Consider the following 57,333-nt stretch of genomic DNA (forward strand, 5'->3'; position numbering starts at 1 on the left):
TACTTTAAATGCGAGGCTTCACCTTTTACTTTAACTACCTTGTAACTCATTTTGTTGACCATTTATTAGTCAACTTTTTTCAGGACGAGACAAAAATATTAAAGCCCCGATAATCGGGGCTTTTTTGTTTGTTGTTAAATGAATATATTTGTTTATGGGCAAAGTAATTGAAATAAATAAAGCTACCACCCGCAGTGAACTTGATAAGCAGCTGACCAAACTTCCCCAAAACAAGGAGGTAATTGACCTTGCAAAATATTTTGGGAAAGTAAAGTTCGGCGAAGACGGTTTAGCCTACCAAATAAAGATCCGCGATGAGTGGCGATAACATCGTAATTGATACCTCGCTAATTATTAACTTATTTAATGGGGTATCAGAAGTACAGGAATTAATTAATGGGCGTAATTTATTTGTATCTATTATTTCAGAAATAGAAGTACTAAGTTTCTCCAATCTTTCAATTACTGATAAAGATCTTCTCAAAGATTTTTTATCTAAATGCCATGTAGTTGATATCGAACCGGCAATTAAAGATCTTACTATTGAGATCAGATCAAAGTCTAAAATGAAACTTCCCGATTCGATTATCGCAGCATCGGCAATTTATTATGACCTCCCATTATTTACAATGGATAAAGGATTTAAACGCCTAACGGATTTGCAAGCTGTTATATTATCCTTGTAAAGGTACTATTACTCCCAATTGTATGAGTGCTACACCAACTTCCTCAAACTCATCATATATCCAATATGCAGCCCATCGTGGAATGGTAAAAACGCGATGGCTTCATCAATGCTGCTAACCACAGCGCCGTAGCGGGTGGTCCAGGTAGGGTAGTTGGTGAAGATGTTGGCGGCGTAATCTTTGTCAAAATCATCAAGGCTGGTGATTAACCTTGCTTTTATTTCGTCTAATTCTTCTTGCGTTATTGGGCCTTCCGGTTTGCTGTCGGGTTTGTATAGCTGGTAAAAAGGTTCGTCTACTTCCAGTCCTGCGCGTTTGTACCAGATGCCCAGTTGCGCGGCTAAGATATGCCCAAGGTTCCAGGCGATATTATTGTTGAAGCCGGGAGGGATGGTGTTCAATTGCTCGAGCGTAAAATCTTTTAGTGTATTCAGGATCATCAGGCGCGGCTGGCGGATAAATTCCAATTGTTTATCAAGCATGGTATGGGTGTTAGTTTTTATGAGCTCAAATCTAAAATAATCCTGCTGATTTGGCGTATCGTGCTTGCTGCTTTTATTTTACCTTTGCAACAATGCAGGCAACTACGGCAAATAACGCTATCCAGTCCAATAAACCCATCTGGTACTTAATACTATGCTGGACGCTGCTGAACACAATACAAGCCTACACTTTGGAGATCCATGCAGACGAAGCTTACTATTGGCTTTATTCCCGTTTTTTAGATTGGGGATATTTCGATCATCCGCCTATGGTGGCCTTGTTTATAAAGGCAGGTTACAGTCTGTTCCATAACGAGTTCGGTACCCGAATACTTACGATACTAAGCAACAGTGTATGCATCTATGTAATGTGGCTGATGGTAAAGCAATACGGTGTAAAAGCCAAATGGTTTATTCTGCTGGTATCGGGGCTGTTTATCTTCCATATCTATGGGTTTACCACCACGCCGGATGTACCGTTGTTTTTATTCACCGTGTTGTTTTATTACGTGTACAAAAAGTACCTGGAGGATGATAATTTAAAATACGCTTTGCTTTTAGCGCTAATCACCGCGTGCCTTTTATACAGTAAATATCATGGCGTATTGCTTATTGTGTTTACGCTTGCATCAAATATATCGCTGCTAAAACGCAAATCGTTTTGGTTAGTGGTGTTTGGCGCGGTGGTGCTGTTTATCCCGCATATTTGGTGGCAGGTTAGCCACGGCTACCCATCAGTAAAATATCACTTGTTTGAGCGTAATGGGTCGGATTACAGTTTTGCTCGTATAGGCGATTACATCCCCGCGCAGCTGGCAATGGGCGGCCCGCTTATTGGCTGGTTTGTTTTTTATGCCGCTTTCAGGAACCGCATTACCGATGTATTCATCCGCACACTAATTGTAAATGCCGCCGGTACATTCATTTTCTTTTTGCTGAACACCATCAAAGGCGGGGTTGAGGCCCACTGGACGCTGATTGCTTTCGTCCCCCTGGTGATGCTCGCGCTGATCTATATCACTAAGCAAAACAAGCCTTACAAATGGTTAAGCATCGTTGCCATTATCAATATTGTATTTATTGTGGGATTAAGGGTAGGCCTGATGTTTGGCCCTGCCATCCTTAAAAAGCCTTTACAATTGCGCAGTTATTACGGATTTAAGGATTGGGCGCATAAAATAAAACAGAAAGCGGGCGATAGCTACGTGGTTTTCAGCGAAGGTTTCCAAAACCCGAGCAAATACGATTTTTATAATAACACCACCAAAGGCCTCAGTTATGATGCCCGAGACTACCGCCGAACACAGTTCAGCATTTGGCCAATTGAGGACAGCATGCAGCGCAAGCGTGTTTACTTGGTGCTTAATTATTACAACAAGGGCGTGGTTACCGATACAATCCAAAACGAGGCCGGTACCTGGTATGGTGGTTGGGTTGATGATTTCCGCACGTATCAGAAGATCTCTATCGACGCGGGCAAGACTACTATCAATGCCAAGCCCGGGCAAAAAATGGAATTTGACCTTTCTATAACCAACCCTTACGCGTTTGCGGTTAATTTTACCAACGTTGGTTACAAGCACCCCGTGGTGTTAGAAACCTGCTTTTTTACACACACAACACCGGTGAGCTTACAGCAGGCCGATAGTGCTTTTAATAATATTGCCCTGCAAAAAGGCCAAACTGCCCGTTATAAAGTAACAGCAACAGCACCGACTGAAAAAGGGACTTACGACCTGTTCTTTTCCCTGCGCACCGAGCCATTTACGGGCAGCAGGAACAGCGGCATAATAAAATTTATAGTTGAATAACCGATACAGCATGATCAGAAAGATATACTTTGCCTTATTTATAACCACATTATTAGCAGGGGCAGCTAAAGCCCAAAATGTAGATTTCCACCTGAACGGGATGAGTTTTTTTGATAACCGCGAGTATAAAGATTTTGTAGCACGCTCACGTACCTACTCGGGAGTGCGCATCGCAGCTGATGTTGGTTTTAATATCGACAGTAACAACCACTTTATTTTTGGTGCCAACGCCCTGCACGAGTTTGGCGGCAACCCGTTTTTTGTTCGTGTAAACCCAATAGCATACTACAGTTACACGGGTAAGAACTGGTTGTTTAATGCAGGTGCATTTAGTCGTGAGGGTTTATTGACCGATTATCCAAGATCGATGTTGAACGATACCTTACGTTACTTTCGCCCAAATGTAGAGGGTTTGCTCACGCGATTTAAAAGTAAACATGTTACCGAAACTGTTTGGATTGACTGGGTGAGCCGCCAAACCAATACCGATAGGGAGCAGTTCCTGTTCGGGTTTTCGGGTAAGTATCAACCATCATTAAAAAGCCCGTTTTATATAGCGCATTATTTTTTTTTACTGCATGATGCAGGGGCGGCGGTGTTGCTGCCTAACGACCATATCCAGGATAATGGCGCTGCCCAGGTAAAGTTGGGTGTAGACCTGAGCCACCTCACGTTTCTTGATTCGTTAAGTATTGAGGCTGGCGGGATGATGTCTTTAGAGCGTACAAGGGGTTTAGACGGGTTCCAGAAGCCTAAAGGGGTTGTTGCCAATGCTTACTTAAGTTACAAACGTTTTGCCCTGTTCGATGAATTTTACAAAGGCGACGGGCACCGCATCCTTTTTGGTGATGCCTTTTATGAGAAAAGTACTTACAATCGTTTAGATGTTATTTACACGCCGTTTATCGCTAAAGGCTTAAAAGGCCAGTTTGTATTTAGCCTGCACAACACCCCCGGCTTCAGCAGCAATCAGGAGGCTTTCCGTTTGATCTATGATATCGGCAGGAAAAATTTGGTGAAGTTTAAGGATTAGGAACAATCAACAAAATGTCATTTCGAACGAGCGTGATGGCACATGTGATGGGGCGAGGAGAAATCTTCTGCGGCTGGTATCCCGCATAGTTATCGCGTGCAGAAGATTTCTCCTCGTACCTCGTTCGAAATGACATTGTTTTTTTATTTTAGCGCTTCTACACACATTCCTATGAAAAAAACACTGATTATTTTATCATTAATTTCAATCCTCACCCCTTGTAAACTTTTTGCCCAGGATAATCGTTTTTCCGGCTGGGCGGCGTTGTTCCATTCGCAAAAGTTTTCTGACAAATGGGGGATGTCGTTTGATGCGCAGTTTAGATCGGCTAACCATTACGATTACTTGCAGAACGTGTTGCTTCGCCCATCGTTAAACTATTACTTCGATAAAAATAAGATGGCCGCTGTGGGTTACGCCTACATCGCCACCAATAATAAAGTGGCGGGTGTAGAAACCTTCAGGCCCGAGAGCCGCATCTGGGAGCAGCTGATCATCAATACCAAGATCAGCAAAGCTGCCATCTTACAACACCGCTTTAGGCTCGAGCAGCGTTTCCTGGGTAACACCACCGCCAAAAACGACCATTACTTTGCCCAGCGCCTGCGCTATTTTGCCCGCGCAGTTGTACCACTTAAAAAAACAGATGCATTTACAAAAGGTGCGTTCCTTGGTTTGCAAAACGAGATCATGGCCAATGTGCAAAACAACCATAAGGTAAACAAGCACTTCTTCGACCAAAACCGTGCTTACATAGCCCTGGGTTACCGCCTGCATAAAAAAGCCGATATCGAGTTTGGTTACCTCAACCAGTTTGTACAGCAGGCCTCTGCTACTTACTTCAACCATGTTTTGCAGGCAGCAATTTATACAAGGCTATAAACGTTTAGTTTATTACCTTGCACTATGCTGCAGCTTAGTACCGACCAACATATCCGCCGGCTGGCCAACCTGGAACTGCTTGCCCGGCAAGTGGTTGAGGGTTTTATTACAGGTTTGCACCAAAGCCCTTTCCACGGCTTTTCTGTAGAGTTTGCCGAGCACAGGCTTTATAATAATGGCGAATCGGTAAAAAATATCGATTGGAAACTGCTTGCCCGTACCGATAAACTTTTTGTAAAACAGTTTGAGGAAGAAACCAACCTGCGCTGTTACCTGCTGCTTGATACTTCCTCAAGCATGAATTTCCCGGCGGACGGGATTAATAAGCTACAATTTTCGGTTTACGCTATTGCTTCGCTGATGTACCTGTTCAAGAAACAAAGGGATGCATTCGGGCTGTGTTTGTTTTCGGATAAGCTGGATTGGATAAGCCCGGCAAGGTCAACATCAAGCCACATGTTTCGTCTGTATGCCGAGTTAGAGAAAGCTTACGATAACCCAAAGCAAAATACACCCACTAATATTACGCAAGTGCTGCACCATATTGCGGGCGAGATCCACCAGCGGTCAATGGTGATCATCTTTAGCGACATGCTGGAGAACAGCCTCAACCCGGAAAAAATGCAGCAGCTTTTCGCGGCCATTCAGCACCTGAAATATAAAAAGCACGAGGTGGTGATATTTAACGTTACCAGCAAACAGCACGAACTCGATTTTAACTTTGATAACCGCCCGCACCATTTTGTAGATATCGAGACAGGTACCGAGGTGCGTGTGCATCCAAATAAGATTCGCGATAGTTACCGGTCTGCACTAAAAGAATACCGCCACCAGTTAGAATTAAAGTGCGCGCAGCACCATATACAACTGGTTGATGCAGATATTGAACATGGTTATAACCAGATCCTGAAAACCTACCTCATCAAAAGAAACAGCATGATTTAAACTATCGATCCGATTATCGGTCTGGTATATGAGCCTTTTTTTAAATAAATGGCTGGATTTGAAAATTAAAACAGTTATTTGAAGAGTTAACTGTAATTGTTACAGCATTTAATAGGTTTGTGAAATTGCTCAAATCAATTTAGCAGGCGTAGTGTTAAAGAATAAACGCATATTTTTAGTATGAGACTTTCTGTAGAACGAAAACCAATAAGAGTAAACCCCGACCCAAAACGTGTAATAGCGCGCTTTTTTTTTAATGGAAATGATCGGGCTAAAGAAGTCCTGGAGCGTGTAATGGGCATCAGCGAAGAAACCGCCTTTGGTATTGTTTCTCCATTATTACAAGAATATTCTAAACGACACCGTAATATTACCCGCGTACTTAACCGCCACTGCAGCAAGTTAAAGCCGCTTATTGCCGAACTGGGGATTGATTTTGATACGCTGACCGTGTACCGCAAGCTGTTAATTGGTTCGTACTTTACGCACGAGTATTCTATCGAGTCGGCGGCGTTTTTCAACCCGTCCATAGTGGAAGACCCGGATCAGACCGAAATGGAAGACGGGCAGCGCCGCGTTATTATCAGCTTTAGGGCGGTGGGCGAGGGGCACATTTCTTCTATCACCTTCCGCAGGGCATTGATTGATAAGAACAACCAAATAACTGTATTACCGGCAGGTAGTTATATTGATGAAGCCGAAATTGTACGCAACGCGGTTTACAATAAAAAACTGTTCCTGGATAAAGCCGCTATAACGCAGATAGATATTAGTGTACTGAAGGAACTGGAAGAAAAGCTTGATCATCACTTTGAGTATTCGAACCTCCGCCGCATTATTCTCGATTCGCAAACGATCCAGAAAGATGATAACATGAGGTTAGAGTACGATAAGGTGCTTTGGCTTGCCGATTCTTACTACGAGATCGTTTTCTCGCTTGATACGGATATCTCCGACAGGGTTATCTTCCCGATCTCGGAATATGAGCGTAAAGGTATCGAGGATGCCCGCTTTGTTAAGTTTTATAACGACGATGGTACTTATGTTTACTACGCCACTTACACCGCATACGACGGTTCTTTGATAATGCCGAAGCTGCTCCAAACCACCGATTTTTATAATTTTAAAATTATGCCGTTGTATGGCGCAGGTGCGCAAAACAAGAACCTGGCACTGTTCCCACGGAAAATAAACGGAAAATATGCCATGATCTCCCGTATTGACGGATGTAATAACTACATCATGTATTCGGACAAGATCAACATTTGGGAGAAACCAGACCTGCTGCAAAAACCAAAGTTTACCTGGGAATTTGTACAGATAGGTAACTGTGGCTCGCCGATAGAAACTAAGGACGGCTGGATAGTAATAACCCACGGGGTGGGCCCAATGCGGCGATACGTGCTTGGTGCAAGTTTGCTAAAACTTGATGACCCTACCGTAGAGATAGGTCGCCTGAAAGAACCCCTGCTTGTGCCTAACAGCGATGAGCGCGAAGGTTATGTGCCAAACGTATTATACTCCTGCGGATCTATGATTCACAATAACAAACTTATTATCCCTTACGGCATCTCCGATTCATCAACATCCTTTGCCGAGGTTGACCTGGATGAGCTACTTGCTAAGTTTAAAGAGGACGGAATAGATTAATTTGAGGTGAAGGGTTAAAGGAGAAAGGCAAAGGTTTTCTTTTTACATTATAAGAAGAGCGATGAGATCTAATCTCATCGCTCTTCTTATAAACTTATTCATTGGAGGAGCGTAGCTATTGCTCGCAATGACAAAATTAAATGTCTAATATCTGCTGATACAGCTTAAAATAATCGTTGGCCATTTTTTCTTTGGAGAATTGTGAACCGGCCCACTCGCGGCAGTAAGCGCGATTTATAGAGCCAAGCTGGCCTATTACATCTACAGCTTCATCAATCGTATTCACTAAAAAACCAGTCTTTTCATGTTGGATCAGTTCCGGCATCGAGCCTTTGTTGAAGGCGATTACCGGGGTGCCGCAGAGCATGGATTCGGCCACGCTCATGCCAAATGGTTCGGCAAAGTTTATGGGGTGCAACAGGGCAAGGGCATTGCCCAAAAGTTCGTTGCGTTTGTCGGGTCCGGCAGGGCCAATGTATTGGATCTGTTCGTTAAGTTGCGGTTCTATCCGCTCCTTAAAATAATTCTCATCCTGGATGATACCCGCCATGATCAGTTTCTTGTTCGCTTTTTTAGCTATCTCAATAGCTTCTACCGGGCCCTTATCATGGTGCAGGCGGCCAAAATAGAGCAGGTAATCTTGTGGTTGTTCGGTAAACTTAAAATCTTTGGTATCTAAACCGTTGTACACGGTGGCAAGGTAGTCCAGTTCGGCGCTGCGGTCGGCATTGCTGATAGATACATAGTGCCCGCGCGAATTGTATTTCTTATAAACCGGGATGATCCGGGGCGACGAAAAACCGTGTATGGTGGTTATCACCGGTGTTTTTATCAACCCGGTATAACTCAGCGGCAAAAAATCAAAATTATTATGGATGATGTCAAAATCTTCCGCTTGCTCCATTAGGTTGCTGATGTGCAGGCATTCTAAAACCTTGGCATCCTGTGTACGGTCTTCCTCGTAACCCTGCTTGCATATAGATTGCAATTTACCTTCGGTGATAGAATCCCCGGTTGCAAAAAGTGTTACTTCGACGCCCAATTTAATTAGGCCTTCGGCAATGTTGGATGCAACCTGTTCCCAGGGGCCATAATGCCTGGGCGGTGTGCGCCAGGCAACGGGGGCTAATATCGCTGCTTTCATTGCTTAGCAGACTTTTAACTGCTGGTCATCGGCTATTTTGTTGTACTCGTATTCCAGTTCAAAGGCTTTTAATACAGTAAGGTGCGATATCATATAAGCCAAGGTGCTTTCGGCACCCTGGTTACGGTTGATACCTGTTGGCAGCAAGCCATCGCAACAGCCCTTAGTTTCGTGGTCGTAAAGCGGTGCACGTAACGAATTTTCGCCCAAAAACCATTTATAGCTCAAAAACATTTTCTCGATATATTGTGGCTTACGGAATATCTGGTATGCCTGGAAATGCATCAGCACCATCGCCATAGTTTCTATAGCCTGCTGGTCATAAACCGGGAACTTGCCACCACGATGATACCAACCCTCGTTACCAACCGGGCTTAAGTAACCGTTTGATAGCGTTAGTTTATCGAGGAATGCCATTGTCGTCAGCGCAATTTCTTTCGCCTTTTGGTTACCTGTGATCTCACAAGAATGCAACAGGGCCAGCGGAAGGATAGCGTTATCATAGGTCATGCTTTCTTCAAACCATTCCCAGTCGTCGCTGCGGGTGGTTTCGTAAGCATCAATCAACGGCTGTGTAAGGCGCACCAGTTCTTCAACCATACCTTCATCGGTAGGGAAGGTCTGCAGGTACAAAGAGATACCGATAATGGTATTTGCCTGCCCGCGAATGTGTTTTAATGCCCTAAAGTGCGGGTATGATTTGTGGAAGATCTCCATCGCGAATTCGCGGTAGGAGTTACTCGCCGCACAGCTTATTAAATAGCCCAATGCCCAAATGGTACGGCCGAATGAATCCTCAGAACCCACCTCATCCAAATACTGGCGACTAAAACTCAAAAAGTTGCGGAAGTTACCATCATCTGTTTGCATGTAGTGGATGTAACTCAGGTAAATTGGCAGCAGCTTAAATGCGTCATTGCTTTTACTGCGTTGGTATGCCATCAGCGCCATAATTAATGCGCGCGAGTTATCGTCAAGGCAGTAACCTTCTTTTAAGTTAGGGATTCCATATTTAGCATGTTGCACAATACCCGTATCATCAGTTAAACGCATTACGTGTGTAAGGCTGAATTTTGGTAATATCTCCGGGTCAACAATGCTATTCTTTAATATTTTGTCGCTAAAATCATGTTTCGCTGCAGCTGTTTGCGCTACGCGGATAAACTCGGCACCGGTAGCAGGCCAGCGTAGGTGCAAACCATATTCGTACGCGTTTGATTTAAGGTCGTTAAGTACTTCCTCATCGTCCAACAATTCGTTGACCGTCTCGGCTAAAGCGTCGGCATTTTTAAAATCGAACAATCGGCCACGGCCATCAGCTAATAATTCGGTAGCGTGCCAGTAGGGGGTTGATACCACAGCGGCGCCCGCGCCTACAGCGTATGATAGCGTACCGCTTGTTATTTGCGCTTCGTTAAGGTATGGGGTAACATAAACCTCGGCGGCAGTTAGGTAATCTATCAACTCATCCTCGGCCACAAATTTATTAATGAACGACAGGTGCTTTGATACGTTTAATTGCGCGGCAAGGCTTTTCAGGTGGTCGCGGTATTCTTCGCCCGAATTTTTGATAACGCCCGGGTGGGTGTTGCCCAGCACTACATACATCACATCCGGATGTTTTTCTGCAATTTTCGGCAGGGCTTTCACTACGGTTTCTAAACCTTTATTGCGGCTAAGCAAACCAAATGTTAGCAAAACACGATGGCTTTTAAACTGGCTTAAGTTTTTAACCGGGTTAACTTCCGGTGCTTCCAAATCGGGCACGCCGTGCTCTATAATTTGAATTTTATCTTCAGGGATATCGTAAATGGTAGTCAGGAATTCAACCGCACGTTTACTCATCACGATGACCTTTGACGATTGCTCGGCAATTTCGCGGATGATGATGCGCTGTACGTAACTGGGGTCCTTTAATATAGTATGAAGGATTGAAATAAGCGGTTTTTCTAAACGATTGATGAGCGGCAAAATATAGATGCCACTTTCGCCGCCGTAGATACCGAACTCATGTTCTAAAATAACGGCATCTGCTGTGCTGGTGTTGATATAATTTGCTGCCCGGATATAATCTTTCTGATGGTTTTGACGAATAACATATTTAACATGAGAGGGGTATTCGTACTCCTGCATGTCTTCCGAATCGTTAAGTGCAACCACAAAGCCACCGTCAAGCGGGCCTTTCCTGTCGGGGAAGTTGGCGTTGATGGCATTCATTAAATTATGATTGAAGGTAGCGATGCCGCATTCGCGCGGAGGATAGGTAGATATGTATGCGATTTTCATATTATATAGCAGATGTTATTATCGTTTTGATATGTTAATGGTTGTTTATTAATGAGAATTAAACCATTATGACCCAAAAAGTATGCAACGATAAAGCCAAAGATAAGCGTTTATACAGCTTTAGGGCATAATTTGTATAGGTGTGTATCTACAAGCATAAATTATACCAATAAACGAAACAGAGTAGCCGGAGCTTTCTTTTTACAGTTAAATTATTAATTATAATTAAAGCTGTTATAAGATAATATGGGCCTATGCTGTATGTGTATGAAAATCAATAGCCTGTATAATCACCTTGCAGGCATCAATAAGTTGTAGGTTAGTAATTACCAATGGAGGCGCCAAACGCATAGAATTACTGCAGTGCAGGAACCAATCGGTAATTACACCATTTTCTATACAGGTGTCTATTATTTTTTTGTTTAATTCAAAGCTTTCAAACTCGGCAGCCAGCATGAGGCCTTTGCCACGAATTTGTTTGATTGCCGGATGCGTTAGGTGTTCGCGGATGATGGCTTCCTTTTCGGTAACGTTATCTATCAGGCTTTCATCAAACAAAACCTCTAATGCTGCAAGGCCGGCGGCGCAGCAAACCGGGTGGCCGCCGAAGGTGGTGATGTGCCCAAGAATAGGGTTTTCTTTAAATACCGACATCGTGTCCGCCGATGATACAAAAGCGCCTACAGGCATGCCGCCGCCAAGCGCTTTGGCAAGCAATAGTATATCGGGCACAATATCAAAATGTTCAAAGGCGAAGAGTTTGCCCGTGCGGCCAAAGGCAGTTTGGATCTCGTCAAGTATCAGCAGCGCGCCTACCTCAGTACAGCGTTTACGCAGGGCCTGCATGTAGGCAACATCCGGTACACGGATGCCGGCTTCGCCTTGGATAGTTTCTAAAATAACGCAAGCGGTTTGCTCGGTTATCAGATCAAGACCGGGCAGATTGTTAAGGGTGATGAAATTTACACCCGGTAATAAAGGGCGATAGGCTTGTTTATATTCCTCATTGCCCATTACGCTTAACGCGCCGTGGGTACTGCCATGATAAGATTCGTTAAAGGCTATTATTTGCTGCCTGCCGGTAAAACGCTTAGCTAATTTAAGCGCGCCTTCTACCGCTTCGGTCCCCGAGTTGGTGAAGTAAACAGAATTTAATGTTTTTGGGAGGATGCTTACCAGTTTTTCGGCAAAGCGCACTTGCGGGGTTTGCACATATTCGCCGTACACCATCAGGTGCATGTATTTATCAACCTGGTCTTTTATAGCCTGCACTACCTTCGGGTTGCTATGGCCCAGGTTGCTCACTCCTATGCCCGATATCAGGTCGGTATAGGCCTTGCCTTCGCTATCGTACATATAAACACCTTCGGCACGTTCAAACTCCAGCAGTAGCGGGAAATGGGTTGTTTGGGCGTTGTTATTAAGAAATAGCTGGCGAAGGGTTAACATTGTTTAATTAGTGAATTAGTGATTGACCGAATTAGGTGATTTAAAAAGCGGTCAACGCAAAGGTCAACAATTCGCTACAGGCAAGCAAATCACTAATTCATTAATTCAAAAAATCACTAAATAATTTAATTTCCTGCGCGTACGCTGCGCTCGCTGAACGTTTTTATAAGTTCGTTGGTGAACTCAACTTCGCTTTTGTAAAGGGCACTTACCTTTTCGGGAGGTAATATTTTAAGGAACTCATCGCGATAGTGCTTGCGGATCACAACCATTTGGTTATCGTACTCCAGTTCTTTATCTATCTGATCCATGCCGTTGGCAGATGCACTTGAGTTATTTTGGCGTTTAAGGATCTTGATAGCGGTCATATCTTCCTGGTACTGGCGGTATATCGGCCAAAACTTGCGGGACTCCTCAGCAGTAAGTGAAAGCTGCTGACCTATAAATTTGTCGCGGGCTGCTTGTAATTTTGGGTTGCGAATGATCCTGGCTTTTGTGACAGGGGCAGGGCGACGGAAATTTTTCACCTGCGCAAAAACATCGTCGTTACTTATTGCAAATACTAATAAAAAGAAAATATATTTAAGCAGCCTGTTCATTAAAAGTATTATTAATTAATATCAATATAATCCTGAAGATCGGCATCCAGGGCATCAGTATTAATTTGCTTGTCGTTATCCATTATACCACGTGTATCGTTGGCATCTATATTTAGTTCAAGGTAGTCTTTTATTTCATCTACCGGTATGTTTGACACCTGCTTGTGCAAAAGCGTCTGCGAATGCGTAACCGGTTGCTGTGCTTCTCTTAAGAACGCGCCTGCGCCAACAATCAGCAATAAACAGGCAGCAGTAGCATACTTAAAGCTGTTTGATGCCCAAAGTTTGCGTACAATGGTTTTACGTATTACAGCTTCCTGGTTTACGGTTTTGTTTAGTATGTTATTATTAAGTTGCTCAAAATAATTATCAGGCACAGCAAACACAGGCTGTTTTTCCAACAGCTCCTCAACCGCTATCCTGGCTGTTATTTGCTGCTGCAGGTTATCAAAATAACCTTCGGGCACGCTAAAGCTTTCAGCTTCGGCACTTGCGGCAGTTTCAATATTTATGTGGCTTTGAATATTTTGGGTAAGCTGCTCAAAATATCCTGTTGGCACTTCAAATTTATTTTCTTCGGTACCTGCAATTGCCTCGATATTTATCCTGCTTTGGATATTAGCCTGTAATTCTTCAAAGTAATTATTTGGAACATCATAACCCTGTGCCGCATTACCACTTGTTAACTCATTTATTTTTATAAGGGACAATATGCGCTTACCGGACTCCTCAAAATAGCCGGATGGCACTGTAAACGGGGTTTCTTTCGAAAACCGTTCAAGTGACATTTCATTGTCCGCCCATTCGTTATTTTCCATATCGCTTTTCATACACTCTTATAGATGAATAAAGTTTCAAAAGGTTTAATGCTAAAATAAAAAATCTACTAACTTAATCGGTATTAGTTATAAAGGCCTCTATCTTTTTCACTGCAAGGTGGTAGGATGCTTTTAAGGCCCCCACGCTTGTGCCTAAAACATCGCTCATTTCCTCGTATTTCAAATCATCAAAATACTTCATATTAAAAACAAGGCGCTGTTTATCGGGCAAGGTTAAAATAGCTTCCTGCAATTTGCGTTGAATTTGGTCTCCGGTAAACTGATCCGAGCTCGACAGGGTATCTGCCAGCTCGTAATCCACATCATCAAGCGATATATTGTTCTTTGCTTTTTTCTTGTTCAGAAAGGTAATGCACTCGTTGGTGGCAATGCGGTACATCCAGGTGTATAGCTGGGCATCGTTCCTAAAACCCGGAAGGTTTTTCCAGATCTTGATGAATACATCCTGCACAATGTCATCGGCATCGTCATGATTTATAACCATACGGCGCACATGCCAGTATATCTTTTGCTGATACTTTTTCAGCAAAAGGTTAAATGCCTCGTTACGGGTCTTTTCGTCCCTAAACTTGCTGAGTATCTCTTCGTCTTCTGCCTGAATGGCCATCTATTAAAATTTATTCTTTAAATAAAAATAAAGCGTTTTTGTTTGATATCTGTTAAAAATACAATTATCCTAACAGATCTAACACCTGCTGAGACGAGTTTTTAGTATCAACCTTCTCTATCACTTTATCAATAATACCATTGCCATTGATGATAAACGTGGCGCGGGCGGTGCCCATATACTTTTTACCATACATGTTTTTTTCTACCCAAACGCCGTAAGCTTCTACAATGCTATGGTCGGTATCGGCTATTAAAGTAAATGGCAGCTGGTATTTGGTCTCAAACTTTTTGTGCGATTTCTCGTCATCTACACTCACCCCAATAACCTCAAAACCTTTGCCTAACAACGATTGGTAGTTATCCCTAAAATCGCAGCTTTCGGCAGTGCAACCGGGGGTGTCATCTTTGGGGTAAAAGTAAAGGATGATGTTTTTGCCTTTAAAATCGCCTAACGATACCGCCTCGCCATTTTGGTTGTTAGCGGTAAAGTTTGGGGCTTTATCGCCCGATTTAAGTTCTGTTGCCATTACCTGTTAAATTCTGCTGTGAATGTACTAACATTGTTTTTCGCATCGGTAACGGTAAACTCAAAATTGTGTTTGCCGGCACTAATGCTGCTATCAAAGGTATAACTTAAAACCTTTGTTTTATAATCCCACTCAACAAGCACCCATTTACCGTCAATTTTACCAACGTAGCTTTTTACTCCGCTTAAATTATCGCTCATGCGCATCTTAATAGCCCTCAAAGCTTTCATATTACTGCCGTTACGGATGTTGATGGGGGTGATAACCGGCGCTACGGTATCCAGTTTTATGTAATAGTCGCCAAACGTATGCGCGGTTCCCTTAACCCAACCATTTTCGTACGCGCTGCTAATTGCTCCTGTTGCCGCGTTTACAATAACGGCTTTATCGGCATTAGTGCCAAGGTTTACATCGGGTTTTATCCAAAGGTTGTACTCGTCATGTATGGGCGTAAGCTTGTTGTGAATGCGGTGTGTTTCCGATAAAGCACCCGGTTTTGCAGGGGTGGTGGAATAGATAAAATCCAGGTCGTCATATAAATTACCCGGCATAATACTCACCTTAACTTTATCGTTGGCAAACTCGCTTTTACGGTCGTAGTGTAGCAAGGTGCCAACAGGTTTGTCCGGTACGGCGTTAGCAGCCGATGTGTTGGATTGCACTTTTAGGGTTAAGGTAGAGGTATTACCCGCTATGTCTTTTACAACGTACTCCACCTCGTGAATTTTATCGTCATTAAAGGCCATAATACCCCGGTTGATGGATTGCGGGTAAAGCGAAATGCGGCTGCCCGGCAATATAAAACACTTCTGCACCCAACTGTGAGCGGTTACAAAAGTAGGGTAATCTATATAAGCGTTTATGGCGTGAGTTTGATCGAACGCGAAACGTTCTACCGCGAAGGTGTACATGGTAATGCCATCCAATTTCAGTTCTAACGAATAAATACCGTTTCTGTTAATGGACACGCTGTTTTGATCGATAACCGAAATGCCGAAACCTGTATTGCCACTTAAGTTAAGCACCTGCGGTTTGGTTAAATGATAATTACCATTCGATCCTGTTACGGCCAAAAAATCTTTGGGTGTTTTCTCACTAAAAGGGTTGCCGTTTAAATGGTAAATGCCGATAGCCGTAATAGCCGGCGGGACTTTATCCTCAATGGTTAAGCCAAATAATTGCGGGTTAATGGTTTCTTGCGTCAGGGTGTCCCTGATCTCGAAATGCACGTGTGGCCCTGCAGATGCTCCGCGGTTGCCGGATACCGCAACAACATCGCCTTTGCTTACTTTAAACATACCAACCGGCAGGGCTATATCAGCTTCGTAAGTTTGGTTCTTGTATTGGTAATCGCGGATGTACTTGGCTATCTCGGGCGTAAAGGCTTCAATATGGCCATAAACGGTAGTGTAACCGTTGGGATGATTGATGTATAATGCCTGCCCAAAGCCACCAAACTGGATTCGTACACGAGAAATATACCCATCATAGGCGGCATGCACCGGGAAACCAATACGCTGATTGGTTTTAAAATCTAACCCCGAGTGGAAGTGGTTTGCCCGTAACTCACCAAAAGAACCGGCCGTAGTTGGCGGCAGATCTAAAGGGTATCGAAATTGGTTTTTAGGATATTCTTTGCTTTGAATAATATCCTGTGCTTGTGTGGTGGTGCTAAAAAATATCGCGATAGCAATTATAAAAAAGCGAAATGACAGGTGCGTAGTACTATAGTTATTTAACATAAAAATCTAAAAGCTTTTCTCCCTCCAAAAATCCTTCCAATCTGTCGCCAACGGCAACTTTTCCTACGCCTTCGGGCGTGCCGGTGAATATCAGGTCGCCTTTTTTTAGGGTGATGTATTGGGAAACAAAGGCAATGATACGCTCAAACGAAAACAAGAGGTCTTTGGTATTACCTTTTTGGCGGGTTTCGCCGTTAATATCCAGGTTAAAGTTTACATTATACAGATCGGCAAATTTATCTTTTGGTAAAAAGTTACTGATAGGCGCCGAGTTATCAAATGCCTTGGCCAGTTCCCAGGGCAGGCCTTTCTCCTTGTGCTTGGTTTGGATATCGCGTGCGGTAAAGTCTACACCAAGGGCTATCTCTTCAAAATAGCCTGAAGCAAATTTCTCGCTAACGTGCTTGCCTTCTTTACTAACCTTTAGTACGATCTCAATCTCGTGGTGGATATCCTGCGAAAACTCCGGGTGATAAAAGGGCTTATTGTCCTTAAGTAAAGCGGTATCCGGTTTCATAAATATTACCGGGGTAGTAGGTACAGGGTTATTTAATTCTTTGGCGTGCTCGGCGTAATTGCGGCCGATGGCTATTATTTTCATAAGCAAATGTTATAACGCCGAAATTATAAACTCTACAAGGTAAATCCTAATCCCCATAGCTATCTGGAGTACAAAAATATGGGTGAATTATCCCTCGGTAGGTGAAAATATGCCGTTGCAAACCGCGAAATGTTCACGTTCACGGCCGTGAACGCAAGTGTTTACGCTGGAGGATCTTATAATCAAGTAGTTAAAAAACACGGCAACTGTCAAAATAACGCCACCATGAGTATCAGATATTTTAATATTAAAAATATTGAACAACCAGTTTCGAATAATTAAAGAAGAAAGGGAAAGGAATGGGGCGTTGGGAATTACGCCTCGTCAGAGGTGGGGGTTACAATACTACCGAGATGCGCTTGTTTACAGATTCGGTACCAACCACTATCCTCACAAAGTAAAAACCGCGGGTTAATTTATTGGAAACAGTGTAGGTATTGCTTTGATCGCCAAACTCCACCCGTTGCGATTGCAGGGTAAGTACGTTGTTGCCAAGGATATCCATTACGTTTACATTAACAAATGCACTGCGGGATACGGTATATTTTACGTTGATAATATCACTTACCGGGTTAGGATAAACCTGCACGTTAGTAAGCAATTTATCATCGGGGCGGGCAAGGTTTATCTTTGCTGTTGAAACCGCATTTGGCTTTAACGGTGGCAAAGCTAAGTGCAGGCCATTTTTTAGATAAGATGTCTTGGCAGTTTTATTTTTAAGGGCACGAAGGTAAGAAGTATCGCTTTTTTGGGCATTAACCCCTCTTGCAAGCGCAAAATTCACAGCTATTGCCATCGCAATTACGGTGAACCAGGAATTAAGATAAGTAGATTTTCGACCCATATTATTATAAACTTCACAAAAGTATAAATAAAGCGCTCACCAAATGATAATGTAACGAATATTTAAATAATTTTAACAAATTTTAACAAAATAAGGTTTTGTTAGTTATTGTAATTATAAGACTTATACGTTTATAGATAGTTTAAGTTGTAATGGTTTTTTTTAATAGTTTTGTATCTTTTTAAAATATAGTGTCAAATCATAAAGATCTGCAGAAACTATCAGCCGCAGGGCTGCTTATTAGTTTAGGAATAATCTACGGTGATATAGGTACATCACCCCTATACGTGTTTAAAGCTATCATTGGCTCCGAACATTCAAGCAATTCGCAACCCATATCGCAAGTTTTGGTACTGGGAGGTGTTTCCCTCATCTTTTGGACGCTTACGCTCCAAACTACGCTTAAATATGTTATAATAACCCTACGGGCTGATAATAAAGGGGAGGGTGGTATATTTTCGCTATTCTCGTTAGTGCGCCGTAAAGCCAAATGGCTTATTGTGCCTGCTGTTATTGGAGGGTGTGCCTTGCTTGCCGATGGTATCATTACGCCGCCAATTACCATTTCTTCGGCTATTGAGGGTTTACAAACGTATTATCCGCATTTGCCCACAGTTCAAATAGTGATAGCCATTATTGCAGGGCTGTTTATTATACAGCAGTTTGGTACATCGCTGGTGGGTAAGGCATTTGGGCCAATTATGTTCATCTGGTTTACCATGATGGGAGTTTTGGGTATATCGTTCGTTGTGCAAATGCCATCTATCATAAAGGCGTTAAACCCTTATTACGCATATCAGCTGCTTGCGTCAGATTATAATGCTTTCATTATTTTGGGAGCGGTTTTCCTGTGTACTACGGGTGCCGAGGCCTTATATTCAGATCTTGGGCACTGTGGCCGCGATAATATCCGCATCAGCTGGATCTATGTAAAAACCTGTTTGGTGTTAAACTACCTTGGGCAGGCTGCATGGCTTTTACAGCGCGAGGGACAGGTAATTAACCTGAACGTGAACAACCCGTTCTACAAAATAATGCCCGAGTGGTTCCTGATATTTGGTATAGGTATAGCCACCATAGCCGCGGTTATTGCCAGTCAGGCCTTAATATCAGGGTCGTTTACATTGATAGCCGAGGCCGTTAGGCTAAACTTGTGGCCCAAAGTGCGCATCAATTACCCATCAGAGCAAAAAGGACAATTGTATGTGCCAAGCGTTAACTGGTTGCTATGCGCAGGCTGTATCGGCGTAGTGATACTGTTCCAGCATTCGGCACGGATGGAGGCTGCGTACGGCTTAAGTATTACTGTAGCCATGTTAATGACCACCATTTTAGTATCTAAATTCCTGCAACGGAAGAAACTGCCTACCTATATTATAGGGTCGTTCCTGTTGGTTTATTTGGTTATTGAGGGAACTTTCCTTTTAGGTAACCTGGTTAAATTTATACATGGTGGTTGGTTTACCTTATCCATTGGCCTCGTACTGTTTATCATTATGTGGACATGGCACGACGCCCGCAAGATCAAGAACCGTTATGTTAAGTTTATTGAGATAGATGATTATTTCAACATCATCAAAGAAATGAGCGAAGACGAAAGCGTACCAAAATATGCTTCGCAACTGGTGTATTTAACCAGCGCTAACTTTAACTCGGAGGTGGAATCTAAGATCATTTATTCCATTTTGCAAAAGCAACCTAAACGCGCCGATGTTTACTGGCTGGTGCACGTTGATGTGGTGGACGAACCTTACAAAAGCGAATACGAGGTTGACTTCCTGGTACCGGGTAAGCTTATCCGGATAGATTTTAAACTTGGATTCAGGGTGGAGCAGCAAATAAACCTATTGTTCCGCAAGGTGGTTGAGGACCTGGTTAAGAATGGTGAAGTTGACATCATCAGTACCTACAAATCGCTAAACAAACATAAAATTGTGGGCGACTTTAGGTTTGTAGTGATCGAGAAAGTATTATCTCGCTCTCATAACTTATCGTTTTACGAAAAGGTAGTGATGTTCTTATACGGTCAGCTTAAAAGGATCAGTCTGTCAGAAGAGCGCAACTTTGGCCTCGACCTAAGCTTTGTAACGGTAGAGAAAGTGCCGTTGATGCTTACCTCGCCGGAGAGTGTTAAGATAGAGCGCATCATGCCACAATAAGCATCATCAAAATAATTTGAAAGGCTGCCTTAGAAATAAGGCAGCCTTTTTTCGTTTTTAAAGTGATTTGTCATGCCGAGAAAATCGATGTGATGGACTGCGCGGTGGCATGGAGGGGTATGTCCCCTCGGGGTCTCTCGCAGAGGACCCTGAGAATGTACGCAATTGCAGCGGAGGGTGCTTTTCAAGAAACTCTGCGACTACGAAAAAAGTGATTTGCCATGCTGAACAATAGTGAAGCATCTGCTCGCCGCCATATTGCCTACTTGTAGGTTGTAGATCAGATCCTTCGCTATCGCTCAGGATGACAAGTAGCCAAACAAAAAATGCCGGCGTTTCCACCGGCATTAAAATATTACAGCAACAATGCCTACCTCGGCAGGTCAGCATTCTCTGGTTTACCCATTACGCTGTGCTTGTAGCCATAGGTAAAGTAAATAACCAGGCCAATTATAAGCCAGGCAAGGAAACGGATCCAACTTTCATACTCCAATTCGGCCATCAGGTAAAAGCAGCTTAAAAGCCCTAATACAGGTATTAGCGATAGTTTTTTAACAAAGGCAAGCACTGTTAAAGTTGTAGATAATACGATGAATAAAAAGTATGGGAACTTTTGGTGCAGTTCTGTCCCGCTAAATAAGTTGATGATATTGTTCCTGAAGAAATAGACACCTATTATAAACAACACAGGCACTATAAATTGCGAATTGACGTATGGTAGATGAAACCTGCCTTTAACGGCAGCCTCGCGCGGTAATAAAAGCACACCGCCACATACAAGTACAAATGCAAATAGGGTGCCTATGCTGGTAAGGTTGGTAACCTCGGTAAGGTTAAGGAACAATGCCGGGATAGCTACCACAAAACCGGTAACAATGGTGGCAAAAGATGGTGTGCGATATTTGGGGTGGATACGCGAAAACGCTTTCGGCAACAAACCATCGCGGCTCATGCTCATCCAAATGCGGGGTTGCCCCAGCTGGAAGATCAACAACACACTGGCGGTAGCAACAACCGCGCTTATGGAGATCACATAGCTGATGTTTTTTAAACCTACTTTAGCAAATACGAATGCTAACGGATCGCCAACCCTAAGATCTTTATAGCTCACCATGCCCGTTAACACCAGAGCTATTAATATGTATAACACGGTACAGATCACTAAAGAATAAATCATGCCGCGGGGCAGATCCTTTTGCGGGTTCTGGCATTCTTCGGCAGTGGTAGATATGGCATCAAAACCAATATAAGCGAAAAATACCCCCGATACACCTTTCATAACACCGCTAAAACCGTTTGGTAAAAATGGGTGCCAGTTGGCAGGTGTAACATAAAAAAAGCCTATCACAATAACCGCTATCACAATGGCGATCTTTAAATAAACCATGGCATTGGTAGCCTTTTTAGTTTCGCGGATGCCGATATAAACCAGGTAGGTAATCGCGAATACGATAGCCAGGGCGGGGATGTTAGCTATTAATTTGATGTTATTGCCAAACCCCGGGGCAGTTGCCCATGCCGATGCTGCAATGCGCATCCTGTCGGTAATATCTGCAATGTGGCCGCTTGCGGTAAGTTCCTGGATCTTCTCATGCGCGGTAAAGGCAGAAAAGTAGTCCATTGTCAAAAACGTTGGCATGTGAATGTTGAAACCCTCTAACAGGTTCACAAAATACTCGCTCCATGATATGGCAACGGCTATGTTGCCTATAGCATATTCCATCAACAGGTCCCAGCCTATTATCCAAGCGATAAGTTCACCAAAAGAAGCATATGCGTAGGTGTATGCGCTGCCCGCAACGGGTATACGCGATGCAAATTCTGCGTAACAAAGCGCCGAAAAGCCGCAGGTAATAGCTGTAATAACGAATAGGATGCTTACACCAGGCCCACCTTGGAACGAGGCTTCGCCGATAGTAGAGAAGATGCCGGCGCCAACAACGGCGGCTATCCCCATCAGGGTTAAGTCCTTAACATTTAGCGCTTTTTCGAGTTGGGAGGCGGTGCCCGGGTGTTCGCTGTCGCTAAAACCGCTGGCTACATCGGCCAAAATTTTAGAAACAGATTTTCTTCGAAATATACTCTTCGACATGTATTTTAATCAGTTTAGTCTTTCCAAACCAAACATAACCATTTTTTTGCATTGAAAAACTATATGCTTACTTTGTGCCGATGAATGCAGGCGCAAAAGACGTTTTACACCGGATAAGATACCTTTTTATCCCTTATATCGTCGTTTTGTGTGCCTGTCTTGTCATCAAATTATTGTTCACCCGCTCTCAGATCTTCTTCGCCGTAAACGGCATCCATACGGATTTCCTGGACAGCGTAGAACCCTATATTACCTATATTGGGGATGGTGTTGTTGTGATAATAATATCGTTGCTTTTAGCACTTTGGAATTATAGAGTATCATTTTTAGTGCTAACCAGTTATGCTGTAACAGCGCTAACGGCACAGGTATTAAAATTTAGTTTTGACATGCCGAGGCCACGCATTTACTTTGAAGATCAATTAGATAAGATCCACTTTGTTAAAGGGCTGTATGTTTTAGCGGTACACAGTTTTCCATCGGGGCATACGGTAACGGCTTTTTCGGCAGCGGTGGTAATTACTTATTTAAGTAAAAATAAAACCTGGGGCTTGTTACTATTTTTTGTAGCGGTAATGGTTGGCTACTCGCGTATGTACCTGAGCCAGCATTTTTTTGAGGACGTAACCGTTGGCTCAATGGTGGGTGTTTTTATAACGATGGCGTGGCTAAGCTTTATCGACCGTAAAAAATTTATAAACAGCCCCCGTTGGGATAGGGGGCTGCTTACAAGATCTTAAATTAAGCTTCTTCGCGCTGTTTCTTTTTGCGGCGCATTACTACTATCACAATTATGATGATCAGCGGTATACCGCCATACAATGCATATTTAACAGTCGGCGATAAGCCCTTAGCCATTGATAAATATTGGTCAGTACGTTTTAACTCCGGGGATACCTTAATGGAACCGGAATATGCTTTGTACTCTTCTTTAACTACATCTTTCCTTAGCTCCTCGTAATAGTATTCAAAAGTGTAGGTAACGTCCTGGGTGTAAATAACAATAAAGTTACGCTCCTGCAGGCCTGCGCCCAGGTCGGTTTCAAGGGTAAATGTTTTTGCTTTTAGGTGACCTATAAGCGTATCGCGCACGTTTTGGGTGCTGCCGTCTGCCTGGCCTTTTATACCTTTTATATAGTCTTGAAGCACCTTGTTTAGGTCGCGTTCTTTTTTAAGTGGTTTGTTATTATCTGCGTTTGGCGCGCGGATAACTACCATATAACCAAACGAGCCGTTACCCGTGTATATGGATTGGCCGAGGGTGTCTTTCTTGGTGTATTTCTCCGGTAAGGAAATAGTAACCAGGCTATCTATCTTAACCGGTTTTAAAGGGATCTGTGCAAAAGCGGCAGTTGCCGTCAATATGAGGCTAAATATTACAAGTATCTTTTTCATAGATGGTTAAACTTAAAAAACACATATAAGTTTTAAAATCTATCTAAACATCTAATTTATAGGTTATTTCCCGGGACTGTTTATTACCCTTAAAACCCGCGCCCTATTGTATTGCTGCAACAAAATGGGGCAAATATTATAAATGATATTCGCTATGAAAATAGTTGCAAAAAATAAGTAGCTATGGTTTACAAAAGCAAAGGCAGCAGTAAGCAGAAAGAAGATAAAGCACATGAAATGGTACCGCTCATACATTACAATAGTACGCTGGTATTGGGTTGCATGCGCCCGGTTTTTGATGAGTTTGTACCGAGGATTTTTTCTGCGGGAGATGCGATTGGCAAATTCACCATTCTGTACCCACTTGCGGATAAACCTTACACCCAAACCCTCGTAGAATTTAGGATTTTTACTCAGTTGCAATACCCTGGCGGGAACAACCAAGCTTAAAACACTGATAAATATAAGCACATACAACAACTGCATGGCACCTGCCCCCCACCAAAACGCGATGACCGGGATAAAACAGATGATCGTCCAGAAGAAGTTGATGGCTTGGTTCATATTAAAAAAGCCTCCCGTTTTACAGGGAGGCTTTGCTTTTATATTTTATCCATTTCGGCTTTTACAAATTCGGCCAGTTCTTTAACATAGCCCGCGCTAAAATCAAACTTTATACCGGCGGTTTCGTAAATTTCGGTAATGGTTTTGGTGTAACCCAGTTTTAAGGCATCCATGTATTGCTGCAGGCCTTTCTCCGGGTTTTCCTTGTAGTTTTTCCAAACAGCTATCGCGCCAAGTTGGGCCATACCATATTCAATGTAATAAAAAGGTACTTCGAATATGTGCAGCTGTTTTTGCCACAGGTTTTGCTCTGCCTGCGGGTGTTCGCTCCAATCGGCGAAGCCTGCGCCAAATGGCTCATAGATCTTTAACCAGGCCTCGGTGCGTTCGGCATCGGTATGATCCGGGTTGGTATAGATCCAATGCTGAAACTGGTCTACCACGGCTACCCACGGCAGGGTCTTTAATACATCAAAAAGCTGGTCGCGTTTGGCACGTTTCAGGTCTTCCTCGTTATCAAAAAAAACATCCCAGTTATCCATCGATATCAACTCCATCGACATAGATGCCAGTTCGGCAACCTCGCTCGGGCAATGTTTAAAGTCATTCAACTCCAGGTCGGCAGTCAGAAAGGTATGTACCGCGTGGCCACCTTCGTGCACCATGGTGGTTAAATCGCGGAAGGTATTGGCCGAATTCATGAAAATGAAAGGCGCGCCCGTTTCAGATAGCGGATAATTGTAACCGCCTGGCGCCTTGCCTTTTCGGCTTTCCACATCAAACAGGTTATTATCCTTCATGATCTCTAAACGCTCACCCAAATAGCGGTTAATGTTGCTGAAACACTGGATAGATTTTTCTACCAGTTCGGCGCCGCTGTTAAATGGTTTCAACGCAGGCTTGCCCGATATATCAACATCCATATCCCAGGGCTTTAGAGCATCAAGGCCTAAAGCTTCCTGGCGTTTTTCAGCTTGTTCGCGCAGGATGGGTACTATCTCGGTTTCGATAGCCGCATGGAAGGCATAACAGTCCTGCGGGGTGTAATCAAAACGGCCAAGAGCCTGGAACATATAATCCCTAAAGTTTTCGAACCCTGCGTTCAAAGCTACCTTATGGCGAAGCGCGCGTAAGTGATCGAACAAGGTATCCAACACTGTTTTTTCTTGCAGGCGGCGTGCGGTGATCTTTTCCCAAACTTCCTGGCGCTTACTGCGGTCGGTATCTTTTAGGAAAACAGAGGCTTGCTCTAACGTATATTCTTTCTCGCCGATGTGCACGCTCATGGCGCCGGTTATCGACTGGTATTTTTGCTGCTCCACCTGGATCTCGGTTTGCAACGGAATATTCTCCTCACGGAAAAGCTCAAGTGATTTTTTAACCGCGCGCAGCATAATGTAGAATTTCTCTTCGCTTAGTTGGTCCACAAATTCGCTTTCAACCAGTTTTTTGTTCAGGTCGTTATTGTAGGGGGCGGTTTTGGGCTCAATTTCGGTAGCAAAGTACTGGAAGTTTGCCAGCAGTTCCTCGTTAGTGGTATCGCAGGTCATGCGGATATAGCGCCACGCAAAATCCTCTTCGAGGGCGGCTTGCAGTTCGCTGCCATCTTTAAGCCATTGCTCCAGTTCCTCAACAGAAGCAATAGGGCGGTTAAGCAGTTCTTTGTATATCGGTTCCAGCGTTTCCCATTTTATTTCAAGGTCGGCAGGGATGTATGTACGGGTTTTTTTATGGATCATCGGTTAGTGAATATGCAGATGTGCGTATATGCAAATGTGCAGATTATTTGGGAGGATGGAAAGATTTAGGAATAGAAAAGACTCACCCCGCAGCACTTCGTGCGCGACCCTCTCTGCTGCGCAAAGAGGGTGGGAAATAAAAAAAATGAAGAAAGAAGGAAACCCCGTCTTTGCGTAGCAGAGAGGGGGTATGGGGTGAGTCAACTCGCAAAGCGAAAAGGCTATTCCGGTTTATAAATCGTCCGCGCTACTTCACTTATCCCATCCTCGTAACTGGTGGGTTTAAAGTTGAAAGCCTTTTCAAATTTGCCCGAATCAAAAATGTAATCGTGGTCACTTTGGTAATACATCTCTACTGTGCCGGCGATGAGTTTGTCAAATAATCCCAAGATCCAAAGCATAAATTTGCGCACGCGCATAAATTTTGGTTTAACGCCGTAGACGCGTGCGGCAAGTTCTAAAAACTGCTGTCCCTTCATTACCTGCGATGTTGGCAGGGGCCAGATCTGGTTATCGCTTTCGGGGTGCTGGCCCAGCAGGTACATGGCGCGGCCGGCATCTGGTATGTAAATAAAGCTGTGCAGGTTGTTTGGGTCGCCCATCCATTGCGCGGTTTGCTTTTTGGCGTATTTAGATAGTACCATCATATCTAAAAAAGCATTGGTGCTGGTGGTGCCATAAAAATCGGGCGCGCGGGCAATGGTGGCATTTAGCGTTCCAGCCTTCACCTCGTTCATAATGGTATCGGCAATGGCGGCGCGTATTTTGCCTTTTTCGCTGATAGGGTTGTAAGGCGTATCCTCTTTCATTGGCCCGTTAACTAACCCGTACATGTACACATTATCAAAAAATATCAGCCTCGCGTTATTCTCCTTGGTAACGTTGATCACGTTTTGGATAATGATTGGCCATTGCTCGCGCCAGATCTCCGCATCATAAACCAGACCCGCACACAGGTAAATAATGGTTGAGCCCTGTGCGGCTTCCTGTACCTGCTTATAGTCGAGCAGATCTGCCTTGCGCCAGGTAAGGTTGTTGCCATTTATATCTACGGGGCGGCGACTAACCAACCTAACGTTTTCGTCATGGTTTAAAAGTTCTTGTGTCAAGGCGTTTGCTACCGGCCCGCCGGCTCCTAATATTGTGTGCATAATGTTTTAGTTTTTAGTATAGTACAAATGTACTGTAACCTTGAAAATCAAAACGTTAACAAAAGATAAGAAAATTAGCGCGCCGCACGCTTTTTTATGAAAAGAGAAAAGAATAAACTGAATACAAATGACGCTGCTATCGTAACAAAGAGAAGAAATAACTGATCTCCGGCTGTATGCTGACGAAAACTGGTGAATACTGTTTCATATAATATAAATAGTATGCTTGTAATTAAACCTGAGAATGTTCCGTGTTTAACGCGTTCCCAATACGTTATATGGTCGGAAAAACGTGTAATTAACAATAGACCGACACCAATTGAGATAACAAATATATACAGCAGCCATGTTCCCTGGGTGTTGCCATCTGCACGTTCTTTTGAGTTCCAGATAATAAGTGCAACTCCGCCAAATATGCCGGATATTAATGTTGTTATAAATGGATTCTTAAAGTTCATAGCACTTTGAAATCATAAAGCTAATCAATAATCCTTTTATACCAATATCCTTCTCCTGATCCTCGAAAGCGACACAGGCGTGATGCCTAAAAAGTTGGCGACGTAATGCTGCGGCATGCGCTGTAAAACATCCTTGCCGGTTTTTAATAGTTTCAGGTAGCGTTCTTCGGGCGTTTCGGTTAAGAAGGAAGTTACGCGGTCTTCATAGCACATCAGGTAATGCTCGGCTACCAAGCGGCCAAAGCGTTCCATTTTGTAAGCCAGCATGGGGTTGTTAAGCATGGCATCCATATTTTTCCTGTTGATAAGGATGATGGTGCTGGGCTCTAACGCTTGTATATAATTGATGGCAGGCTCGCCGGTTAAGAAGCTTTTGTACGAGCTTGCCAGTTCGTTCTCGAAACTGAAGTAGCCCGTTATATCGTTCCCGTCGATAACATTGTAGTACCGTACAGATCCGCTGAGGATAAAACCAAAATAGTTACAAACCTTGCCGGCTTCTACAAAATGCTGTTTCTTTTTGTAGCTGGCTACCTGTAAATGTTGGATGAATACAATCCACTCGGCCTCGTTAAAGCTAACATAAGGCGTAATACGCTCGCGAAACTGGTTCAACTGTGCTTGTGTTAGCGCATCCATACCCTATCCATTAAAAAGAAGGCGGCAAATACCACGCTGGCAATGCCGTTGGTGGTCATAAAGGCGAAAGTTACACGGCTCAGGTCGTTTGGTTTTACAAGGGTATGCTGATAGATAAGCATGGCGCAAAAGAAAACGATACCAATATAATACAGTAAACCAACATTGGTATAAAACACAGGCATCAACACAAACGCTGCCGAAAATACATGCAGCACAGATGATAACCTTAAAGCATTTACCTTACCCAACCAAGCAGGGATAGAATGCAGTTCTTGATCGCGGTCGAAATCTTCGTCCTGCAAGGCGTAGATAATATCGAACCCGCTTACCCAGCAAAGTACAGATAATGAAAAGAAAATAGGTGTTAGCGCAAATGCGCCAGTCACAACCAAATAAGCGCCGATAGGGGCAAGCGACAATCCCAAACCCAATACCATATGGCAAAGCGCGGTGAACCGTTTAGTAGCGCTGTAACCCAGTACCACCATCAATGCAATTGGCGACAGGTAAAAACACAGCGGGTTTATAAACCATGTGGTTAAGATAAACAAACCACAGTTTACCAAAGTAAAGGTAAGAGCGGCAGCAGGACTTATCCTCCCCGCCGGGATATCGCGCTGTTTGGTGCGCGGGTTTTTAGCGTCGATATTCCTATCAAGATAGCGGTTAAACGCCATGGCCGAGTTACGGGCAAAAACCATACATAATAACATCATCACCAATTTTTGCCACTCAAATTTATGATCGGTAGTGGTAACTGCCAAAAAAAAGCCGATAAAGGCAAATGGCATGGCAAATATGGTATGCGTAAAGGTTACGAGAGAGAAATATTTTTTCATTGTTATTTGTAGTGTTCTTCGTCAAATTCGGGCACTTCAAAGCTATTGTTGATGTTAGCAATAAAGGATAAAATTTCGTCGCGGCCGGTATGCAGCTCAGATGAAGTTACAAAGTGCTGCGGTGCTTCTTCAAAAAAGTCCAGCATCGCCTTGCGGAATTTGGCGATATTTTGGTCTGTTTTAAGGTTGCTTTGTTTATCGGCCTTGGTAAATGTCAAAACAAAAGGCAAGCCTTTTTCGCCAAGCCAGCTGCAAAATTCAAGGTCTATTTTTTGGGGCTCGAGGCGGCTATCTATCAAAACCATTACGCATTGCAGGCTTTCGCGCTTATTAAGATAATTTTGAATGAATTTATTCCAGTCGGCCTTTTTTGATTTTGATGCACGGGCGTAACCATAACCGGGTAAATCTACAATGTACCAAGTGTCGTTCACTAAAAAGTGGTTGATAAGCTGTGTTTTACCGGGGGTTTGCGATGTTTTTGCCAGGCCCTTTTTTTGCACCAGCATATTTATTAACGACGATTTACCAACGTTACTGCGGCCAATGAAAGCATATTCGGGCTTTAGCGGTTGTGGCAGTTTAGATACCTGGGTATTGCTGCAAATAAAGTCGGCAGATTTTATGATCATACTGCAAAGGTAGGGTATTATGTTGAAACGTTGTAAAGTGGAAATGTTAGTGCAGGCTTAAAGTAAATGTTTAAACATCTTTTTACTTGCTCTTGATAAAAACAACCTTATAACCGTGTAACTTTACGACATAACAACTAAGACTATGAACGACTATAAGATCCCCACCCAAACCCGCATTGGCCACGTGCATTTAAAAGTAGGCGATATTCAAAAGTCTATGGCTTTTTACTGCGACCTGCTGGGTTTCGAATTGGTGACCATGTATGGCGACCAGGCAGCCTTTATTTCGGCAGGTGGTTACCATCACCATATCGGGCTGAATACCTGGCATAGCAAAGGGGCTTCGCCCGCGCCGGAGTATGCGCCGGGACTATATCATACCGCCATTTTATACCCCGAGCGTAAAGATCTTGCCGATATATTAAAGCGTCTGATAGATGCCAAATATCCGCTTACCGGAGCGTCAGACCACGGCGTGTCCGAAGCTATTTATATGAACGACCCGGATGGTAACGGTGTTGAACTATATTGGGACAGGCCTAAAGACCAATGGCCTACCGACGAGCATGGAAACCTTACCATGTACACAAATCAGTTGGATATCCCCGGTTTGCTTGGTTTGTTGAAATAACTATTCGTTAAGCATATATTTATCTACACCGGTGGCAGGTTTCCACTTGCTGCCGGGCTCATAATAGTACCACAACAGGGCCGATATTTTTTTGATGAGCAACGAGGCCTCATTATCTGCCACCCAGCGCTGGTCTTTATTGTGTTTGGTGATGATGGAAAAAACATAATCGCCATGCGGGGCATTCACCAAAACGGTTTCACTTTTCGAGGCATCCACCGCCCCTTGTTTAGATAGGGTTTGCACATACGGCGGGATCTGCGAAAGCGCGGTGTTATCCCAAAAGATACGGTTAAGCATCCGGCTCATGCGCTCGCTGGCAGCCGGGCTAACTACCTTGCCCTGCCGTATCATGGTAAACAGTCGGCACATTTCTCGGGGCGTGGTAACGCCCCATCCATACTTTTCCCAAATGGCTCGCCGTGCGGGGATGCGCGAGTTTACCCTCATCACTTTAAAACCATTCGCATCCAGCCAATTATTAATATACTCGCCGCCTACCAGTTTTTGCAACCAAACACTCGCGGTATTATCGCTCATGGTGATCATCAGCAGTGCAACCTTGCTAACCTGTATGGTGTCTTTATCCTTAAACGAGCCGAGGAGATCCTCGCCGGCATACAGTAACGAATCGCGGTAAACCAATTTCTGGTTGTACTGCATTTCGCCCTTCTCTATCTTATCCATCAACCCGCTTAAAATACTCACTTTGATCATGCTGGCGGTAGGGAACAGCGTATCAGCATTTATCTGGGCCGTTTTACCCGTTTTTAAATTATGCACGCAGATGCCAACGTCCCCGTTAAAACCTTTGGTAGCCGATTTTAATAGGGAAGTAAGTTTGGTGTCCGTTTGGGCAAAGGTGGTTAGGGTGGAAAGGAGTAGGGATATGGATAGGAGATATTTCATGAGTGGTGATTTATAAGTAACTAAATTAAATATATTTTGTAAATTTGAGTATGCAGATACAGGTCGACATTGGCTTTAATGATTTGGTAGAGATTGTAAAAAATTTACCAGAAGACCAACTATTGCAATTAAAAAAGGAATTGGAAGATAAGCCGGCGAACTCTAATAAAGTACATTTTAGAGATCTTTTAGTAAACGGCCCTACCATCTCTGATGAGCAAGCTAAAACCATGGAAGAAACCAGGAAAGCTCTTAACCAATGGCGGACAAAATAATTTTAATCGACACTTCTATCCTCATAGATCATTTTCGTAAGTCAAATAAATCTAATTCAAAATTGGTGGCCTTATACGATGCCGGTTACAAATTTGTATCTCTGTTGTAACCGAATTTGAGATCTATTCTGGTGCGCCGGAACTACAGCGGGCATATTGGCATGATTTGTTACACGATATACAAGTACTTAGTTTTGACACCGCTGCAGCAAAGCATGCTGTATCTATTCATAATAAGCTAAAGCAAATAAGCAAACAAATTGATACTGCCGATCTATTTATAGCCGCGACCGCGATGAGGAACAATCTACCTATCGCCACATTAAACAAAAAGCACTTTGAGCGTATCCCTGATTTACTCCTTATAGACTTAATCTCTCAATAATCCTCTACAACTCTTTTCCTATCTTTACGCCATCTATGCAATACCTGCGCTGGCTTTTATTACCGTTTTCGTTGGTTTATGGTTTGGTGGTTACCATCCGTAACTGGTTTTATGATGCGGGGTTGTTTAAGAGCAAGCAGTTTGATTTGCCCGTGATTTGCGTAGGTAACCTGGAGGTTGGCGGCGCAGGCAAAAGCCCAATGACCGAATACCTAGTGCGCCTGCTAAAGAGTGATTATAAATTAGCCACGCTTAGTCGCGGTTATGGGCGGCAAACTAAGAGGTTTGTTTTGGCAGATGCTAAAAGCACCGCCACCCAAATAGGCGACGAGCCATCGCAGTTTAAGCATAAATTCCCGGATGTTACCGTTGCCGTTTGCGAGGATAGGGTGGCAGGTATCAATAAACTTAAAGCCAGTCATAACTTGGTGATACTGGATGATGCCTTTCAGCACCGTGCGGTAAAGCCGGGGCTTAGTATTTTGCTTTTTGATTATAACCACTTACAGCAGCCCAAGTTCTTGCTCCCTGCAGGTAACCTGCGCGAACCTTTTAGCGGGCGCTGGCGTGCCGATATTTTAGTAGTGACCAAATGCCCCGGCAACCTTACCGAAGAGCAGATGACAAAATGTTACAATGAAATAGCACCTTTAAACTGGCAGCCGTTGTTTTTTACGTCGATAGCTTACCAACAATTGAAGGGTATACAGGGTAAACCGGCCGATGTTGTTATCTATGACGATACCACCGTGTTTTTATTAACGGGTATTGCCAACCCGAAACCGTTGGTGCAGCATATTAGCCAATCAACCGCAAATATTATCCACCATAATTATCCCGACCATCACCAGTTTAGCTTAAAAAATATCGCTAAACTTGCGGGTGAGTTTTCTGCCTGTAAATCACAAAAAAAAGTTATTATCACAACAGAAAAGGATGCACAGCGTTTAGGGGTACATGAGTTGTTGCCTGCCCTTGCGCAACTGCCCATTTTGGTACAGCCAATAGGGGTTAACTTTTTAAATAACGGGCAGCAGCAATTTGATACATTATTATTAAACTATGTTAGAGAGCATACGCAACACCACCGAATATATTAAAAAACGCATCGGTGATTTTGAACCCGAAGCTGGTATAATTTTAGGCACAGGCCTTGGCGCTTTGGTGAACGAGATTGAAGTTGAAAAGCAACTGATGTATTCCAATATTCCTGATTTCCCTATGTCGACCCTGGAGTTCCATTCCGGTAAGTTGATATTTGGTACACTCGGCGGTAAAAAAGTAGTTGCGATGCAAGGCCGTTTGCACTATTACGAAGGTTACACCATGCAGCAGATCACCTTCCCGGTTAGAGTGATGAAAATGCTGGGAATCAAAACGCTGTTCGTATCAAACGCGAGCGGATCGCTTAACCCCGATTTTAAAAAGGGAGACCTGATGATCATAGAGGATCACATCAATCTGCAGCCCCTAAACCCGCTTACCGGCCGTAACGATGAGGAATTGGGCCCCCGTTTCCCGGACATGAGCGAACCCTACCGCCACAACCTGGTAGAAAAAGGCCTTGGCATCGCGAAAGCAAACAATATTACCTGCCATAAAGGAGTTTATGTTGCGGTTACAGGCCCTAACTTAGAAACACGTGCCGAATACAAATACCTGCGCATTATTGGCGGCGATATTGTAGGTATGAGCACCGTGCCCGAAGTTATTGTGGCGAACCACATGGGGCTTCCTGTTTTTGCCATATCTGTAATTACAGATGAGGGTTTCCCGGAAGTGCTTAAACCGATATTACTTGAAGAAATATTGGCCGTAGCACGCGAGGCCGAACCAAAACTGACCACCATACTTAAAGAATTAATAGCAGGGCTTTAATGACGAATAAGCTTAAATACTTACTTATTTTATTGCTTTGCGCATCTGTGCAGGGTGTTTTTGCGCAGATAAATAACACGCGCTTCCCCGGTCAAAATAAAAGCGATCCCGTTTATAAGCGTGATACGATCAAAAACGGCAGGACCAACGGTGGCGACTCACAAAACCTCGATTCGATCCGTAAGCGCGAAGAGAACCGTAAGGATTCGGTAGTATTCACTTCCAAATTTATTAAGGTTACCAGCGAGCGTTTATTGATGGATAGCATTCAGCTTTTCCCGCTGGATACCGGCCTGGTCAACTTTGAAAATTACAGCCCGCTAAACCAGCCGCGTAATCCCAAAATAAGCCTGGGCTACCCTGGTGTTGCCCAACGCGACCTGCTTTTTAATCCCCGTAAAACCATTGGGTTTGATGAGGGGCTGCATTCGCTGGATGCCTATATGGTAAACCCGCAAGACATTAATTATTTTAATGCCCGGGCGCCATACACGCTGTTGTCGCTATTCAGTTCGCTGGGTGGGTCAAAAGAGCAATTGTTTAAGGTTGTGCACACCCAAAATGTAAAGCCTAACTGGAACGTGGGGCTCATCATGAACTTTAATGGATCAAAGGGGTATTACAGCACCAACGGCATCCTGGCGCAAAATGTAAGCGACTTTAACTTTGGCCTTTTTACCTGGTATCATAGCGTTAACAAGCGGTATAATTTACTGGCGAATGTATTGTTCAATAACCTTAAGGCGCCAGAAACGGGGTCGATATTAAAAGATACTATCTTTAACAGTACAGCGTCGTCATTTGATAAAACCGGCGAGCCTGTGCGCCTGCCAGGTAGCTTTGCCAATTGGAAAAGCGCCGGCTTTTATATAAAGCAATTTTATTACATAGGGCATATAGATAGTCTGAACCAGGGTAAGGCTTTTTCTAAAACCGTATTGCCAACCCAGCGTGTTGCCTATACTTTTTATTATAACCAGCGCAAATACAACTACTTGCAAAATGGGTTAGATAACTATGGCGTGTTTCCCGATTATTATTTCAGTTCGGCACGGTCAAGGGATTCGCTAAATGTGCTGCATTTGCAAAATGATTTCTCGTATAGCTTTTACTTGCGCGGCAAATCCTTAAAAATGGTGAAGAACGAACTAAAACTTGATGTTGGCATTACCCAGGATTATTATAAGGTAAGCCAGTTTGTTGCCGATACCCTTATTAACCAGTTTGGTAACAAAGAAGTAAAGCCATCAAGGGTGCAGAACGAAAGTTTCCAGAATATTACACTTAAAGGAAAGCTGGGTTATAAATTTAGCGACCGCATTGTGCTGGATGCCGACTTGCGCCAGATAGTACAGGGCCGTAACTTTGGCGACCTTTTGTATGATGCAAAGCTTAGCCTTGCAGGCGGGCAAAAGGCAGGGCGCATTGTTTTAGGTGCATACCTGCAAAGCAGTTCGCCGGGGTTGGTTTACACCAACTGGATCTCTAACCATTATATTTTTAACAATAAATTTAGTAACCAAAAAACTACCAACCTGTCATTTAATTATGTGAACGATATGTTGCAGGTGGATCTGAAAGCCGAATATTTCCTGATAACCGATTACCTGTACTTTGCGGCGCAACCGGGCGGGATAGATGCCAGCCCGAGGCAGTATGGCTCTACCATCAACATGCTTAAAGTTAGTATTGGTAAAAACCTGGAGTGGCGCAAGTTCCACTTTGATAACTATGTTGTTTACCAAAAAACAGATAACGCCGCTATTTTACGCACGCCAGAGGTTTATACTTACAGCAGTTTATATTATGGTGCAAACCTATTCCATGTGTTAAATTCGCAGTTTGGGGTAAGCGCGCGTTACAATAGCCCGTACCTTGCACCATCTTACGCGGTTGGCCTTGGTCAGTTTTACAACGGGCCAGATGTTACTTTCACCTCATACCCAATTGCTACCATATTTTTTAAGGCAACACTCGAGAAAACAAACTTGTTTATCCAATACGATTACGTAAACCAGGGCTTATTCACCAATGGTTTTTACACCGTAAACCGCTATCCGCAGATGGATAAAATGCTAAAATTCGGCGTAGCTTGGACATTTTATAATTAGTGCAGTATTCGTAAGTAGAACTTAATATAAGAAGGTAGCTCAACGAAAATTTGGCATCCGGTGTTTTAGGCTACAGCATGGTTTGTTTAACCAGCATCTTCGACTAAATCATTGATGATCGATTTCAGTTCTTTAAGGTACTTACCGTACTTAGATTTAATATGTAGATTGATAAGGACATATGTACCTGCAAAACTGATAAGCAATATACCAAGCATGATCAGCAAGTGTGCGGTTACGTTGTGTGAGCCTGTAAGCCCCTGTAAAACATAGGCTGATGCATGTTTACCGCAAACCATACCAATTGCCACCATTATGGCTATAGGAGTTACACAAAAATTGTATGCTTTATAGATCTCAATATTAAGTTCTAACTCATACGCCATTTTGGTAATGCTATTTTTTAGGCTGGAGCCATACTTGCTTATAGAGCAGTAAAAAACATAGAATTTGAAAAAGTAATATGTATTTAAAACCACCATCGTAAAAAACAGAAGGCTGGTAATGTTAAATAAGAAGGCATCAGTGTCCCTGAAAAACAAGAACCATATAAAAATAATATAGGATAACAGCGTGGCGATAAACTCCGTTTTCATATTTCTGCGAATCCTGTTCACGGCAGAGGTTGTTTTTCCATTAATGGCATCATTTATTGGTAAATGAACAGCGCCCGGCTCCTCATTTTTCCAGGCGTCTTTTAAATCATCTATATTCATAATTCATGCTTTTTACTATTTCTTTAAGTTTGTTTTTAGTGCGGTTAAGGCGCACTCTTACATTAATTTCGCTTATGCCGAGATTAAGAGCGATGTCTTCATAAGGCTGATCTTCCATATATAAAAATATCAGTGCTTTTTCAACTTTGTTAAGTTGATGTACCGCTTTGTATAAAAGAGTGAGTTGTTCGTCTTTAAAGGTGTCCGATGTCTCAGCTTCTAAGTGGTCAAGATTGTCGGGCAATTGTTCGCTATCCGGCTTTCGCTTTTGTTTTTTAAAAAACACGATGGCGGTATTTAGTGATACTCTATACATCCAGGTACTGAGTTTGCTTTTTCCCTGAAAAGAATCGAAAGCCAACCAAAGCTGCAATATTATTTCCTGCATCAGGTCGTCGCGGTCTGCGGCATCATTTTGGTAGATCCGGCATATTTTAGAAAGCATTGCCCTATGCTCTTCAATCGACTCTATAAACCGGGACTCTTTATTTTTCACCCTATAAACAATTACACAGCATTGGTATCAGTTTTTTAATTATGTTACAAGAAAACTTAAATTAAATGATGTGTTAATAATAGGTGCGGGTGTTAGAAGCGGAGTGCGTAAAGTGCAGATCGGTCTGAATCCTCGCTCTCCGCACTTCAAAGATCACGTTTTCTGTTTCTTCTTCTTTGCCGCCGGGAACAACACGTTATTTAGTATCAACCTGTATCCTGCCGAATTTGGGTGTAATTTAAGATCGGTTGGAGGGTCGCCAACAGCGTGTTGGTAATCTTCGGGGTCGTGGCCGCCATAAAAGGTCCATTGGCCTTTGCCGTATTCGCCGTGGATGTAGCGGGCTTCGTTGGCGGTTTTCATTTCGCCCATAATGGTAACGCCGGGCTTCAGTTTACTTTTATTGTAGGCTGTAGTTAGCCCCATAAAACCTTTTATAACTTTATCATGGTCTTGCGTTAGCATGCTGGGTACCACATCCCATTTGGCCGAAAAATCAAACAGTGTAAAAAAGTCGCGGTTGCGTTCTACCTGCCTAACGGGGGTAACATCAATATTGGCAAACTGATGCGACGTAGGGTTTTGGTCTAAAGTGAAATTCTGGAAAGCGAAAGTTTGCGTAAAATCAAGCTTAGATTGCGCCTCCGGGTCGGTAGGGTCGCCGTCAAACATGCTTTCTACGATATCCGTTTTTGAGGCGGCGAGCGCAATGTCGAAGGTGTCGGTACCGCTGCACATGGCGAACAGGAAGCCCCCGCCCGCGCAAAAATCACGCACGTGCTCTACCACGGCCAGTTTCATTTGTGATACCTTTTTAAAGCCCAGTTTAGCGGCCATCGCCTGCTGGCCCTTCACATCGTCCACATACCATTGCGCGTAGCGGTAAGCCCCGTAGAATTTGCTGAACTGCCCGGTAAAATCCTCGTGGTGCATGTGCAGCCAGTCGTATTTGGGCAGGTCGCCGCGGATAACCTCTTCGTCGTAAATTACATCATAGGGGATCTCGGCATATTTTAAAACCAGGGTAACGGCATCATCCCAGGGTAGTTTGTTTTTGGGCGAATAGACAGCCATTTTAGGCGCTTTCTCCAGCTTTACAATGTCCATATTTATGGATGGGTCGCTTACCTCGTTTAAGATCTGGTTGGCGGATGCATCTGCCAAAACCTGGTAGCTTACCCCGCGGATCTTGCACTCATCCTCCAGCCGTTTATCATACTTCATCATAAAGCTGCCACCACGATAGTTCAGCAACCAGTCTACAGTTTCGCCGTTCTTTAGCGTCCAAAAAGCAATACCGTACGATTTTAGGTGGTCCTTCTGCTCTTCATCCATCGGGATAAGGAGGGAGGCCGCCCTGCTGAAAAGAGGCAGAAGGTAAAAGGTAAAAGCTAAAAGGTATTTAATGAATCTGTTCATGCGGATATACCAAATGTAACGATTAATTGGAAATGGTATTATATTAGTCGCTCAAAGTTCAAACCTGTATGATGCCTAAATTTTTAAGGATATTTTTCACAATGTTGTTATTAACAACATTGTCTTTAGCCGCAAATGCCCAGGAAAAAGGCGACCCTCCAACGGTAAAAGAGGGGGTGCAGGTAAGCCGGGCACACCTAATCATGCGAATTCAATCATCAGACAGCACGATGGTTTTTAAGCAAACGGCGGATGTTAACGGTAAACCACACTATTTAGGGGTTGACAATAACGGGACTTCCGTTGATGTCTTTGGCGAGGAAGATCGGGTAAAGAAAGCCACATTCACTTATAAATTCATAACAAACCTCGATGTGAATAGCCTGCAGTATACAAGGATGTCATATTTTGCATACCTGTTAGCAGGAAAAAAAGGGTTGGCATGGCTTGAAGATTGTTTATCGGAATTTGTAAAAGATCCACGAAAGCCTATCAATAAAACAGTAGAATTTTTCTTGAACTTAAAAGTATTTTGTAAATATGAACCTGCGGATAAAGCAATAGTGGTGTCATTTACGGATTAAATTTGATGTTCGTGATTATGATTTAATAATATCCAACAACGAATGTTAATTTCGGATAACGAAGTATTAGCCATTACAAACCTTTAACCTTTCGCCTTTTACCTTTCACCTCAAATACTTACCTTTGCCACCTGTTTAAAATTTATAACAAATGAGCAAAGCAATTATTAAAACCGAAAAAGGTGAAATGACCGTTCAATTTTACGACAAAGATGCGCCTAATACTGTAGCTAACTTTTTAGGTTTAGCTAAAAAAGGTTTTTACGATAACGTAACTTTTCACCGTGTTATCCCTAATTTTATGGTACAAGGTGGCGACCCAACAGGTACAGGTGCAGGTGGTTCGGGTACACGTATCGACTGTGAATTGACAGGCGATAACCAATACCACGACCGTGGCGTACTTTCAATGGCGCATGCAGGCCGTAACACGGGTAGCTCTCAATTTTTTATCTGCCACAGCCGCGAAAATACCGCGCATTTAGACCGCAACCACACTGTATTTGGTAAGGTTATAGAAAATGTTGACGTGGTTGACGACATCCGCCAGGGCGATAAAATTTTAAGTATAGAAGTAATAGAAGAATAGTATATGAATTTACAGGGAATTGTTGCGGTATCGGGTAAACCGGGTTTATGGAAAGCGCTTGCGCAAAACAAAACCGGTTATGTTTTAGAAAGCCTTGATGCGCAAAAAACTAAGCTGGTGGTAAACTTATCAACCGCAAAACTGGCTGCATTGAACGAGATAACGATCTTTGGCCTTGAGGATGATATTAAACTGATTGACGTTTTTGAACGCATGAAAGTTTCCCAGAACGTACCCGCGGTTAAGGACGATGGCAAAAAACTCCGTGAGTTTTTCTATGAGGTTGCCGCCGACCACGACGAGGAGAAAGTTTACTCATCTGATATCAAAAAGATAATTAGCTGGTACATGTTATTAAAAGATATGCCTTTGTTTAGCGAAGAAGCACCTGCCTCCGCGCCGGTTGCCGAAGAAGCACCAGCTGCCGAACCTGTAAAAGAAGAAGCACCAGTAGCCGAAGTTCCAAAAGCCAAAGCGAAGAAAGCGCCTGCTAAAAAAGCATAAGTGTCTGCTGATAGTATTAAAGCCCCGGTAGGATTTTCCTGTCGGGGCTTTGTTATGTATAAGCTATGCGGTCATGCCGAACTTGTTTCGGCATCCCACATGTAAGGTCTGCTACTTTTTATGAGGGGTCCTGAAACAAGTTCAGGACGACGGATGGGTGGTTACGCATCTACCGCGTCATAAACTACAACCTTTTCCCAAAGATGGCTGTGGTCTTTAATAAATTGCTGGTGGATGGGGTGGTTTTGATAGGTTGCCTGGCCGGCAAGATCGGCAAAGAACATTACTTCTGATACCGCCCAGCTGTTATCAACTACGTCGCGTTTTTCGGTACTGGCAACGATGCCAACGTGCAGTTCTTTAATGGTTTCAATCTTGCCAAGCGATTTTACACCTGCAACTAACTTATCGCGGTCCTCTTTAGAATCAGGGTTTTTTAACCAGAAAAGCGCGTGGTGTACTACCGGGTATCTGTTTATCATGGTGTTGGGTTTTATAATAGATGGCATAGCCGATGCTACAACCGTGCCTGCGGCAACAGTAGCTGCGGTTGTTATAAATTTACGTCGGTTGGTTTTCATGTTGTACAATTAGGTTCGATATGCTCTTAATATGTATTTAAAGATCAATAAATAAATGCTTATAAATAGCACTATAGCAAAGGAAATATCAAAATACAAAATAAATGAGTTTTCGCCCGATCCTCCCGGACTTATCGATTCATGAATAATATATGGTAGAACATTAAAGAAGTTTGCTTCTGACAAAACTGACCATAAAAAACATGATGAAATAAGAAATGCTATAAAAATTGATATAATCTTATGCTTGATCATAATTAACAATCAGGCTGCTCACATTTTTCGTTACTAAACTCCGGTTCAAAAGTACTGTGGCTTATGGACAGGTGCTCTAATCGATGGCGCAGGTCGTGCTTTATCTCGTCAAAGATGCCCATATCTTCCGGGCTAACCACCAGGTGGGCGGTAAGGGCATTCTCTGTAGTGCTTAGTGCCCATACGTGCATATGGTGGATATCTACCACACCTTTGGCTTTTATTAACTCAGATTTTATTTTTTTAAGGTCGATGTCTTTTGGTACGCCGTCCATTTCCAATCGCAGGCTATCTTTTAGCAGGTTCCAGGTACCGGTTAGTATCACTGCGCCAATAATGATACTAACTGCGCTGTCTATCCAGGCCAAATGCGTAAAGTAAATGATGATCCCCGATATTGCCACGCCAACCGAAACGATGGCGTCAACCGCCATGTGCAGGTAAGCACCCTTAACGTTCAGGTCGCTGTCTTTATCTTTTACAAAAAGCCATGCGGTAAACCCGTTGATACCTATCCCTACGAAGGCCACCCAGGCAACCGTGCCGCCCGCAATAGGCTCGGGGTGTATAAAGCGTACCACGGCTTCATATACTATAAAACCAACTGCTATGATCAATACCAAAGCGTTAAAAAACGATACGATAATGGTAGAACGTTTGTAACCATAAGTATAATCCTTGTTTGATTTAGCCTTGGCAAGCTTAAAGGCAAGCAGGGCAAGGGCTAAAGAAGCTACGTCGCTCAGGTTATGCCCGGCATCCGTCAGCAAGGATAATGATCCGCTGATCAATCCGTAAATAGCCTCTACCACCACAAAGGCCGAGTTAAGCACAATGCCCCAGATAAAGGCAGCATCCAGGTGGTCTAATTTCGGAGCATGATCGTGGTGGTGATGGGAGTGGTCGTGTGCCATAATTAACCCTGCAAATATGCAGATATGCAAATGTGCAGATTATTCTTTAATGTGCAAATGTGCATATGAAAATTGCATTTTGGCAAACGTATCTCATCAATACAACGCTTAATACATCTGCATATGCCCGCATCTGCATATCCCCGCATCTGCACATCTACTGATGGTGATACGGCTCGCCCTTGATAATACTATATGCGCGGTACAATTGTTCTACAAAAAACAGGCGCACCATTTGGTGTGAGAACGTCATTCGGCTAAGCGAGATCTTATCATTGGCGCGCTGGTAAACGGTTTGATCGAACCCGTAGGGGCCGCCCACGATGAAGATGAGGTTGGCACTTGATGATACCGAACGTTTATTGATATAGTTGGCAAACTGTACTGAGGTAAACGCCATGCCATTTTCGTCCAGCAGTATCACATGGTCTTGCACGGTTATTTTTTTGAGGATCAGTTCGGCTTCTTTGGCTTTTTGCTGGTCTTCGGTTAGGGCTTTGGTGTTTTTAAGTTCGGGGATATCAACCAGTTCCAGCTTGGTGTAATGTTTAAGGCGTTTAATGTATTTTTCAATACCGTCCTTTAAATAGGCGTCCTCGGTTTTACCAACGGTGATAAACGTTATCTTCATTTACAGATGTAACTATTTGGGTTGAAATGTTATCTTATTGTTGTAACATTGAAGTGCAAAAATATCTATAATATCTGTGCAACAAACTATAATTGATAACTATACCGGGACCGCCGCGCAGGCAAAGCAAGAAGCTGATAAATTAAAAAAGCTGGCCAATACCTATTCGCTGTTAAGGCTGGGCATTTTCGGGCTGATGGTTTTTGCCATCTACCTTACTATCGTACAAGATAATTTTACCATTATGGCCATTGGCTTCGTGGTTTTATTAGCCGCGTTTGCATGGCTTGTTGCCCGCCAGGGCGGGTACGAGCGCCAACGCAACTATTATCTGGATCTGCAGCGCATCAACCTAAACGAGATAGATAGCCTGCAAGGTAACACCAACCTGTATAACAACGGCCAGCGATACAGTAACGATAAGCACTTTTACAGTTCCGATCTGGATATTTTCGGCAATGCTTCGCTGTTTAATTTGATAAACCGCGCCGCTACCACCACAGGCAACGATAAATTGGCTGCGTGGTTAAATGCCCCGGCATATAAGCCAAGCGTTTTGTTACGACAGGAGGCTGTTAAAGAGATCTCCCTTAAACAAAGCTGGAAAATTGAACTGCAAGCCCTGCTTTTATTCAGTAACGATGGCGACGTAAACCGCCTTGCTAACCTGTTTAAATACCTGCACCTGCCGCTAAACCTAACCGGCGAAAAGTGGCTAAGCAAGTATGCTAAAATTGCGCCCTGGCTTTTGTTGGGTGCTATCGCGATAGCTTATTTTTATCCTTTAGCTAAAATTGCCGCCATTATTATTGGCCTGGTAAACATGGGTCTGGTACTGTCGCGGGCTACCGACATCAGGAAGGCTGATATGATAGCTGATAAAATTGGAACCATGCTGGGCAATTATGCCGGGGTATTCCAAAAAATAGAAAGCCAAACCTGGGATGCCGTTTATAACAACAGCCTTGCCCAAAAATTAAAGGACGATAAAACATCCGCCAAAATAAAAGAGCTATCGGAGTTGATAAGCAAGTTGAATTATCACCTTAACGTTATAGTAGGTGTTATACTTAATTTGTTTTTACTGTGGGATATCCGCCAGATCATCGCCATTGAGAATTGGAAACGCAGCAACTGCGAGAACCTGGAAGAAGCTTTTGATGTGATTGCTGATTTTGAGGCATTAATTAGCATTGCTGTGCCTGCCATCAACTACCCCGACTGGGTGTACCCCATTATTGCCGATACGGAAGGTTATACCGTTACTGCTAAAAACATCGCCCACCCGCTTATTCGAGGTAAACGGGTTGATAACGATTATGACTTGCGGGATGCTTATAGTATCGATATCATCACAGGTAGTAACATGGCGGGTAAAAGTACTTTCTTGCGTACCGTCGGCATCAATACGGTGCTGGCACTTGCCGGGTCTACTGTTTGCGCAGGCGCGATGGAAGTTTCTGTGATCACAATTGTAAGTTACATGCGCATCAAAGACTCGCTTAACGAAAGCACTTCAACGTTTAAAGCCGAGCTTGACCGCCTGCAAATGTTGCTTGCTGCGGTAGAAAACGAGCACCGGGTTTTCTTTTTGATAGACGAGATGCTGCGCGGTACAAACTCCATGGATAAATATTTAGGCAGTAAAGCCGTGATAGAGCAGCTTATCAGCAAAAAGGGGGTAGGCATGGTTGCCACACACGATCTGCAGATTGCACGCCTGGAAGATAAATACCCCGGTTACGTACGCAACTACTATTTTGACATACAGGTTATAAATGGCGAAATGCTTTTCGACTATAAGATAAAACACGGCGAGTGTAAAACTTTTAACGCATCGTTACTGCTAAAGCAGATAGGGATAAATGTGGGGGAGGAGTAGTCGGTAAAAGGCAACCGCTGTTTTCCCGATGCTTATTCCTTACAGGAATACATTTACCGACAATTTGTTTCCGTTCGCCTAATAATGCTGTCAAAAAGTTTGGGTTTGATACACTTTTGTAGTGTTAAAACACACAAACATCATGACAACTTTACTCACACTACCTGCACTAACTACCATTGTAGCTTTGTTAGCAAAAGCCGTTGTACTCATCAGTTTATTGGGCCATCTCATATTTTAAACAGGCATTTTTGTGAGGGCAAAATCTAATTAAAATTTAATGAGATTTTGCCCTTCATCCAATGATATTAGATAAATACAACGCATATTTACGTATGGCAAACAAACCTATTATCACGGTTAAAAACCTGGTTAAAAATTACGGCGATTTTGAGGCGGTAAAGGGCATCAGCTTTGAGGTTTACGAGGGCGAGATCTTCGGACTGCTTGGCCCGAACGGTGCCGGTAAAACCACCACGCTGGAAGTGATTGAAACCCTGCGAGATAAAACATCTGGCGAGATAACGGTAGATGGTTTTAATATCGAAACGGATGCCGATAAAATCAAAATGCGCATCGGCGTGCAGTTACAGGCAGCCGGTTATTATCCAAATTTGAACTTGTCGGAATTGATCGTACTATTCTCGGGCCTTTACGGTGTTAACAAAACCCCGACAGAAATGCTGGAGAAGGTGGCCTTAACCGATAAAGCCAAAGCAAAATACAAAGATCTGTCCGGCGGGCAAAAGCAGCGATTCTCTATCGCTACCACACTAATAAATAATCCACGCATTATTTTCCTAGACGAGCCTACCACGGGCCTCGACCCACAGGCGCGCCGTAACCTTTGGGATCTCATCCGCGAGATCCGCAACGCGGGTACAACTATTGTAATAACCACCCATTATATGGACGAAGCCGAAGTGCTTTGCGACCGTGTAGCCTTTGTTGACGGTGGCCACATCATCGGTATAGATACCCCAGACCACTTTATTGACCAACTGGTAGCAACCGGTTTCGAGCGGGCCAAACAAACCAAAGGTGCCAATCTGGAGGATGTTTTTATTAACCTTACCGGCAAGGAGTGGCGGGAGAGTTAACGACCCGTTTGGCAGTTGCCGGTGGGCAGGTTGCAGTTTTAAATACCAGTGAACAAATGAACTATTGAACCAATGAACCAAAATTATAGCAATACCCGCGCAACCCTGGCCATTGCCAAAGCCAGTTTCCGTTCTATTTTACGCAGCCCGTCGGCGGTGGTGTTTAGTTTGGCTTTCCCGCTGATATTTATATTGGTGTTTGCCAATATTGGCGGCGGCGGCATGTCTATAGACGTGGGCGTAAGCAAAGGCTGCGATACGCTTAACCCGGTTTATAAGGCACTTGCCCAAACTAAGATTGTCCATTTGATAAAAGATCAAACGGCTGATGAGATGAACAAGAACCTGGCAAAGGGTAGCATAGATGCAATCATCAACGTTGGGCCGTTCACGCCGATGAAACCAATTGACATGAGCGTGCAGTACAGCCATGCATCGGGCGATAAGGGCGGCGTGTTAAAATCGGTATTGAACAATATTTTTTACAGGTTTCAGTCCGAGCAGTTGAGCAAGATAAAAGCCTACTCTGGCATCAAAATACCGGATGCCGTAAACCTGAAAGAAACCGTAGTTACCGGGCGCGAGTACAAATACATCGATTTTATATTACCGGGTCAGTTGGGTTTCTCATTGCTAAGCAGCGGCGTGTTTGGTACGGCATTCGTGTTCATTGGTTTGAGGTTAACGCTGGTTATCAAACGCTTTTTTGCTACCCCGGTTAAGCGCTACAGCATTGTACTGGGCGAGGCTTTAGCACGGATCGTGTTCTCGTTACTGGGCGCATTATTTATTATTACGGTAGGGCACTTCGCGTTCGGCTTTACGCTTATCCACGGGGTGGTTACGGTGCTGAATATGCTGGTGCTTTGCGCTATCGGGCTTGTCATATTTATGGGATTCGGCTTTACCATATCGGGCATCGCCAAAAACGAAAGTACCGTGCCGCCGCTCTCTAATATCATTACGTTGCCGCAGTTTTTGCTGTCGGGTACATTTTTTTCGGTAACGGCATTTCCAAAATGGCTGCAATATGTAAGTAATGCGCTCCCGCTTACGCACCTCAACAATGCCATGCGTAAAGTAGCATTTGAAGGTGCCGGCCTTGGCGATGTTACCCACCAGCTTTTTATCCTGCTGATATGGGGCGTAATAGTTTATGCCGTAGCGGTTAAAACCTTTAAGTGGGAATAGGGGGAGATTCAAGACTAATAGAACCAAGAAACAAGACAAAAAGAAATAATGTAGTTACCGTTATTTCGCGTATCTTTTTGTTTAGTCTTTTATTTGTATCAGGTACTTTTTGGCTTTCTTATTTTCTTCGGGCTGTTCTGTGAAAGATCTTGCGTAATCGATCTTATCGGCAGGGAATGTTTTGCCTAATATTGGCTCAGCCTGATCTATGCTGTACGTTTTATCTTTTATCTGAAAAGTAAACTGATATGCGCAACCTTTTAATTCGGCCATATCGATAATGGGCTTCTGGAAGTTAAATTTAAAGGGAATGGTATATTTTACATCTACTGGTATTCCATTTTGTATCCCAGGCTTCCATGATGGCGATTGCGCTATTATCGAAGCTATTTCGTTTTCCAACCCTAAGCCGCTATTGCTTATTGGATTTATATCCGTTAGTTTCCCTCTTTTATCAACAGTAAAGCCAACCACGATGCGTCCTGTAAAACCAAATAGTGCTGTAAGCTGTGGTATTTCCAGATGGTTTGCTACATAGGTATTAAAACGATCCATCCCACCCGGAAATGACGGTGATTGCTCAACTGCCCTAAAAGTGCTTTCTTGTTCCAAAGCAACCGTAGCGCTATCCTTTTTGGGTTCGGGTATATCAAGCACCTCTTGTGCGAACGCAAATCCGGTAAGCAATACAAAAACAACGGTTACTAAAGGGAATTTCATAGGGCTAAGATAACGCAAACCCGCAACATTTTAGCTTTATACACCCCCTTGATTTGCTTAACATTAAATTAATATGAAGGTTAATTCTTAACATATTAATAATATTAACACTTGTTTAGTTAACACGTAGATAACAATCAGGAAATACATTTGTATTAAATCAATATTAAAAAAATGTTAAAGTATATCTCACACTTAACACTGCTGCTTGTTATTTTAACAGTGTGTTCATTTAAAGTTAATGCACAAGATTCAAAAACGGGTACCTGGGGGATCGTAACCGTGGTAATGCCGGGCGATAGCGTTCATAAATGGGGCGGTTACAGCGAGTTCCAGGCGCGTACAAATGGCGCGGGGTTTAGCCAGTTCCATTATTACGAAGCTAAGGCGGGCGTTAGTTACGATATCGATAAAAACTTTACTGCCTTATTGGGTACAGGTACCTATCACACTTATGATTATTTTGATGTGAATAAAGGCCCGCTTACCAACGAGTTTAGGGTTTGGGAGCAGATGACTATCAACCAATTCCTTACCCCGCTAAAATTTGAGCACCGTTACCGGGTAGAGCAGCGCTGGGTGAACGGCGATTACCGCAACAGGTTCCGTTACCGTTTAAACATGTTTGTGCCGCTAAACAATAAAAAGATAGTGGCTAAAACCTGGTTTATATCAGTGTTCGACGAGATCTTCTTCAACAATAAAGCCCCCAACTTCGAGCGTAACCGGGTATCCGCATCTTTAGGTTACCAGTTTGATAAGAAATGGATAGTACAGGCAGGTTGGATAAATCAGCGCAATTATACCACTGTTACCAGCAGTGCAAAAAGCAATATGATGCTAACCCTGATGTACCGCATAAATCGTAAAAATAGCGTGGAGCATGAGCGCCTGCCTACCACAAACGATTAATAATCATTACAAATGCAAAATTTGCGTTGCTATTTCCTGTTTTTGGACTTAACTTAGCCGACCAAATTAGTATAGTATATCACTCAAAATTCGACAATAAAAACTATGAGCTTAATAATTGCTGTCCATGCGCGCCAGATACTTGATTCACGCGGTAACCCTACGATAGAAGTAGATGTAATTACAGAAAATGGTGTGCTTGGCCGCGCTGCAGTACCATCAGGTGCATCAACCGGTATCCACGAGGCTGTTGAGCTTCGTGATGATGACAAAGCCGTTTACATGGGTAAAGGCGTTTTAAAAGCCGTTGACAACGTAAACAACATAATTGCCGATGAATTAAAAGGTGTTGATGTATTTGAGCAAAATGCTGTCGATGCTATCATGATAGCGCTTGACGGTACCGAAAATAAAGGTAAACTGGGTGCTAACGCTATCCTGGGTGTTTCTTTGGCAGTTGCTAAAGCAGCAGCACAAGAAAGCCGCCAGCCTTTATACCGCTACATTGGTGGTGTTAACGCTAACACGCTTCCTATCCCAATGATGAACATCGTTAACGGTGGTTCTCACTCAGATGCGCCTATCGCGTTCCAGGAATTTATGATCATGCCGGTTGGCGCTTCATCTTTCTCTGAAGCTTTGCGTTGGGGTACCGAAGTATTCCACAACCTTAAGAAAATATTACATGACAGGGGCCTGTCTACAGCAGTAGGCGACGAGGGTGGGTTTGCACCTAAGTTTGAAGGTACCGAAGATGGCGTTGAAACCATTTTGCAGGCTATTGAAAAAGCCGGTTACACACCGGGTGTTGATATTTGCCTTGCGTTTGATTGTGCCGCTTCTGAGTTTTACAAGGACGGTAAATACGATTACACGAAATTTGAAGGCGAAAAAGGTGCTATCCGTACCAGCGCCGAGCAGGCAGATTACCTTGCATCACTTGCAGCTAAATACCCTATCATTTCTATTGAAGATGGTATGGGCGAGGATGACTGGGATGGCTGGAAATTACTAACGGAGAAAATTGGTGATAAAGTACAGTTAGTAGGTGATGATTTGTTTGTAACCAACGTAAAACGTTTACAACAAGGTATCTCTACCCATACGGCTAACTCTATCCTGGTAAAAGTTAACCAAATAGGTTCGTTAACAGAAACTATCAACGCGGTTACTTTAGCACAAACCAACGGTTACACATCTGTAATGAGCCACCGTAGCGGCGAAACTGAAGACGTTACCATTGCCGACCTTGCCGTTGCCCTTAACTGTGGCCAGATCAAAACCGGTTCTGCATCACGATCTGACAGGATAGCTAAATACAACCAATTGCTACGTATCGAAGAAGAACTTGGCGAAGCAGCACGTTTTATTGGTAAGGATTTTAAATACTACAATAAGAAATAATTAGCGCAAGCTTAATTGATATAGAAAGCCGGTCGAGTAATTGACCGGCTTTTTTTTTGTTAACACAATTCTTGCAACTAAAATTTAGTTGCAATATTGGATTTTTATTTTTATGTTTGTAATAATTAATATTATAAGGGCTTCTCTAAACCAACCTTTTCCCCTCTTTTGGAGGAGACTTAAGAGGCGTAGGTTAGACAAAGAGACCGATTTTTTAGAAGTACCCGCAATTAGGAAGATAAATTTATGGAAAACGTACTCAACGCATTGACACATGTCACGACAAGAAAAATTAATCAGTCGTTTGTTATCTATTCCCAAAGATCTCACTTGGGATGAATTATGTAAAGTTGTAGCATTTTTTGGTTACAAAGAATTAACAGGTGGTAAAACGGGTGGTTCGAGAAGAAGATTTGTTGATGGTAATAAAAACATCATTACGCTTCATAAACCACATCCTGCCAACCTTGTTAAAGGTTATGCAATAAAAGAAGTTATTGCTCATTTAAAAGAAAAAGGTCATATACAAAATGAATGACATCCTGCAATATAAAAACTATTACGCATCGGTGCAATTTAGCGCTACTGATGAAGTTTTCTTTGGGAAAGTTTTAGGTGTAAATGATTTGATAAGCTTTGAGGGCTCATCGGTTACAGAACTTAAAACTTCCTTTGAAGAAGCAATAGAAGATTATTTAGAAGCGTGTATAGAGATAGGGAAAGAGCCTAACAAAACTTACAAGGGAACGTTTAATGTTCGCGTCCCATCCACGCTTCATAAAGAAGCCGCGTTGTACGCTGCAATTCATAATATTACACTTAACGAATTTGTAAAAGTAGCCCTTTCTTATACACTGGATCATAAAAAAGAAATTGATACTGCCATAGATGGCAAACAAGATTCGCTGTTAGAACACGCTTAAGAGTTTTAATCTTCTACCAAAAACGCCCCTCCGATTTCGGAGGGGCGTTTTTTAATATATTAATTGTTGTTTTGGGCTATTATCTGCCGCCTGCAGGTGCTGCACCGCCACCGTTTTGGTCGCCACCTTGTATCTGGTCGTCGTTATTAACGCCTTTCTTTTTCTGGGTAGGGTTTGGTGCTTTAAAGCTTATTTTACCAAAGCTGTAGCTAAACGTTATACCGAAAGATTGGAAAGGGAACTGTGTTTTCGAGACCTGGGTAAATGTTGGGCTCGAGATATTTTGGTTAAACGATTTGTTAACTGCAAATGGCTGTACGGTATTGAAACCGATAGAGGCCTTTTTATCCAGAAATTGCTTCTTAATACCGAAGGCGTAGATACCAAATGCCGGGCTGCTACCTTGTATGGTCCTGCGGGCCGAGTTGGTGAACCCAAATGCCTCTACAATAAAGTTTTTAGGCAAGGTAAGCTGCGCGCTACCAAACATGGTAGATACCAGGCGGGTTTTTAAAGCATCCGCGCTAACAAAGCCAGTGTATGTATCGTAAACAGTTGGATTATAAGTAAACACGTTGATGCTACCACGAATGGTTAAGGCCTTAATAGGGTTTATCGAACCAAAAAAACTACCACCAATTGAATTGTTTGATGCAACGTTATTTTGTACGGTACGGTTAACCACAATGCCGTTATCTGTGATTGGGGTTGCAATACCTTCTATCAGGTCGCGGGTGTTTTTGTAATAAACCGAGAAGTTTAACACCGATGATTTAACAAAAGCATTATAATTTAACTCGACAGTTTGCGAAACCTCTGGCGCAAGGTTGGGGTTACCAACGCTTTGGCTTTGTTGCTGGCTACGGTTAATAAACGGATTTAATACCTGTAAGCTTGGGCGTTGGATACGTTTGCTGTACGATAATTTAAACGTATTAGCACCCATAACCTTTTGTAAGGTTAAACTTGGGATATACGTGTTATAGCTCGCAGTAAATGGCTGTAAAGCCTGTGAGTTAGTACCCGGCGTTGCGTAAGGTGTTTGCGGATCGCCGGTTATTTGCGTATTTTCATAACGGAAGCCCGCTAAAATGGAGTAGTTCTTAGGCAAGCTTACAGTGAATACACTATAACCTGCATATACATTTTGATCGTAGTTGTACAAGTTAGAATTCTCGGTATCTAAAACAGGGTTAACACCAACCGGGTTATCTGATAATATATCGTCGTTTTGCACGGTATATATGTCGTAAACACTGTTTATGCGCCTTTGGATGGTTTTACCACCTGCCTCTAATTTTAATGTTTTGCTGATAGGGTTGGTATAATCGGCTTGCGCAGTGTACTCATTGTTTTTACCATTGTTGCTGCCTTTTTGGCTATCATAACGCAGACTAAACAGGTTAAGGTAATCAGATTTAACAATGCTATGGCTCCACTGGCCCGAAACTACTATCTCATGGCCTTCTTTTTTAAATTTATGGGTGTAATCAATATTCCAGTCGAAACCGCTGAACTTGTTTTTTGAACTTGTTTTGCCGAAATAATCTATAATTGCACCGTTTTCAAAATGGTAGTTACCACCACCGTTAGCATCAAAACCACCATCGTTTAAGGTAAGGGTACTGTTAATGCTGTTGAAGCCGTTAAATTCGTAACCGGCAGATAATGATCCTCTTAAACCGTGGCGTTTAATTTCGTTTTGTGTGCTGCTTGTGTTGTGTTGGGTACTGCCGTTAAGGGTTAAAGTTTGGTCGAACATCGAACTTGATATTTGCGGCCAGGTAAGGTTACCACCCACATTAGCCGAAAAATTGAAACGGTTTTTGTTATAGTTTAAGTTAACGTTACCGTTGTTTTGGCGTGTGCCTACACCACCGCTTACACCACCGCTAATGCCAGATGCATTTTTGGTTTTGGTAATGATGTTGATGATACCACCAGAGCCCTCAGCATCATACTTAGCCGACGGAGAAGTTAAAACCTCGATGCTTTTGATTTGATCGGCAGGGATGGTTTTTAATACATCGCTTAGGCTTGCTGATGTTGCACCCGATGGTTTACCGTTGATAAGCACACGCACGTTTTGATCGCCACGCAAGGCTACGTTACCGTTCATGTCAACAGATACCAATGGTACTTTTTGCAATACATCTGTAGCGTTACCGCCTGCTGCGGTAAGGTCTTTTTCGGCGTTGTAAACTATCCTGTCAATCTTGTTTTCGATAAGTGATTGCTGGCCTACCACCTGTACTTCTTTTAATGATTTTGCACTTGGCGCAATAATCAACTGGCCCATATTGTTGTCCGGTTTTGAAGCCGTAGTTTCAACAGGGTCGTAAGTTTTGGTTGGGTAACCGATAAACGATACCGTAATTTTGTATTTACCTGCACGAACGTTATCCAGCCTAAAGTTTCCTTTTTCATCTGTTAACACACCGTTTATTGGCGCTTTTGCACCGCTTTTCAAGATGCTGATGGTAGCATAATCAACCGGTTTTTTGGTAAGTGAATCTATCACCGTACCAGAGATCTTACCGATGATATTTGAGCCGCCACCACCAACCCCAAATTGGGCTTTGGCTGATATTGAGGCACATATAACTAATAAAAGTAAAAGTATTCGTTTCATATTTGAGAAATATTAGGGCGTTTTTATAATTGGAGGCGAAAATGCCAAAAATGTTACAGGCAGTTATCGGTTTAATGTAAAATATGTGTAACTGTAATGTACATGTTACACTATGGTAGAGCAAAAAGCCCCTGCGCGTGTGCTTATTAAAGCATCAATGCACAGGGGCTGTAATTATTTAAGGTAATTAGATAACGATATTTACAATACGGCCTTTAACCACAATTACCTTTTTAGGGGCCTTGCCGTCAAGCTGTTTTTGTACGTCGGCGTTAGCCAATACAGCGGCTTCTATATCAGATTGCTCCAGCGTTAACGACAGGCTGATATTTGTACGCACCTTGCCGTTAAATGATATAGGGTAGCTAAACTCATCCTCAACCAAATAGGCCGGGTTAAATTTAGGATATGCCGCGGTTGAGATACTGCCTGCGGGGTTACCCAGCATCACCCAAAGTTCCTCGCAAATATGCGGGGCGTAAGGGGCAAGGGTTATAACCAACTCCTGCAGTATAGCGCGTTTGTTGCACTTCAGGTCAGTCAGTTCGTTAACGACTATCATAAAGCTGGATACGGATGTATTGAAAGAGAATCGCTCTATATCCTGCTCCACCTTTTGGATGATCTTGTGCAGTGATTTCAGCTCTGCTTTATTAGGTACTTCATTGCTCACCGTAAAGTTCCATTCCGCATCATGGAATAACCTCCAAAATTTACGCAGGAACTTAAACACACCCTCTATACCATTGGTATTCCACGGTTTGCTTTGCTCCAGCGGGCCAAGGAACATCTCGTACATGCGCAAAGTATCTGCACCGTAGCGGGTTATCAGGTCATCCGGGTTAACTACGTTGAATTTGGACTTTGACATTTTTTCAACTTCTACACCGCAGATGTATTTGCCGTTCTCCAGTATAAATTCCGCGTTAGCAAACTCCGAGCGAAATTCTTTAAATTTATTCAGGTTTAAAACTTCATTCTCTACAATATTTACATCAACATGTAGCGGCGAAGTTTTATATTCTTTTATCAAACCGTGCGATACAAATGTGTTGGTGCCTTTACCTTCATCGTCAATTAAACGATATACAAAGTTACTTCTACCCTGTATCATTCCCTGGTTGATCAGTTTTTTGAAAGGCTCTTCTTCAACTACTAAATCCAGATCCTTCAAAAATTTGTTCCAGAAACGGCTGTATAAAAGGTGGCCGGTAGCATGCTCGCTGCCGCCGATGTACAAGTCAACGTCTTTCCAATATTCAATCGCTTCGCGCGATGCAAACTCCTTATCGTTGTTGGCATCCATGTAGCGATACCAGTACCAGCTGCTTCCCGCCCAACCCGGCATGGTGCTTAGTTCGTAAGCGTAAGTAGCTTCTTCTTGGTTCTTGTCTTTTGATTCCTGGCTCTTATAACTCCAATCTGTAGCCCTTCCCAAAGGTGGCTCGCCACTTTCTGTTGGCAGGTATTTATCTATCTCGGGTAACAACAATGGCAGCTGCTGCTCTTCAATTAAATAGGGCAGGTTGCCCTTAAAGTAAACAGGCACAGGCTCGCCCCAATAACGCTGGCGGCCAAAAATGGCGTCGCGCATCCTGAAATTCACCTTTGCTTTACCCAAGCCCAATTCATCAAGCTTCGCAACTACCGCTGCGGTTGCTTCCTTGTAGCCAAGGCCATTAATAAAATCGCTGTTGATGTATTTACCTTCCTTGGTTGGGTCGGCTTCTGCTTCAATATTTTGTATATCAATGATCGGGATGATTGGCAAATTAAAATGCTTGGCGAACAAAAAGTCGCGCTGGTCGCCGCTTGGTACGGCCATAACCGCACCGGTACCATATCCTGCCAAAACGTAATCAGCTATCCATACAGGGATCTGTGTACCGTTAAGCGGATTGGTTACATAGCTTCCCGTAAAAGCGCCCGATACGGTTTTGGTATCGGCCATACGGTCAAGTTCGCTTTTCTTTTTGGTTTGGGTGATGTATGCATCAATATCGGTCTTTTGCCCGGGAGTGGTCAACGCTGCAACCAACTCATGCTCGGGTGCTATCACCAAAAAGCTCACTCCAAAAACAGTATCAACGCGGGTGGTGAAAACTTCTATGTAAGATGCGGGGTTTGAGGTGGGGGGAGCGGATAAATGTTCCGATCCGGAAACTTCGCTCTTCGCACCTTCTAGTGGGAACCTTACGCTCGCTCCCACGCTTTTGCCTATCCAGTTGCGCTGCATTTCTTTGAGGGGCTCGGGCCAGTCAATACGGTCAAGGCCTGTTAATAAGCGCTGGGCATACGCGGTAATTCGCATGCTCCACTGCATCATTTTCTTTTGCTCAACAGGGTAGCCGCCGCGCTCGCTAAAGCCGTCTTTTACTTCGTCGTTAGCCAATACGGTACCAAGGGCAGGGCACCAGTTAACGGTGCTTTCGCGCAGGTAGGTTAGGCGGTATTTCAATAACTCTGCCTGTTGTTCCCGCTTGTTAAAGGCTTTCCAGTCAACAGCGGTAAATGTTAAGGTCTCGTCATCGCAAACGGCATTAATACCTGCCGAGCCTTTACTTTCAAAATGCTCAACCAGTTTGGCAATGCTTTGCGCTTTATCGGCATCTTTATCGTAATAGCTATTGAATAGCTGCATAAAGATCCACTGCGTCCATTTATAGTAATCGGCCGAACTGGTGCGTACCTCGCGGTCCCAGTCGAACGAAAAACCGATCTGGTCCAGCTGGCGGCGGTAAGTAGCGATGTTAGCTTCGGTAGTTACAGATGGGTGCTGCCCGGTTTGTATGGCGTACTGCTCGGCGGGTAAGCCAAAGCTATCATACCCCATAGGGTGCAACACGTTAAAGCCTTTAAGGCGTTTGTAGCGTGCAAAAATATCAGAGGCAATATAACCCAGCGGGTGGCCAACATGCAGCCCCGCGCCCGATGGGTAGGGGAACATATCCAGCACATAATACTTGGGTTTATTGGTGGTATTTTCGGCCCTGAAGGTTTTATGCTCTGCCCAAAACTGCTGCCACTTTTGCTCTATATCTTTAAATTGATAATCCATTTGTTTATTTACCGTATTGAGGTTGCGAAAATAGTAAAAACTGCTTTAACATCAGCGTTTATAGGTGATTTTCAATAAAGTCTATATATTATATAGGTTAACATTAAAGTTGGCGGGCTCTTTTATAAGCACTATTTTCGGCATTGAATGATACAGCGGTTTAAAGATAAAGACATGCAAGTGGTAATAGGGTTGGTACTGCGTACCGGCGTTTTTATTTCTATGGCGGTAGTTTTTATTGGAGGTGTTATCTATTTGAAACGCCACGGACAAAGCATTGCCAATTACCACAAATTTGTAGGCGTGCCCGATTTTATCCATAGCCCCGGGGGCATCATCAACGGTATCATCAATTTACGGGGCAGGGCCATCATCCAGGCCGGGATAGTACTGCTAATAGCTACGCCCATAGTAAGGGTTATGTTTAGCGCTGTTGGGTTCATCCTGGAGAAAGATCATTTGTATACTGCCATCACTTTCATCGTACTCCTTATAATTATCATCAGCGCTTTTAGCGGGCACGCAGGTTAATTTTCTAAAACCATTTTTGCTTTGCCCTGCTTTTATAATATGCGCAGGCGGAAGGTACAGTCATCAGCACTACAAAGTATAGGGTATGATCCCGAGCAGCAGATCCTCGAACTGGAGTTTAGGGATAACGGTGGCGTATGGCAATATTTTAATTTTAAGCCGGCATCCTACAAAAAGTTTGTAAACGCCGAATCGCTGGGCAACTTTTTTGTGACCCGTATAAAAGGAAAGTACCCCGAAGAAAAAGTGCAATCTTATTGAGTAGGTTGTTTCATTCGATTTTGCTCGTCCTCGTTACC

At 43.3% G+C, this 57,333-nt stretch carries 58 protein-coding genes (1 of these 58 only partly in view); 27 read left to right on the plus strand and 31 right to left on the minus strand.

Annotated features, from left to right (window positions below; genetic code table 11):
• Window positions 1-154 precede the first annotated feature (154 nt).
• Window positions 155-328 carry a hypothetical protein gene (locus ACVW0P_RS18285; RefSeq protein WP_457133337.1) on the plus strand — a complete coding sequence of 58 codons (174 nt, stop codon included), beginning with the start codon at window positions 155-157 and terminating at the stop codon, window positions 326-328.
• Window positions 315-686, plus strand: a complete 372-nt coding sequence (locus ACVW0P_RS18290; protein WP_457133338.1) for a type II toxin-antitoxin system VapC family toxin — start codon at window positions 315-317, stop codon at window positions 684-686. The genes ACVW0P_RS18285 and ACVW0P_RS18290 overlap by 14 nt, the downstream gene beginning before the upstream one ends.
• A gap of 29 nt (window positions 687-715) precedes the next feature.
• Here ACVW0P_RS18290 and ACVW0P_RS18295 read toward each other — a convergent pair whose 3' ends face one another.
• Entirely contained in the window at window positions 716-1,168 is a 453-nt protein-coding gene (locus tag ACVW0P_RS18295; protein ID WP_457133339.1) for a DinB family protein, read from the minus strand.
• Between the two features lie 92 nt (window positions 1,169-1,260).
• On the opposite strand from ACVW0P_RS18295, the gene ACVW0P_RS18300 reads away from it, so the two are divergent.
• From ACVW0P_RS18300 to ACVW0P_RS18320, 5 genes are all read left to right on the plus strand, one after another.
• The gene (locus tag ACVW0P_RS18300) at window positions 1,261-2,979 is read left to right on the plus strand and encodes an ArnT family glycosyltransferase (RefSeq protein ID WP_457133340.1); all 1,719 of its coding nucleotides are present in this window, start codon (window positions 1,261-1,263) and stop codon (window positions 2,977-2,979) included.
• Between the two features lie 10 nt (window positions 2,980-2,989).
• Window positions 2,990-4,012, plus strand: coding sequence for a hypothetical protein (locus ACVW0P_RS18305; RefSeq protein ID WP_457133341.1), 1,023 nt, complete (start codon window positions 2,990-2,992; stop codon window positions 4,010-4,012).
• Between the two features lie 171 nt (window positions 4,013-4,183).
• Window positions 4,184-4,894, plus strand: coding sequence for a DUF2490 domain-containing protein (locus ACVW0P_RS18310; protein ID WP_457133342.1), 711 nt, complete (start codon window positions 4,184-4,186; stop codon window positions 4,892-4,894).
• 24 nt (window positions 4,895-4,918) lie between these two features.
• A complete protein-coding gene (locus tag ACVW0P_RS18315) occupies window positions 4,919-5,839 on the plus strand; it encodes a DUF58 domain-containing protein (protein WP_457133343.1) in 921 nt (306 codons plus the stop codon).
• A gap of 180 nt (window positions 5,840-6,019) precedes the next feature.
• Window positions 6,020-7,489 (plus strand): glycoside hydrolase family 130 protein, encoded by a 1,470-nt coding sequence (locus tag ACVW0P_RS18320; RefSeq protein ID WP_457133344.1) that lies wholly within the window; start codon window positions 6,020-6,022, stop codon window positions 7,487-7,489.
• Between the two features lie 136 nt (window positions 7,490-7,625).
• Here ACVW0P_RS18320 and ACVW0P_RS18325 read toward each other — a convergent pair whose 3' ends face one another.
• From ACVW0P_RS18325 to ACVW0P_RS18370, 10 genes are all read right to left on the minus strand, one after another.
• Entirely contained in the window at window positions 7,626-8,633 is a 1,008-nt protein-coding gene (locus tag ACVW0P_RS18325) for a glycosyltransferase family 4 protein (RefSeq protein ID WP_457133345.1), read from the minus strand.
• A gap of 3 nt (window positions 8,634-8,636) precedes the next feature.
• Entirely contained in the window at window positions 8,637-10,919 is a 2,283-nt protein-coding gene (locus tag ACVW0P_RS18330; protein WP_457133346.1) for a glycosyltransferase, read from the minus strand.
• Window positions 10,920-11,171: 252 nt separating this feature from the next.
• On the minus strand, window positions 11,172-12,368 hold the full coding sequence (locus ACVW0P_RS18335) for an aspartate aminotransferase family protein (protein ID WP_457133347.1): 1,197 nt from the start codon (window positions 12,366-12,368) through the stop codon (window positions 11,172-11,174).
• A gap of 125 nt (window positions 12,369-12,493) precedes the next feature.
• A complete protein-coding gene (locus ACVW0P_RS18340) occupies window positions 12,494-12,967 on the minus strand; it encodes a hypothetical protein (protein WP_354428563.1) in 474 nt (157 codons plus the stop codon).
• 11 nt (window positions 12,968-12,978) lie between these two features.
• Window positions 12,979-13,785, minus strand: coding sequence for a hypothetical protein (locus ACVW0P_RS18345; protein WP_457133348.1), 807 nt, complete (start codon window positions 13,783-13,785; stop codon window positions 12,979-12,981).
• A gap of 73 nt (window positions 13,786-13,858) precedes the next feature.
• Window positions 13,859-14,413: an RNA polymerase sigma factor gene (locus tag ACVW0P_RS18350; RefSeq protein WP_457133349.1), complete on the minus strand. Its 555-nt coding sequence runs from the start codon at window positions 14,411-14,413 to the stop codon at window positions 13,859-13,861.
• A 64-nt stretch (window positions 14,414-14,477) separates the two neighbouring features.
• Entirely contained in the window at window positions 14,478-14,942 is a 465-nt protein-coding gene (gene bcp / locus ACVW0P_RS18355; RefSeq protein WP_457133350.1) for a thioredoxin-dependent thiol peroxidase, read from the minus strand.
• Complete coding sequence (locus ACVW0P_RS18360) at window positions 14,942-16,684, minus strand: M23 family metallopeptidase (protein WP_457133351.1); 1,743 nt, start codon at window positions 16,682-16,684, stop codon at window positions 14,942-14,944. The genes bcp and ACVW0P_RS18360 overlap by 1 nt, the downstream gene beginning before the upstream one ends.
• On the minus strand, window positions 16,674-17,285 hold the full coding sequence (locus ACVW0P_RS18365) for a fumarylacetoacetate hydrolase family protein (protein ID WP_354428571.1): 612 nt from the start codon (window positions 17,283-17,285) through the stop codon (window positions 16,674-16,676). Before ACVW0P_RS18365 ends, ACVW0P_RS18360 begins: the two co-directional genes overlap by 11 nt.
• Before the next feature lie 337 nt (window positions 17,286-17,622).
• Window positions 17,623-18,129, minus strand: coding sequence for a T9SS type A sorting domain-containing protein (locus ACVW0P_RS18370; RefSeq protein WP_457133352.1), 507 nt, complete (start codon window positions 18,127-18,129; stop codon window positions 17,623-17,625).
• Between the two features lie 191 nt (window positions 18,130-18,320).
• Between ACVW0P_RS18370 and ACVW0P_RS18375 the strand changes: the two genes are divergently transcribed.
• Window positions 18,321-20,288: a KUP/HAK/KT family potassium transporter gene (locus ACVW0P_RS18375; RefSeq protein ID WP_457133353.1), complete on the plus strand. Its 1,968-nt coding sequence runs from the start codon at window positions 18,321-18,323 to the stop codon at window positions 20,286-20,288.
• Window positions 20,289-20,658: 370 nt separating this feature from the next.
• Here the strand turns inward: ACVW0P_RS18375 and ACVW0P_RS18380 are convergent, their stop codons facing one another.
• Window positions 20,659-22,380, minus strand: a complete 1,722-nt coding sequence (locus tag ACVW0P_RS18380; protein WP_354428576.1) for an amino acid permease — start codon at window positions 22,378-22,380, stop codon at window positions 20,659-20,661.
• 80 nt (window positions 22,381-22,460) lie between these two features.
• Here ACVW0P_RS18380 and ACVW0P_RS18385 point away from each other — a divergent pair, with 80 nt between their 5' ends.
• A complete protein-coding gene (locus ACVW0P_RS18385; RefSeq protein WP_457133354.1) occupies window positions 22,461-23,120 on the plus strand; it encodes a phosphatase PAP2 family protein in 660 nt (219 codons plus the stop codon).
• A gap of 1 nt (window position 23,121) precedes the next feature.
• Here the strand turns inward: ACVW0P_RS18385 and ACVW0P_RS18390 are convergent, their stop codons facing one another.
• From ACVW0P_RS18390 to yihA, 8 genes are all read right to left on the minus strand, one after another.
• The gene (locus ACVW0P_RS18390) at window positions 23,122-23,775 is read right to left on the minus strand and encodes a GGIII-like transmembrane region-containing protein (protein ID WP_457133355.1); all 654 of its coding nucleotides are present in this window, start codon (window positions 23,773-23,775) and stop codon (window positions 23,122-23,124) included.
• 63 nt (window positions 23,776-23,838) lie between these two features.
• On the minus strand, window positions 23,839-24,339 hold the full coding sequence (locus ACVW0P_RS18395) for a glycosyl-4,4'-diaponeurosporenoate acyltransferase CrtO family protein (RefSeq protein ID WP_457133356.1): 501 nt from the start codon (window positions 24,337-24,339) through the stop codon (window positions 23,839-23,841).
• A gap of 38 nt (window positions 24,340-24,377) precedes the next feature.
• Window positions 24,378-26,078: a M3 family oligoendopeptidase gene (locus ACVW0P_RS18400; protein WP_457133357.1), complete on the minus strand. Its 1,701-nt coding sequence runs from the start codon at window positions 26,076-26,078 to the stop codon at window positions 24,378-24,380.
• Window positions 26,079-26,299: 221 nt separating this feature from the next.
• Entirely contained in the window at window positions 26,300-27,229 is a 930-nt protein-coding gene (locus ACVW0P_RS18405) for an NAD-dependent epimerase/dehydratase family protein (protein ID WP_457133358.1), read from the minus strand.
• Between the two features lie 74 nt (window positions 27,230-27,303).
• Window positions 27,304-27,687, minus strand: a complete 384-nt coding sequence (locus ACVW0P_RS18410; RefSeq protein ID WP_457133359.1) for a hypothetical protein — start codon at window positions 27,685-27,687, stop codon at window positions 27,304-27,306.
• 36 nt (window positions 27,688-27,723) lie between these two features.
• Complete coding sequence (locus tag ACVW0P_RS18415) at window positions 27,724-28,326, minus strand: Crp/Fnr family transcriptional regulator (RefSeq protein WP_457133360.1); 603 nt, start codon at window positions 28,324-28,326, stop codon at window positions 27,724-27,726.
• Window positions 28,314-29,168: a UbiA-like polyprenyltransferase gene (locus ACVW0P_RS18420; RefSeq protein WP_457133361.1), complete on the minus strand. Its 855-nt coding sequence runs from the start codon at window positions 29,166-29,168 to the stop codon at window positions 28,314-28,316. The genes ACVW0P_RS18415 and ACVW0P_RS18420 overlap by 13 nt, the downstream gene beginning before the upstream one ends.
• A 2-nt stretch (window positions 29,169-29,170) precedes the next feature.
• Window positions 29,171-29,800, minus strand: coding sequence for a ribosome biogenesis GTP-binding protein YihA/YsxC (gene yihA / locus ACVW0P_RS18425; protein WP_457133362.1), 630 nt, complete (start codon window positions 29,798-29,800; stop codon window positions 29,171-29,173).
• A 145-nt stretch (window positions 29,801-29,945) separates the two neighbouring features.
• Between yihA and ACVW0P_RS18430 the strand changes: the two genes are divergently transcribed.
• Window positions 29,946-30,434, plus strand: a complete 489-nt coding sequence (locus ACVW0P_RS18430) for a VOC family protein (RefSeq protein ID WP_457133363.1) — start codon at window positions 29,946-29,948, stop codon at window positions 30,432-30,434.
• Here the strand turns inward: ACVW0P_RS18430 and ACVW0P_RS18435 are convergent, their stop codons facing one another.
• Complete coding sequence (locus ACVW0P_RS18435; RefSeq protein WP_457133364.1) at window positions 30,435-31,343, minus strand: serine hydrolase; 909 nt, start codon at window positions 31,341-31,343, stop codon at window positions 30,435-30,437.
• A 50-nt stretch (window positions 31,344-31,393) separates the two neighbouring features.
• On the opposite strand from ACVW0P_RS18435, the gene ACVW0P_RS18440 reads away from it, so the two are divergent.
• The 5 genes from ACVW0P_RS18440 (at window position 31,394) to ACVW0P_RS18460 (ending at window position 35,992) form a co-directional block, all read left to right on the plus strand.
• Window positions 31,394-31,618: a hypothetical protein gene (locus ACVW0P_RS18440; protein ID WP_457133365.1), complete on the plus strand. Its 225-nt coding sequence runs from the start codon at window positions 31,394-31,396 to the stop codon at window positions 31,616-31,618.
• Between the two features lie 97 nt (window positions 31,619-31,715).
• Window positions 31,716-32,003, plus strand: a complete 288-nt coding sequence (locus ACVW0P_RS18445; RefSeq protein WP_457133437.1) for a type II toxin-antitoxin system VapC family toxin — start codon at window positions 31,716-31,718, stop codon at window positions 32,001-32,003.
• Between the two features lie 35 nt (window positions 32,004-32,038).
• Entirely contained in the window at window positions 32,039-33,103 is a 1,065-nt protein-coding gene (gene lpxK / locus ACVW0P_RS18450) for a tetraacyldisaccharide 4'-kinase (RefSeq protein WP_457133366.1), read from the plus strand.
• Complete coding sequence (locus tag ACVW0P_RS18455) at window positions 33,066-33,881, plus strand: purine-nucleoside phosphorylase (protein WP_457133367.1); 816 nt, start codon at window positions 33,066-33,068, stop codon at window positions 33,879-33,881. The genes lpxK and ACVW0P_RS18455 overlap by 38 nt, the downstream gene beginning before the upstream one ends.
• Window positions 33,881-35,992, plus strand: a complete 2,112-nt coding sequence (locus tag ACVW0P_RS18460; RefSeq protein WP_457133368.1) for a putative porin — start codon at window positions 33,881-33,883, stop codon at window positions 35,990-35,992. Before ACVW0P_RS18455 ends, ACVW0P_RS18460 begins: the two co-directional genes overlap by 1 nt.
• Window positions 35,993-36,078: 86 nt before the next feature.
• On the opposite strand, the gene ACVW0P_RS18465 is transcribed toward ACVW0P_RS18460, so the two are convergent.
• From ACVW0P_RS18465 to ACVW0P_RS18475, 3 genes are all read right to left on the minus strand, one after another.
• Window positions 36,079-36,708, minus strand: coding sequence for a hypothetical protein (locus ACVW0P_RS18465; protein ID WP_457133369.1), 630 nt, complete (start codon window positions 36,706-36,708; stop codon window positions 36,079-36,081).
• Window positions 36,695-37,204 (minus strand): RNA polymerase sigma factor, encoded by a 510-nt coding sequence (locus tag ACVW0P_RS18470; protein WP_457133370.1) that lies wholly within the window; start codon window positions 37,202-37,204, stop codon window positions 36,695-36,697. Before ACVW0P_RS18470 ends, ACVW0P_RS18465 begins: the two co-directional genes overlap by 14 nt.
• Before the next feature lie 153 nt (window positions 37,205-37,357).
• Entirely contained in the window at window positions 37,358-38,539 is a 1,182-nt protein-coding gene (locus ACVW0P_RS18475; RefSeq protein ID WP_457133438.1) for an asparagine synthetase B, read from the minus strand.
• Between the two features lie 152 nt (window positions 38,540-38,691).
• On the opposite strand from ACVW0P_RS18475, the gene ACVW0P_RS18480 reads away from it, so the two are divergent.
• The 3 genes from ACVW0P_RS18480 (at window position 38,692) to ACVW0P_RS18490 (ending at window position 40,300) form a co-directional block, all read left to right on the plus strand.
• Window positions 38,692-39,207 (plus strand): hypothetical protein, encoded by a 516-nt coding sequence (locus ACVW0P_RS18480; RefSeq protein ID WP_457133371.1) that lies wholly within the window; start codon window positions 38,692-38,694, stop codon window positions 39,205-39,207.
• Between the two features lie 151 nt (window positions 39,208-39,358).
• Window positions 39,359-39,796 (plus strand): peptidylprolyl isomerase, encoded by a 438-nt coding sequence (locus ACVW0P_RS18485; protein ID WP_457133372.1) that lies wholly within the window; start codon window positions 39,359-39,361, stop codon window positions 39,794-39,796.
• A 3-nt stretch (window positions 39,797-39,799) separates the two neighbouring features.
• Window positions 39,800-40,300, plus strand: coding sequence for a DUF5606 family protein (locus ACVW0P_RS18490; protein WP_457133373.1), 501 nt, complete (start codon window positions 39,800-39,802; stop codon window positions 40,298-40,300).
• A 161-nt stretch (window positions 40,301-40,461) separates the two neighbouring features.
• Here the strand turns inward: ACVW0P_RS18490 and ACVW0P_RS18495 are convergent, their stop codons facing one another.
• The 3 genes from ACVW0P_RS18495 to rlmH form a co-directional block, all read right to left on the minus strand.
• The gene (locus tag ACVW0P_RS18495) at window positions 40,462-40,881 is read right to left on the minus strand and encodes a Dabb family protein (protein ID WP_457133374.1); all 420 of its coding nucleotides are present in this window, start codon (window positions 40,879-40,881) and stop codon (window positions 40,462-40,464) included.
• Window positions 40,882-41,138: 257 nt separating this feature from the next.
• A complete protein-coding gene (locus ACVW0P_RS18500) occupies window positions 41,139-42,050 on the minus strand; it encodes a cation diffusion facilitator family transporter (RefSeq protein ID WP_457133375.1) in 912 nt (303 codons plus the stop codon).
• A gap of 157 nt (window positions 42,051-42,207) precedes the next feature.
• Window positions 42,208-42,681 (minus strand): 23S rRNA (pseudouridine(1915)-N(3))-methyltransferase RlmH, encoded by a 474-nt coding sequence (gene rlmH / locus ACVW0P_RS18505; RefSeq protein WP_457133376.1) that lies wholly within the window; start codon window positions 42,679-42,681, stop codon window positions 42,208-42,210.
• A gap of 76 nt (window positions 42,682-42,757) precedes the next feature.
• Here rlmH and ACVW0P_RS18510 point away from each other — a divergent pair, with 76 nt between their 5' ends.
• The 3 genes from ACVW0P_RS18510 (at window position 42,758) to ACVW0P_RS18520 (ending at window position 46,854) form a co-directional block, all read left to right on the plus strand.
• Complete coding sequence (locus ACVW0P_RS18510; RefSeq protein ID WP_457133377.1) at window positions 42,758-44,563, plus strand: MutS-related protein; 1,806 nt, start codon at window positions 42,758-42,760, stop codon at window positions 44,561-44,563.
• 335 nt (window positions 44,564-44,898) lie between these two features.
• Window positions 44,899-45,663 (plus strand): ABC transporter ATP-binding protein, encoded by a 765-nt coding sequence (locus ACVW0P_RS18515; protein WP_457133378.1) that lies wholly within the window; start codon window positions 44,899-44,901, stop codon window positions 45,661-45,663.
• A 72-nt stretch (window positions 45,664-45,735) separates the two neighbouring features.
• Entirely contained in the window at window positions 45,736-46,854 is a 1,119-nt protein-coding gene (locus ACVW0P_RS18520; protein WP_457133379.1) for an ABC transporter permease, read from the plus strand.
• Window positions 46,855-46,935: 81 nt separating this feature from the next.
• Here ACVW0P_RS18520 and ACVW0P_RS18525 read toward each other — a convergent pair whose 3' ends face one another.
• Window positions 46,936-47,574: an energy transducer TonB gene (locus tag ACVW0P_RS18525; protein WP_457133380.1), complete on the minus strand. Its 639-nt coding sequence runs from the start codon at window positions 47,572-47,574 to the stop codon at window positions 46,936-46,938.
• Window positions 47,575-47,748: 174 nt separating this feature from the next.
• Here ACVW0P_RS18525 and ACVW0P_RS18530 point away from each other — a divergent pair, with 174 nt between their 5' ends.
• The 4 genes from ACVW0P_RS18530 to ACVW0P_RS18545 all read left to right on the plus strand — a co-directional run bounded on the left by ACVW0P_RS18530 (window position 47,749) and on the right by ACVW0P_RS18545 (window position 50,813).
• Window positions 47,749-48,486 (plus strand): DUF2490 domain-containing protein, encoded by a 738-nt coding sequence (locus tag ACVW0P_RS18530; RefSeq protein WP_457133381.1) that lies wholly within the window; start codon window positions 47,749-47,751, stop codon window positions 48,484-48,486.
• 105 nt (window positions 48,487-48,591) lie between these two features.
• Entirely contained in the window at window positions 48,592-49,890 is a 1,299-nt protein-coding gene (eno, locus tag ACVW0P_RS18535) for a phosphopyruvate hydratase (RefSeq protein ID WP_354428625.1), read from the plus strand.
• Window positions 49,891-50,164: 274 nt separating this feature from the next.
• Window positions 50,165-50,428 (plus strand): type II toxin-antitoxin system HicA family toxin, encoded by a 264-nt coding sequence (locus tag ACVW0P_RS18540; RefSeq protein ID WP_457133382.1) that lies wholly within the window; start codon window positions 50,165-50,167, stop codon window positions 50,426-50,428.
• A complete protein-coding gene (locus ACVW0P_RS18545) occupies window positions 50,421-50,813 on the plus strand; it encodes a type II toxin-antitoxin system HicB family antitoxin (RefSeq protein WP_457133383.1) in 393 nt (130 codons plus the stop codon). Before ACVW0P_RS18540 ends, ACVW0P_RS18545 begins: the two co-directional genes overlap by 8 nt.
• Before the next feature lie 79 nt (window positions 50,814-50,892).
• Here ACVW0P_RS18545 and ACVW0P_RS18550 read toward each other — a convergent pair whose 3' ends face one another.
• Both ACVW0P_RS18550 and leuS read right to left on the minus strand, forming a co-directional pair.
• The gene (locus ACVW0P_RS18550; RefSeq protein WP_457133384.1) at window positions 50,893-53,445 is read right to left on the minus strand and encodes a TonB-dependent receptor domain-containing protein; all 2,553 of its coding nucleotides are present in this window, start codon (window positions 53,443-53,445) and stop codon (window positions 50,893-50,895) included.
• A 187-nt stretch (window positions 53,446-53,632) separates the two neighbouring features.
• Window positions 53,633-56,503 carry a leucine--tRNA ligase gene (gene leuS / locus ACVW0P_RS18555; protein ID WP_457133385.1) on the minus strand — a complete coding sequence of 957 codons (2,871 nt, stop codon included), beginning with the start codon at window positions 56,501-56,503 and terminating at the stop codon, window positions 53,633-53,635.
• Between the two features lie 147 nt (window positions 56,504-56,650).
• Here leuS and ACVW0P_RS18560 point away from each other — a divergent pair, with 147 nt between their 5' ends.
• A complete protein-coding gene (locus tag ACVW0P_RS18560) occupies window positions 56,651-57,034 on the plus strand; it encodes a DUF1634 domain-containing protein (RefSeq protein WP_457133386.1) in 384 nt (127 codons plus the stop codon).
• A gap of 39 nt (window positions 57,035-57,073) precedes the next feature.
• Window positions 57,074-57,295, plus strand: coding sequence for a KTSC domain-containing protein (locus ACVW0P_RS18565; protein ID WP_457133387.1), 222 nt, complete (start codon window positions 57,074-57,076; stop codon window positions 57,293-57,295).
• On the opposite strand, the gene ACVW0P_RS18570 is transcribed toward ACVW0P_RS18565, so the two are convergent.
• Window positions 57,289-57,333 carry the end of an outer membrane beta-barrel protein gene (locus ACVW0P_RS18570; RefSeq protein WP_457133388.1) on the minus strand. Its footprint extends 2,403 nt past the window's final position, so only the last 45 of its 2,448 coding nucleotides appear in the window; its start codon lies beyond the right edge, outside the window; its stop codon occupies window positions 57,289-57,291. The genes ACVW0P_RS18565 and ACVW0P_RS18570 overlap by 7 nt on opposite strands.

Source organism: Mucilaginibacter sp. UYNi724 (genome assembly GCF_054057495.1).

Excerpts from the sequence above, each read along its gene's own strand:
- ACVW0P_RS18285 (WP_457133337.1), top strand. The coding sequence starts at position 155 with ATGGGCAAAGTAATTGAAATAAATAAAGCTACCACCCGCAGTGAACTT.
- ACVW0P_RS18290 (WP_457133338.1), top strand. The coding sequence starts at position 315 with ATGAGTGGCGATAACATCGTAATTGATACCTCGCTAATTATTAACTTA.
- ACVW0P_RS18295 (WP_457133339.1), bottom strand. The coding sequence starts at position 1,168 with ATGCTTGATAAACAATTGGAATTTATCCGCCAGCCGCGCCTGATGATC.
- ACVW0P_RS18300 (WP_457133340.1), top strand. The coding sequence starts at position 1,261 with ATGCAGGCAACTACGGCAAATAACGCTATCCAGTCCAATAAACCCATC.
- ACVW0P_RS18305 (WP_457133341.1), top strand. The coding sequence starts at position 2,990 with ATGATCAGAAAGATATACTTTGCCTTATTTATAACCACATTATTAGCA.
- ACVW0P_RS18310 (WP_457133342.1), top strand. The coding sequence starts at position 4,184 with ATGAAAAAAACACTGATTATTTTATCATTAATTTCAATCCTCACCCCT.
- ACVW0P_RS18315 (WP_457133343.1), top strand. The coding sequence starts at position 4,919 with ATGCTGCAGCTTAGTACCGACCAACATATCCGCCGGCTGGCCAACCTG.
- ACVW0P_RS18320 (WP_457133344.1), top strand. The coding sequence starts at position 6,020 with ATGAGACTTTCTGTAGAACGAAAACCAATAAGAGTAAACCCCGACCCA.
- ACVW0P_RS18325 (WP_457133345.1), bottom strand. The coding sequence starts at position 8,633 with ATGAAAGCAGCGATATTAGCCCCCGTTGCCTGGCGCACACCGCCCAGG.
- ACVW0P_RS18330 (WP_457133346.1), bottom strand. The coding sequence starts at position 10,919 with ATGAAAATCGCATACATATCTACCTATCCTCCGCGCGAATGCGGCATC.
- ACVW0P_RS18335 (WP_457133347.1), bottom strand. The coding sequence starts at position 12,368 with ATGTTAACCCTTCGCCAGCTATTTCTTAATAACAACGCCCAAACAACC.
- ACVW0P_RS18340 (WP_354428563.1), bottom strand. The coding sequence starts at position 12,967 with ATGAACAGGCTGCTTAAATATATTTTCTTTTTATTAGTATTTGCAATA.
- ACVW0P_RS18345 (WP_457133348.1), bottom strand. The coding sequence starts at position 13,785 with ATGGAAAATAACGAATGGGCGGACAATGAAATGTCACTTGAACGGTTT.
- ACVW0P_RS18350 (WP_457133349.1), bottom strand. The coding sequence starts at position 14,413 with ATGGCCATTCAGGCAGAAGACGAAGAGATACTCAGCAAGTTTAGGGAC.
- bcp (WP_457133350.1), bottom strand. The coding sequence starts at position 14,942 with ATGGCAACAGAACTTAAATCGGGCGATAAAGCCCCAAACTTTACCGCT.
- ACVW0P_RS18360 (WP_457133351.1), bottom strand. The coding sequence starts at position 16,684 with ATGTTAAATAACTATAGTACTACGCACCTGTCATTTCGCTTTTTTATA.
- ACVW0P_RS18365 (WP_354428571.1), bottom strand. The coding sequence starts at position 17,285 with ATGAAAATAATAGCCATCGGCCGCAATTACGCCGAGCACGCCAAAGAA.
- ACVW0P_RS18370 (WP_457133352.1), bottom strand. The coding sequence starts at position 18,129 with ATGGGTCGAAAATCTACTTATCTTAATTCCTGGTTCACCGTAATTGCG.
- ACVW0P_RS18380 (WP_354428576.1), bottom strand. The coding sequence starts at position 22,380 with ATGTCGAAGAGTATATTTCGAAGAAAATCTGTTTCTAAAATTTTGGCC.
- ACVW0P_RS18385 (WP_457133354.1), top strand. The coding sequence starts at position 22,461 with ATGAATGCAGGCGCAAAAGACGTTTTACACCGGATAAGATACCTTTTT.
- ACVW0P_RS18390 (WP_457133355.1), bottom strand. The coding sequence starts at position 23,775 with ATGAAAAAGATACTTGTAATATTTAGCCTCATATTGACGGCAACTGCC.
- ACVW0P_RS18395 (WP_457133356.1), bottom strand. The coding sequence starts at position 24,339 with ATGAACCAAGCCATCAACTTCTTCTGGACGATCATCTGTTTTATCCCG.
- ACVW0P_RS18400 (WP_457133357.1), bottom strand. The coding sequence starts at position 26,078 with ATGATCCATAAAAAAACCCGTACATACATCCCTGCCGACCTTGAAATA.
- ACVW0P_RS18405 (WP_457133358.1), bottom strand. The coding sequence starts at position 27,229 with ATGCACACAATATTAGGAGCCGGCGGGCCGGTAGCAAACGCCTTGACA.
- ACVW0P_RS18410 (WP_457133359.1), bottom strand. The coding sequence starts at position 27,687 with ATGAACTTTAAGAATCCATTTATAACAACATTAATATCCGGCATATTT.
- ACVW0P_RS18415 (WP_457133360.1), bottom strand. The coding sequence starts at position 28,326 with ATGGATGCGCTAACACAAGCACAGTTGAACCAGTTTCGCGAGCGTATT.
- ACVW0P_RS18420 (WP_457133361.1), bottom strand. The coding sequence starts at position 29,168 with ATGAAAAAATATTTCTCTCTCGTAACCTTTACGCATACCATATTTGCC.
- yihA (WP_457133362.1), bottom strand. The coding sequence starts at position 29,800 with ATGATCATAAAATCTGCCGACTTTATTTGCAGCAATACCCAGGTATCT.
- ACVW0P_RS18430 (WP_457133363.1), top strand. The coding sequence starts at position 29,946 with ATGAACGACTATAAGATCCCCACCCAAACCCGCATTGGCCACGTGCAT.
- ACVW0P_RS18435 (WP_457133364.1), bottom strand. The coding sequence starts at position 31,343 with ATGAAATATCTCCTATCCATATCCCTACTCCTTTCCACCCTAACCACC.
- ACVW0P_RS18440 (WP_457133365.1), top strand. The coding sequence starts at position 31,394 with ATGCAGATACAGGTCGACATTGGCTTTAATGATTTGGTAGAGATTGTA.
- lpxK (WP_457133366.1), top strand. The coding sequence starts at position 32,039 with ATGCAATACCTGCGCTGGCTTTTATTACCGTTTTCGTTGGTTTATGGT.
- ACVW0P_RS18455 (WP_457133367.1), top strand. The coding sequence starts at position 33,066 with ATGTTAGAGAGCATACGCAACACCACCGAATATATTAAAAAACGCATC.
- ACVW0P_RS18460 (WP_457133368.1), top strand. The coding sequence starts at position 33,881 with ATGACGAATAAGCTTAAATACTTACTTATTTTATTGCTTTGCGCATCT.
- ACVW0P_RS18465 (WP_457133369.1), bottom strand. The coding sequence starts at position 36,708 with ATGAATATAGATGATTTAAAAGACGCCTGGAAAAATGAGGAGCCGGGC.
- ACVW0P_RS18475 (WP_457133438.1), bottom strand. The coding sequence starts at position 38,539 with ATGGATGAAGAGCAGAAGGACCACCTAAAATCGTACGGTATTGCTTTT.
- ACVW0P_RS18480 (WP_457133371.1), top strand. The coding sequence starts at position 38,692 with ATGATGCCTAAATTTTTAAGGATATTTTTCACAATGTTGTTATTAACA.
- ACVW0P_RS18485 (WP_457133372.1), top strand. The coding sequence starts at position 39,359 with ATGAGCAAAGCAATTATTAAAACCGAAAAAGGTGAAATGACCGTTCAA.
- ACVW0P_RS18490 (WP_457133373.1), top strand. The coding sequence starts at position 39,800 with ATGAATTTACAGGGAATTGTTGCGGTATCGGGTAAACCGGGTTTATGG.
- ACVW0P_RS18495 (WP_457133374.1), bottom strand. The coding sequence starts at position 40,881 with ATGAAAACCAACCGACGTAAATTTATAACAACCGCAGCTACTGTTGCC.
- ACVW0P_RS18500 (WP_457133375.1), bottom strand. The coding sequence starts at position 42,050 with ATGGCACACGACCACTCCCATCACCACCACGATCATGCTCCGAAATTA.
- rlmH (WP_457133376.1), bottom strand. The coding sequence starts at position 42,681 with ATGAAGATAACGTTTATCACCGTTGGTAAAACCGAGGACGCCTATTTA.
- ACVW0P_RS18515 (WP_457133378.1), top strand. The coding sequence starts at position 44,899 with ATGGCAAACAAACCTATTATCACGGTTAAAAACCTGGTTAAAAATTAC.
- ACVW0P_RS18520 (WP_457133379.1), top strand. The coding sequence starts at position 45,736 with ATGAACCAAAATTATAGCAATACCCGCGCAACCCTGGCCATTGCCAAA.
- ACVW0P_RS18525 (WP_457133380.1), bottom strand. The coding sequence starts at position 47,574 with ATGAAATTCCCTTTAGTAACCGTTGTTTTTGTATTGCTTACCGGATTT.
- ACVW0P_RS18530 (WP_457133381.1), top strand. The coding sequence starts at position 47,749 with ATGTTAAAGTATATCTCACACTTAACACTGCTGCTTGTTATTTTAACA.
- eno (WP_354428625.1), top strand. The coding sequence starts at position 48,592 with ATGAGCTTAATAATTGCTGTCCATGCGCGCCAGATACTTGATTCACGC.
- ACVW0P_RS18540 (WP_457133382.1), top strand. The coding sequence starts at position 50,165 with ATGTCACGACAAGAAAAATTAATCAGTCGTTTGTTATCTATTCCCAAA.
- ACVW0P_RS18545 (WP_457133383.1), top strand. The coding sequence starts at position 50,421 with ATGAATGACATCCTGCAATATAAAAACTATTACGCATCGGTGCAATTT.
- ACVW0P_RS18550 (WP_457133384.1), bottom strand. The coding sequence starts at position 53,445 with ATGAAACGAATACTTTTACTTTTATTAGTTATATGTGCCTCAATATCA.
- leuS (WP_457133385.1), bottom strand. The coding sequence starts at position 56,503 with ATGGATTATCAATTTAAAGATATAGAGCAAAAGTGGCAGCAGTTTTGG.
- ACVW0P_RS18560 (WP_457133386.1), top strand. The coding sequence starts at position 56,651 with ATGATACAGCGGTTTAAAGATAAAGACATGCAAGTGGTAATAGGGTTG.
- ACVW0P_RS18565 (WP_457133387.1), top strand. The coding sequence starts at position 57,074 with ATGCGCAGGCGGAAGGTACAGTCATCAGCACTACAAAGTATAGGGTAT.